Consider the following 57,671-nt stretch of genomic DNA (forward strand, 5'->3'; position numbering starts at 1 on the left):
CCGATCGCCCCGAGCAGGCCCAGCTGCGAGCCGAAGAGGGCGCCCGCCGCCAGATTGAGGAGCGGGCGCGGGAGGAACGCGACCGTGCACACCCCGTACGCCACCGCGAACAGCACCACCGCGACCGCGCCGCCCACCTCGGACGTCCACCTGCCGGACAGGAACCGCTGCGGTTCGAAGAGCAGCACACACGTCGCGCCCGCGGCCAGCAGCACCACCAGAAGCGAGAGTCTCGACCAAGGCGAGAGCAGTGCTCTGGTGCAGCGCGCGGCGAGGCCGACGGGACGGGCGGCTACGGGTTCGAACATCCGGGGAGACTAACCGACATGCCCATAAGATCGCCGTAGGCTGTGTCTCACTTTTCCGGCGGTTCTTCTCATTTTTCGCCGTGCCGCTCAGCCACGAGGGAGCCCGCGTGCCCGCCACCGTACCGCCGCCCAGCGCGCTCGCCGACACCCTCCTCGCCCGGCTCCCCGTCGTCTACGGCGCCGCCGCGGACCCGGAGCGTGCCGCGGGGATGCGCGCGTACATGAAGGACATCGCCCCCTTCCTCGGACTGGCCTCACCCACACGCAGGGAACTGTCCCGTGAGGTGCTGCAGGGGACACCGCGCCCCACAGAGGCGGACCTCACCGCCGTCGCGCTGCGCTGCTGGGAACTGCCCGAGCGCGAATACGCGTACTTCGCCGTCGACCTGCTGCGCCGGCACGTGCGCCGCCTCTCGTCCGGCTTCCTGCCCGTCGCCCGGCACTTGATCACGACCGTCCCGTGGTGGGACACCGTCGACGCCCTCGCCTCACACGTGGTGGGCGGGCTGGTCGCCGCCGACCCGAAGCTCACCGCCGCCATGGACGCGTGGATCGACGACCCCGACCTGTGGGTGGCCAGGACCGCACTGCTGCACCAGCTCCGCCACAAGGAAGCCACCGACACCGAGCGGCTGTTCGCGTACTGCCTGCGGCAGGCCGCGCATCCCGACTTCTTCATCCGCAAGGCCATCGGCTGGAGTCTGCGCGAGTACGCGAAGACCGACGCCGACGCCGTACGGTCCTTCGTCGCCGTACACCGGGACGTGCTCGCGCCGCTGTCCGTGCGGGAAGCGCTGAAGAACGCAGGCCCCTGACGGGGCGGTGAAAACCATTCGACGCCGCCCGTCCGGTCGGCGATGCTCTGCTCATGTTCCGGCACGCCTTCCCCGCAGCTCCGTCCGCAGTCGCGGACGCTGCCAAGGCTGCCGTCTTCCTCGCAGCAGCCGTCGACGGCGCGCGAAGCTGACCCTCTCCGGACACTCCGGCGGACCCCGCAGGGGGAGGGTCGGTACGGCTCAGGGGTCCCCGCCTCCCGCAGGAGGCCCTCGCGTATCTGAATGACTCAGATGTTCCGGAAAGGGACCACCCAGCCATGCCCAAGACGGCATACGTGCGCACCAAGCCGCACCTGAACATCGGCACCATGGGCCATGTCGACCACGGCAAGACCACCCTGACCGCCGCCATCACCAAGGTCCTCGCCGCCCGTGGCGCGAGCACCTTCGTACCGTTCGACCGGATCGACAAGGCGCCCGAGGAGGCGCAGCGCGGCATCACCATCAACATCGCGCACGTCGAGTACGAGACCGACACCCGGCACTACGCGCACGTGGACATGCCGGGTCACGCCGACTACATCAAGAACATGGTCACGGGCGCGGCCCAGCTCGACGGGGCGATCCTCGTCGTGTCCGCGCTCGACGGGATCATGCCGCAGACCGCCGAACACGTGCTGCTCGCCCGGCAGGTGGGCGTCGACCACATCGTCGTCGCCGTCAACAAGGCGGACGTCGGCGACGAGGAGCTCACCGACCTCGTCGAGCTGGAGGTCCGCGAGCTGCTGTCCGCGCACGGGTACGGCGGCGACTCCGTGCCCGTCGTCCGGGTCTCCGGGCTCAAGGCCCTGGAGGGCGACCCGCGCTGGGAAGCGTCGATCGAGGCGCTGCTCGACGCGGTGGACACCTACGTCCCGATGCCGGAGCGGTACGTGGACGCGCCGTTCCTGATGCCGGTCGAGAACGTCATGACCATCAGCGGGCGCGGCACCGTCGTCACCGGCGCCGTGGAGCGCGGGCGGATCCGCGTCGGCGACCGGGTGCGGGTGTACGGGGCCGAGACCCTCAAGGAAGGGGAGACCGTCGTCACCGGCCTGGAGACCTTCGGCAAGCCGATGGACGAGGCGCAGGCCGGGGACAACGTGGCGCTGCTGCTGCGCGGGGTGCCGCGCGACGCGGTGCGGCGCGGGCACATCGTCGCGCAGCCCGGCAGCGTACGGCCCGCCCGGCGCTTCACCGCGCAGGTGTACGTCCTGTCGGCGGCGGAGGGCGGCCGCAGCACGCCCGTCGCCACCGGCTACCGGCCGCAGTTCTACCTGCGTACGGCGGATGTCGTCGGCGACGTCGACCTCGGCGAGGCGGCCGTCGCCCGGCCCGGCTCCACCGTCACCATGACGGTCGAGCTCGGCCGTGACGTGCCCCTGGAGGCCGGGCTCGGCTTCGCGATCCGCGAGGGCGGGCGGACCGTCGGCGCCGGCACGGTCGCCACCGTCGAGTGAGCCGGTGTGGCCGGGACTCCAGGGTCCCGGCCACACAGCCGCACGCCACCGGTCCCGAGGACCCCGGCACAATGGGCACGTGAACGCACCCGACCCCGAGCCGATACCCGTCTCCCGCTCCGTCGACCACGGCACCGCCAAGCTGCTGCCCGACGTGGACCGGCGACGGGCCTGGCTGCTCACCGTGGACGGGGCCCCGCAGTCCTACGTCGACCTCGACGAACCGACCCACCTGGAGTTCGAGTACGCCCGCCGGCTCGGGCACGTGCTCGACTGCGCGGCGCCGGACGGGCTGCCGCTCGACGTGCTGCACCTGGGGGGCGGCGCCCTCACGCTGCCCCGGTACGTCGCCGCGACGCGGCCCGGGTCCCGGCAGCACGTCGTCGACGCCGACCGGGCGCTGCTGGCTCTGGTCGCCGAGCACCTTCCGCTGCCGCCCGGCTCGGATGTCGCCGTGCACGGCGGCGACGCCCGGGAGTGGCTGGTGACGGCGCCGGACGGTTCTGCGGACGTCCTCGTGGCCGATGTCTTCGGCGGCTCACGGGTGCCGGCGCACCTGACGACCGACGCGTACGCGCGCGAGGCGAACCGGGTACTGCGGCCGGGCGGCTGCTACGCGGCGAACCTCGCCGACGGGGCGCCGTTCACGTTCCTCCGCTCCCAACTGGCCACCTTCCGCGACGTGTTCGCGCATCTCGCCCTGATCGCGGAGCCCGCGGTGCTGCGCGGCCGACGGTTCGGCAACGCCGTGCTCGTCGCCTCGCAGAGCGAACTCGACGTGCCGGAACTGGCACGCCGCACCGCCCGCGACGCGTTCCCGGCGCGGGTCGAGCACGGAGACGGGCTGCGCCGTTTCGTCGGCGACGCGAAGGCGGTCGCGGACGCGGACGCGGACGCGGTGCCCTCTCCGGAACCGCCGGGCGGCACCTTCAGCGTGGGATGACGTCGGTCTCCTGCACGACGGGCAGGGCGGACGCCGCGACCGGGACCGAGGGGCGGCGGCGCAGATTGCGTACGTCCGGCACGAACAGGACCGCCGTGGTGGCCACGACGACGAGGGCCGCGCAGCCCCACAGCGACGGCGTCCGGCCGAACGCCGACTCGGCGGGACCGGCGAGCGCCGTGGCCAGCGGCACCATCGCCACCGAGCCGAACCAGTCGTAGGCCGAGACGCGGGAGAGCTTCTCCTCCGGGATCTCCTGATGCAGGGCGGTGATCCAGGAGACTCCGAAGATCTCGATCGTGACGCCGCTGACGAACATCACGGCGATCAGGACCCCCAGCGGCACCGGGACCGCGAGCGCGGCCGACGGCAGGGCCAGCGAGAACACCGACAGCGTCGCGGCGAACAGCAGCCGCCGCGGTTTCCAGCGCATCATCAGCACGCCGCCCAGAATCGTGCCGACGCCGAACGCGCCGAGCGCGATGCCCCAGGGACCGGCCCCGCCCAGCTCGTCGCGCGCCACCAGCGGCCCGAACACCGACTCGGCGGCGCCCACCACCGCGACGACCACCGAGAACTGGGCCACGATCGTCCACAGCCAGGGCCGCCCGATGAACTCCCGCCAGCCGTCCCGCATGTCGGAGAGCAGTCCGCTGCCCGGCACCCGGGGTGCGATATGGCTCACGTCGAGGAACATGCGCAGCGCGCCGGCCACCGCGAACGCCGCCGCGTCGACCGCGAGCACCCAGCCGGGCCCGATCGCCGCGACCATCGCACCGCCGAGCGCGGCCCCGCCCACCGCGGCGCCGGACATGCCCATCCGGAACATCGCGAACGCGCGGCTCGCCTGCTCACCGGAGACCGAAGCCATCAGCATGCCCTCGGCCGCCGGATTGAAGAACGCCTGGCCCGTGCCGCCGAGCGCGCTCAGCGCCATCATCTGCCACAGCTTCGGCTCGCCCTGGAGGACGAGCAGCGCGAAGGCGCCCTGCGAAAGGAAGTTGAGGGCGTTGGCCGCGACCATCACATGGTGACGCGGCAGCCGGTCCGCCACCGCCCCGCCGACCAGCAGGAAGACGACCAGGAAGAGGGTGCGCGCCGCGGCCACCAGCCCCACGTCGCCGCCGTCGCCGCCCGCGTCGAGCACGGCGAACGCGGACGCGATGAGCGCGCCGTGCGCCCCGAGCGTCGTGATGAACGCGGCGACGGCGAGCAGCGAGTAGTTGCGTCCGGCCCAGGCGGGGCGGCGGCGCCCGGACGGGGCCGGTGGGGAGGCGGCGGCTGAGGTCACTGAGGGACTATCGCCGCCGCACGCCCATTTGCCAAACCGTGTGGACGCAGACCGGCGGGGCGACCCGAGCGGTCGGGACGCGAGCGGTCAGGACGCCGTCGGGTCCTTGTAGTAGCGGACCGAGTTGAGGATCTTGTCGATCGTCGCGTCGTCCAGCTCGTCCTTGACGCCCTTCGCGCCCCACAGGTCCCAGGACACGTAGTCCCCGGCCTCGTTCTGGAAGGCGAAGACGACCGCCTTGCCGTCGCTGGCGCACTTGCCCTTCTGCGGGGTGTCCACCGACGTCGCCTTGATCAGGCTGCCCGAGACGCCCTGGGCGTTGGTGAAGTCCTTGGGCTTGCCCGGCTTCACCGACTTCATGTCCGGCTCGGTGTACCCACCGTAGATCCACCAGGGCGCGCGGTTCTCGGCGGCCTGCGCCGCGGTCTTGGCGCCGTTCTCACCGCGGGTGCCGACGTCGGCGAGCGAGGTGTCCTCCTGGCGCCCGTCCTTGTCGGAGTCGTCGGAGCACCACTTGGACTTGTACGTGGCAGGAGCGGACACGGTGGTCGTGCCGTGTTCCTTCTTGCCCTTCTTGTCCTTGTAGTCGTACTCGAGCCCGATGATCTGGTCCGCGCCGCCCGGGCTGACCTCCCAGCCGGGCGGGACGTCGAACACCGTCTTGTGCTTGGTGTTCACCACCGGCTGCCAGCCGGCGACGACCGGCTTGACGGCGCTGTCGCCGCCACGCGGATTGTCGTCCGTCGACGCGGAGGGGCTCGACTCCTGGCTCGCGGACTGCGAGGCGCCGGGACTCTTCTTGTCCCCGCCCTTCGCGTCGTCGTCCTTGTCCCCGCCGAGCACCAGGAGTCCGGTCACCCCGGCCGCGACGACGACGGCGACCGCCGCGACGATGGCGACGATCTTCGTGCGGTTGTCTCCGCCGCCCTTGTTCGGTGGCTGCGGCTGGCCGAGCGGCGTCGTCGGCGCGTTCCAGGCCGGCTGCTGCTGGTACGGGTTCGGCTGCTGGTACCCCTGCTGCTGATAGGGGTTCGGCTGCTGGAACCCCGGCTGCTGGTACGGATTCTGCGTCGGCGGATTGCTGGGGTAGTTGGGGTTGTTCGGGTCCTGCGGGTTCTGCTCGCCCCCGGGCGGCTGCTGTCCTGGCCACATGGCCGTAAACGATAGAGGGTCGTGGGGCCCCCGGGATCCCCGCCGGGTACCGGACGTGCAACGGTTCCGCTCCGCACCCGCCTGCGCATATGCCCCCACAGCCACTCGGTGCGCGCTCGGGACGCGAGGATGGCCAAGGTTGCTACCCATGGGTAACATGCGGGCCATGAGCGCAGACCAGATGTCGATCGGCGAGATGCTCGCCGCCACGGTGCCGATGGCCCGCACCCTGAACCTCGCCTTCCTCGAGACCACCCCGGAGAAGGCGGTCGTCGCACTGCCTGACCAGGCGGACTACCACAACCACGTCGGCGGCCCGCACGCCGGCGCGATGTTCACGCTCGGCGAGTCCGCGAGCGGCGCCATCGTGCTGGCCGCCTTCGGGGACCAGCTCTCGCGGGCGGTGCCGCTGGCCGTCAGCGCCGAGATCGCGTACAAGAAGCTGGCCATGGGCCGGGTCACCGCCACCGCGACGCTCGGCCGCCCGGCCGCCGATGTGGTCGCGGAGCTGGACGCGGGCGAACGCCCGGAGTTCCCGGTGACCATCGCGATCCAGCGGGAGGACGGCGCGGTGACCGGCGAGATGACGGTCGTCTGGACCCTGCGACCCAACAGCTGACCCGGCCGGAGGGTTTTCAGGGGCGGCTTCCGCTCAGCACCGCGTCGAGGTCGGCCGGCTCCCGGTAGTGCACGGCGGTCATGCCGAGCGCGACGGCGGCCTCGACGTTCTCCAGCCGGTCGTCCACGAACAGGCACCGGTGAGCGGGGACGCCCGCACGCGCGGCCGCGATCTCGTAGATCTCCCGGCCGGGCTTGGCCACCCCGACCCGGGCGCTGCTGACGACGTGATGGGCGAGATCCGCGAGGCCCATCGCCGCGAGGTCGCGTTCCAGCTCCAGGGTCGCGTTGGTCACCAGGACCAGGGGCAGGCGCGCCCGCGCCCGGCGCAGCAGCGCGACCACCTCGGCGTCGGCGCGGAACGGGGCGCCGGCGAGCGCCGTGCCCAGCTCCCCGGCCTGCTTCCGTGAGACCCGGCCGGTGAGCGCCGCCGCGACGGAGTCCACCCACTCCGCCGTGGTGATCTTCCCGAGGAGCAGCGGCAGGTCCACCTCGGGGGCGTAGGCCACCTGTGCGGTGGTGCCTTCGGGGAGGCCTGCCGCGCGTTCCAGCTCGGCCAGGGGCGCCATGTCGTAGAAGCGGATCACGTTGTCGAGGTCGCACAGCACCGCGCCGAAGGGGCCGCTGGGCATGTCGGAGGCCGTCACCGCCGATGAGTAGCACGGCTCTCGGCCCGTGCGGAAGGCCCGCATATCCCTCTCCGCTTTTCTGCGGATGCGGCAACTCCGATGAGCGCCCATGCTGGAGACAACGGCTCGAACCGAGGAGGCCGACCATGTCCGTGATGGACAAGCTCAAGCAGATGTTCAAGGGCCACGAGGATCAGGCCGGCAAGGGCATCGACAAGGCCGGGGACTACGTCGACGGCAGGACCCAGAACAAATACAGCGGTCAGGTCGACACCGCCCAGCAGAAAATGAAGGACCAGCTCGGCGGCGACCGCGGGCAGGAGCCCCCGGCCCAGAAGTGACCGGCCCGCCCCGCGGGCACTGAGCCACACGTGACGAAAGCCCCGCCGCACCCGCGGCGGGGCTTTCGGCGTGCCCGCTTCCGTGGTCGGAATCACACGCTCCACGGCACTTCACCGGGACAACCGCTGCACCTTGTGGGGCTCAGCGGCGTCATAAGGAGCAGGTAGGCTGCCGGGCGTGCGCGGCCAGAGGGGGAGCGCACGCCTGGCACAGGGATTTTCGGGTACGGGAGGCGACGGCGTTGCACGTCCAGGAATGGCTCGACACGATTCCGGCGGTCGCCATCTACGCCTTGGTGGCGGGGGTCATCGGCCTCGAAAGCCTGGGCATTCCGCTGCCCGGCGAGATCGTGCTCGTCTCGGCGGCGCTGCTGTCCTCGCAGCACGGTGACGTCAACCCGGTCGTCCTCGGGATCTGCGCCACGGCGGGCGCCGTCATCGGCGACTCCATCGGGTACGCGATCGGGCGCAAGGGCGGGCGGCCGCTCCTCGCCAAGCTGGGGCGCAAGTTCCCCAAACACTTCGGGCCCGCACATATCGCCACGGCGGAGCGGTCCTTCGAGAAGTGGGGCATGTGGGCCGTCTTCATCGGCCGCTTCATCGCGCTGCTGCGGATCTTCGCCGGTCCGCTCGCGGGCGTGCTGCACATGCCGTACTGGAAGTTCCTCACCGCGAACCTGCTCGGCGGCGTGGTGTGGGCCGGCGGCACGACCGCCGTCATCTACTACCTCGGGATCGTCGCAGAGGACTGGCTGAAGCGGTTCTCGTACGTGGGTCTCGGCCTGGCCGTGCTGTTCGGGCTCGCGTCGATGCTGTTCATGAAGCGGCGCGCGGCGAAGGTGGCCGCCGCCGAGCCGGAGTCCGTGGCGGCCGGGGACTGAGCCCCGGCCAGGCCCGGCCTACTCGTGGACCGCGCTGTGCGCCTTCGCCAGTTCCACGTACAGCGTGCCGTTGAGGGTGATGCCCTCGCGCTCCTCCTGGGTCAGTTCGCGCTTGACCTTGGCGGGGACGCCCGCCACCAGGGAGCCCGGCGGGACCTGCATGCCCTGGGGGACCAGTGCCTGGGCCGCGACGAGCGAACCGGCGCCGATCACGGCGCCGTTGAGGACGGTCGCGCCCATACCGATCAGGCAGTCGTCCTCGACGGTGCAGCCGTGCAGCACCGCGTTGTGGCCGACCGAGACGCGCTCGCCGACCGACACCGGGAAGCCGGGGTCGACGTGCACCGTGCAGTTGTCCTGGATGTTGCTGTCGGCGCCGAGCTCGATCGGGCCGCAGTCCGCGCGCAGCACCGCCCCGTACCAGACGCTCGCGCCCGCGTGCAGCGTCACCTCACCGATCACCACGGACGTGGGAGCCGTGAAGGCCGCCGCGTCCACCTGGGGGTCCTTGCCGCCGATACCGGTGACGAGTGCCTCGTGGCCAGTGCTTCCCATCGGGTGCCGCTCCCTACGTTGCGTGCGTGCATCGCGCCTGAGCGAACCGTACCCGTGGGGTGAAGATCACAGGGCGTCGAGGTGGGGGCGGACGGTACGGGTGAGTAACGTGGCGCCGTGCCGATGAAGTGGAACGTGTTCTCGTCAGGTGGGCCGTCCGCCAAGGGCAGGCTCGCCCATCGCGTCGTGCAGGCGGGCTGGCGCTGGGTGCAGCGCGCGGGCGCGGTGACCGCCGAGCAGCCGGGCGGCCACCGGTTCGGTGCGATCGGGCACGGCACGAAGCTCTCGTTCCCGCAGGGGACGGTGTTCGGGGAGCCCTGGATCCGGCTCGGCGCGCACTGCATCATCGGCGAACAGGTCACGCTGACCGCCGGCATGATGCCGGACCTGGACCTGGGCCCCGAGCCCATCCTGACCATCGGCGACGGGGTCGTCATCGGGCGTGGCAGCCATGTCATCGCCGACACGACCGTGACCGTCGGGCGCGACGTGTACATGGGGCCGTACGTCTACATCACGTCCACGAACCACTCGTACGACGATCCGCACCAGCCCATCGGCAAGCAGTGGCCCCGGATGGAACCCGTCGAGATCGGACCGGGCTGCTGGATCGGCACCGGCGCCGTCATCCTCCCCGGCGCCAGGATCGGGCGGAACGTCGTCGTCGCGGCCGGGGCCGTGGTGCGCGGCGAGGTGCCGGACCACGCGGTGGTGGCCGGAGCGCCGGCCCGGATCGTGCGGACCTGGGACGCGGAGGCGGGCTGGCAGCCACCCCTGCGCACCCCCGCACCGCAGCCGATCCCTTCCGGGGTGACGCCGGAGCAGTTGGTGGCACTGGGCGAACTGGAGGAGACCCAGGGCCTGTGACCTGTGGCTGTGACCTGTGGCTGTGACCTGGGGCAGGAGCTATGTGCGTAGCGCCTCGGCTCCCGTCGCGAGCACGGCGGCGGCCACCGCCGCGAGGGCGGGGGAGTCCAGCTTCCACTGCTGCCAGTACAGGGGGATGTCGACCGGACGCCCGGGTGCGAGAGGGACGAGCCGCCCCACGCGCAACAGGGGGTCCGCCTGCACTTCGGGGACCATGCCCCAGCCGAGGCCCGACGCGACGGACTCGACGAACCCCTCCGACGTGGGGACGGCGTGCCGGACGGTGCTCGCCGTGGCCGAACCGCCGGGCTCGCCCGCCGCGCCCGCGCGCACGTCGCGTACGAAGGCGTCCTGAAGGTCGTCGCCGCGGTCGAAGGTCATCACGGGCGCGTCGCCGAGCACCTCGTGCAGCGGCCCGTCGAGATGGAGCGCGACGAAGTCCGGGTGCGCCACGGCGATGTACCGCATCCGGCCGAGGGCGCGCACCGAACACCCCGCCACCGGATCCGGCGAGGAGGTCACCGCGGCCATCACGCGGCCGTCCCGGAGCAGCTCGGCCGTGCGGGACTGGTCCTCGCGGCGCAGCTCGAAACAGATCCGGGGACGCTGCGGCACCTGCGCGAGGGCCGTCAGGAACCAGGTCGCCAGGGAGTCCGCGTTGACCGCGACCGACACCCGGGCGGGACCGTCCTCCGGGCTCATGCCCAGCTCGGCGTGAGCGTCCCGTTCGAGGCGGGCCAGCTGCCGGGCGAACCGGACGACGACCTGCCCCGATTCGGTCGGCCGTACCGGTTTCGTGCGCACCAGAAGGACGCGCCCCGTGCGCTGTTCCAGGGCCTTGACCCGCTGGCTGACCGCTGACGGTGTCACGTGCAGCGCGGCGGCGGCGGCGTCGAACGTGCCCTCGTCGACCACCGCCAGAAGAGTCCGCACCTGATCGAGGGGAAGCTCCGGAATCATCACAAGCGCTAATGTTACGTAAAAATCTTTAGCTGTACACGCGGTGATCGCTTACTTAGCGTTGCCGCCATGACCGCTTCACTCACCGCCGCGGCCGCGGGCTTCGGCACGGGCCTCTCGCTCATCGTCGCCATCGGCGCCCAGAACGCGTTCGTGCTCCGCCAGGGAGTGCGCCGCCACGCGGTCCTCGCCGTGGTCGGCATCTGCGCCCTGTCCGACGCCGTGCTCATCGCGCTGGGTGTCGGTGGCGTAGGCGCGGTGGTGGTCGCGTGGCCGCAGGCGCTCACCGCGGTCGGCTGGATCGGCGGCTTGTTCCTGCTGACCTATGGGGTCCTCGCCGTCCGCCGGGTCGTCAAACCGGCCGGGGCGCTGCAGGCCGGGGGAGAGGCGACGGGGTCGCTCCGGCGGGCGGTCCTGACCTGCCTGGCGATGACCTGGCTCAACCCGCACGTCTACCTGGACACCGTGTTCCTGCTCGGTTCGGTCGCCGCCGACCGGGGTCCGATGCGCTGGACGTTCGGGCTGGGCGCGGTGCTGGCGAGCCTGTGCTGGTTCGCGTCCCTCGGGTTCGGCGCCCGGCTGCTGGGCCGATTCCTGGCGAGGCCGGCCGCCTGGCGGGCCCTGGACGGTCTGGTCGCCGCCACGATGATCGCGATGGGGATCATGCTGATCGCCGGAGCCTGAGTCGGCGCGTCCGAAGGTCTCTTGAGGCGTCCGGGGCTTTCCGCGCTTGGCAGAGGCTGCGTTCCGAGGGCCCTTGCGGTGCTGCGATAGTGAACCCTGGATCCGATAGATGTAACGAGCAACCAGGAAGCCCGTGGACACCAGCGAGAGCAATACCGGCACTGATCCGCAGAGCACGGCCGCACCGGACGAGGCGCGAACGCCGCGGCGCGGCTGGCGCCGCTGGGCCATGGACACCCGCCCGCTGCGCATCCCGGCCTACCGCCGCCTGTGGTCGTCGACCATCGTCACGGCGGTGGGCAGCCAGCTGACCGCGGTCGCCGTGCCCAAGCAGATCTACGACATCACCGGCTCCTCGGCGTGGGTCGGAGCCGCGAGCATGGCGGGTCTGCTGCCGCTGGTCGTCTTCGCGCTGTGGGGCGGGGCGGTCGCCGACAGCATGGACCGCCGCAAGCTCCTCCTGATCACCAACTGCGGTATCGCCGTGACCTCGGTGCTGTTCTGGGTGCAGGCCGCCGCCGGGTTCGACTCGGTGGCCGCGCTGATGATCCTGCTCGCGGTGCAGCAGGCGTTCTGGGGCCTCAACGCCCCGGCGCGCAACGCCTCCATCGCAAGGCTCGTCCCCGAGAGCGAACTGGCGGCCGCCAACGCGCTCGGCTCGACGGTCATGCAGACCGGCCAGGTGGTCGGCCCGCTCCTGGCCGGAGTCCTCATCCCGGTCATCGGCCTGCCCGAGCTGTACCTCATCGACGCACTGGCGCTGTGCGTCACGGTGTGGGCGGTCTACCGGCTGCCCTCGCTGCCGCCCCTGGGCTCCGCGACGAAGCGGCGGGCGGGCGTGCGCGAGATAGCGGCCGGGTTCCGCTACATCTCGGCGCACAAGGTGCTGCTGCTCTCGTTCCTGGCCGACATCATCGCCATGGTCTTCGGGATGCCACGGGCTCTGTTCCCGCAGCTCGCCACCGAGACCTACGGCCCGTACGGCGAAGGACTCGCGCTCGGTCTGCTGTTCGCCGCGATCCCCATCGGGGCGGTGGTGGGCGGGCTGTTCTCCGGCACGTTCTCCCGGGCTCGCCGGCACGGCTGGATGGTGATCGGCGCGGTGATCGCCTGGGGGGCCGCCATCGCGGGGTTCGGGCTGAGCGGCAGCCTGTGGCCGGCGGTCGTGTTCCTGGCGGTGGCGGGGATCGCGGACATGGTCTCGATGGTCTTCCGCGGCGCGATCCTGCTGTCCGCGGCCACGGACGAGATGCGCGGCCGGATGCAGGGTGTCTTCACGGTCGTGGTGGCGGGCGGCCCCCGCCTGGCCGACGTCCTGCACGGCACCGCGGGCTCGGTGTTCGGCCCGCGCGCCGCGGTGGTGGGCGGCGGCGTCCTGGTGGTGGTGGCCATGGCAGCACTGGCGCTGGCAATCCCGTCACTGCGCCGCTACCGCATCTGACGCACCCCTCCAGCCGGACCACCACGGGCAGCCCCCGCCCCCACCGAAGGCCCGCACGCGAGAGGCGGCCCTCAGTCATGGCCAGCCACACGGCAGACCGGGAGACCAGCCACGAAGGGGGCGGACGAACCTTCTCGGGCCGACCTGGCAGTACAGTTTGCTGAACGTTTTGGTGCACCACACCGTAGTTCAGTACTTTGCGCTCTGTCATCCAAAATATTGGACGGAATGTGTCGGACCTCGACCTCCTGACCCAGTCGCTCGCCCGTAACGTCAAACACTGGCGCTCCGAGCGCGGCTTCACCCTGGACGTGCTCGCCACCCGGGCCGGCGTCAGCCGCGGCATGCTCATCCAGATCGAGCAGGCCCGCACCAACCCGAGCATCGGCACGGTCGTGAAGATCGGCGACGCGCTCGGCATCAGCATCACCACGCTGCTCGACTACGAACAGGGCCCCAAGGTGCGGATCGTGCCCGCCGAGCAGGCGGTGCGACTGTGGTCCACCGAGGCGGGCAGCTACCACCGGCTGCTGGCGGGGACCGAGGCGCCGGGTCCGCTGGAGATGTGGGACTGGCTGCTGCAGCCGGGCGACGGCAGCCCGTCCGACCCGCACCCGCAGGGCACCGTCGAGCTGCTCCACATCACCGAGGGCGAGCTGACCCTGGTCGTGGACGGTGTCTCCCACGTGGTGCCCGAGGGCGCGAGCGTCACCTTCGAGGCCGATGTGCCCCACGAGTACCGCAACGACGGTGACGTACCGGCCCGGTTGGTCATGGCGGTGTCGGTGCCGTTCGAACGCTGAGACGCCCGGAACCCGTGCGTGCGGCGGCTGTTAGCGTGCCGCCATGCGCGCACCCCTCGGCACCTTCGACGACGTCCGTCCGGCCCCGGAGGCCCTCGATCTCCTCACCCGGCCCGTCGCCGACGCCGTGCGCCACTGGCGCGGCGCGGTGCCCGCGCGGGATCTGGTCTACGTGGATACGGACCCCGAGTGGGCCGACACGGCAACGTTCCTGGAGCACTACGGGCCCGAGCTGCTCGCCCAGTCGGCGAACTGTGTCGTGGTCGCGGGCAAGCGCGGCGGTGAGTCCACGCTCGCCGCGTGCGTCGTGCTCTCCGCCACCAAGGTCGACGTGAATGGTGCCGTGCGCCGCCAACTGGGCGCACGCAAGGCCTCGTTCGCCTCGATGGACACCGCCATCAGAGAGACGGGCATGGAGTACGGCGGCATCACCCCGATCGGCCTCCCGGCCGACTGGCCGGTCCTGGTGGACGCGGCCGTCGCCGACCTTCCGTACGTCCTGATCGGCAGCGGCGCCCGCCGCGGCAAGCTGATCGTCCCCGGCAAGGCACTCGCGGAGCTGCCGGGAGCGGTGGTTCTCGACGGGCTCGGGGTCGGCGTCTAGGGCCAATGCCGTTGCGTTACGGGCGATCTTGCCCTTCGTCGCCCCAGGCTCATGAACCGCCGTGACACGGTGGACTCCTGCGGTTCTTGAGAATGTCACCAGGATGCGCGCCGCGCCTGCGCTCGGGGGTGCACGCACCAAGATCGCGGCTAACGCAACGGCATTGCGTCTAGGGACTGTCCTCAAACTTCCCTCTGCCCGGCGACGCCCGGCCCGCACTCTCGCCGCACCGGGCACAAAGCCGAGTACGCCCAGTACGAGGCCTTGCCCCCGGCACTCCCCAGCCTTCGGCCGGGGGGGATCCCAGAGCACGCACCGAACGACGCCGGGACACTCTCCGGGCGACGAGGGGAGTTCGAAGACAGGCCCCAGGTACCGTCAGATCCCCGGCGCCCGCCCCGTGCTCTCCCGCACCACCAATCGCGTGGGCACCAGCGTCGTCCCCCGTTCCGCCTCGCTCTCCCGTACCTGGCGCAGCGCGCTCTGTACGCAGCGGCGGCCGACCTCGGCGAAGTCCTGGTGGACCGTGGTTAGTGGGGGCAGGAAGGAGCCCGAGTCGGGGATGTCGTCGAAGCCGATGACCGAGACGTCCTCGGGTACGCGGCGGCCGCGCTCGTCCAGGGCGCGCAGCAGGCCGAGTGCCATCTGGTCGTTGGCCGCGAACACCGCGGTGCAGGAGGGGTGTTCGGCCATGCGCAGGCCCGCCCGGTAGCCGGACTCCGCCGACCAGTCGCCGCGGACGAGTGGGGGCGGCACCCGGCCGGCCTCCTCAAGTGCCGTGCGCCAGGCGTCCGTTCGGCGCTGGGCCGCGTACGACTCGGACGGCCCCGCGAGGTGCCAGACCGTGTCGTGGCCGAGGTCGAGGAGGTGGCGTACGGCGTCGCGGGTGCCGCCCGCCTGGTCCGTGTCCACGACCGCGTACCGGTCCCCGGCGTCCGAGTCCGCGACGACGACCTTCACGTGCGGCGGCAGGGACAGCCGCGCGGAGTCGAGGAGATGGACCTCCATGATGACGATGACCGCGTCGACCGCCAGCTCGCCCAGGCGTGAGAAGGCGCCGCGGACCTCGTCCTGCGTGGGGACCGCGACGGGGAGCAGCGTCACCGCGTAGCCCTCGTGCGCGGCCGATGTCGCGATGGCCTCAAGGGTGCGCATGTTGCCCGTCGTGGACAGCGTGAACGTGATGACGCCGATGGTGCGGAAGTCGCCGCGCTTGAGTGCCCGCGCAGCGCTGTTGGGGCGGTAGCCGAGTTCCTTCATCGCGGCGCGGACCCGCTGCCGGGTCTCCTCGTTCACGCCGGGGAAGCCGTTCGAGACGCGGGACACCGTCTGCGAGGAGACCCCCGCCACCCGGGCGACGTCCGCCATCGACGCGTTCTGTGTACGACGACGACGCCGGCCCTCGGCCCCGCCGTGCGCCGGGGCGCTGTCCGTTGCTCCCACCGTCTCCCTCACCAGCCGTGTTGTCCGTGCTCCGCGATGTTCCCGGCGACTCTTGACCGCCGTCATCGGGGCAGTGTAGACATGCCGCCACCGAATGTTTACGTAAACATAACAGCCGTCGGTCGCTTGCGCGCCGCGATGTTTACGCAAACATCCGCTGCGCCACCCGCGAGGGACGTATGAGCGAGGGACCCGAGATGACGACGCTTCAACCGCCGGCCGCGGCCGGTCGCCGCCCGGCCGGGCCGCCGGCGCGACCCGCGCGCCGCTCCTGGACGGGCTGGGGGTTCATCGGCCCCTTCGTGCTCGTCTTCGCCCTGGTCTTCCTGGCGCCCCTGGCGTACTCGATCCATCTGAGCCTGTTCCGCACGCAACTCATCGGCGGCACCACCTTCGTGGGCCTCGACAACTACCAACAGGCTTTGCAGGACGCCCAGTTCTGGGACGGTGTCGCCCGCGTCGGCCTGTTCCTGCTCGTCCAGGTGCCGATCATGCTGGGCATCGCGCTCCTGGTCGCCCTCGCGATCGACAGCGGCCGGCTGTACGGCAAGGACTTCTTCCGGATATCCGTCTTCCTGCCCTACGCGGTGCCCGCCGTCGTCGCCACCCTCATGTGGGGCTTCATGTACGGCCCGCGCTTCGGCCTGGTCGGTGACATCAACGACGCGTTCGGCGTGAGCCTGCCCGACCCGCTCTCCTCCGGCCTGATCCTCGCCTCCATCGGCAACATCGTGACCTGGGAGTTCGTCGGCTACAACATGCTGATCTTCTACTCCGCCCTGCGCGTCATCCCGCACTCGCTCTACGAGGCCGCGGAGATCGACGGCGCGGGCCAGTGGCGGGTCATCTCGGCGATCAAGCTCCCGGCGATCCGCGGCGCCCTCGTCATCGCGACGATCTTCTCGATCATCGGCAGCTTCCAGCTCTTCAACGAGCCCGCGATCCTCCAGAAGCTCGCGCCGAACGCGATCACCACCGACTACACCCCGAACTACTACACGTACTCGCTGTCCTTCTCCGGCCAGCAGCACAACTACTCGGCGACGGTCGCCATCGTCATGGGCGTCATCACCATGATCGTCGCCTACGTCGTCCAGCTGCGCGGCATGCGCAAGGGAGCGTGAGCGCCATGACCGGACCGAGCGGCACCACCACCGCCTCCCGTCCGACGGCCCCCCTCAAGCCCGCCGCCCCGCGGCTGCGTACGCTGCGCCGGCACAGACCCGGCCGCCCCAGGCGCAGCGTCCTGCTGACCGTGCTCACCGCGATCGTCCTGCTCTACAGCCTCGTACCGCTGCTGTGGCTGCTGATCAGCGCCACCAAGACGCAGGCGGGCCTCGCCGGATCGTTCGGCCTGTGGTTCGACGGGGACTTCGCCCTGTGGGACAACATCGGAGAGACCTTCACCTATCAGGACGGCGTCTTCGGCCGCTGGCTCCTCAACACCCTGCTGTACGTGGTGGTGGGCGCGGGCGGCGCCACGTTCCTGGCCGTCCTCGGCGGATACGCGCTCGCCAAGTTCCGGTTCCCCGGCAAGCGGGCCGTGTTCGCGGTCGTCATCGGCGCGGTCGCGGTACCCACCACGGCGCTCGCGGTCCCGACCTTCCTGATGTTCAGCAAGATCGGGCTGACCGACACCCCGTGGGCCGTGATCATCCCGTCGCTGATCTCCCCGTTCGGCCTGTATCTGATGTGGGTGTTCGCCACCGAGGCCATCCCCACCGAGCTGATGGAGGCCGCCCGCATCGACGGCGCGAGCGAGCTGCGCACCTTCTTCCAAGTGGCCCTGCCGCTGCTCGCGCCGGGCACGGTCACCGTGCTCCTCTTCACCACGGTCACGACCTGGAACAACTACTTCCTGCCGCTGATCATGCTGAAGGACCCCGACTGGTACCCGCTGACCCTCGGCCTCGACGCCTGGAACAAGCAGGCCCAGACGGCAGGCGGCGAGGCCGTCTTCAATCTGGTCGTCACCGGCTCGCTGCTCACCATCGTGCCGCTGATCGCCGCCTTCCTGCTGCTCCAGAAGTACTGGCAGTCCGGGCTCTCCGCCGGAAGCGTCAAGGAGTAGGCGCAGCACCGCAGTTCACCTCGCACGGCTGTATCGAAACCCCTTCCCGGAAAACCACGACGAAGTGGAAGCCTCAGCATGCCCAAGCACACCCGCCGCCTCCTGCGCGGCATAGGTCTCGTCGCCGCCCTCGCCCTCGGAGCGACCGCCTGCGGCGGCTCCGACGACGACAACTCCGCCCAGAGGAAGGTGGGTTCGGCCGACATACAGGCCGCGCTGAAGAAGGGCGGCACGGTCACGGTCTGGGCGTGGGAGCCCACCTTGAAGCAGGTCGCCGCCGACTTCGAGAAGAAGTACCCGAAGGTCGACATCAAGCTGGTCAACGCGGGCACCAACAACGACCAGTACAAGGCCCTGTCGAACGCGATCTCGGCGAAGAAGGGCGTCCCGGACGTCGCGCAGATCGAGTACTACGCGCTCGGCCAGTACGCCCTGACGAAGCAGATCGACGACCTCAAGCCCTACGGCGCCGAGAAGCTCGCGGACTCGTACTCGCCCGGCCCGTGGAACTCGGTGAAGTCCGGCGACGGCGTCTACGGCCTGCCCATGGACTCGGGCCCGATGGCGCTCTTCTACAACAAGAAGGTCTTCGACAAGTACAAGATCGCCGTCCCGACGACCTGGGACGAGTACGTCGAGGCCGGCCGCACGCTGCACAAGGCGGACCCGAAGGCGTACATCACCAGCGATGTCGGCGACGCGGGCATGACCACCAGCCTGCTGTGGCAGGCCGGTTCGCACCCGTACAAGGTCGACGGCACCAAGGTCGGCATCGACTTCACCGACGCGGGCGCGAAGAAGTACACCGACACCTGGCAGCAGCTGATCGACGAGAAGCTCGTCTCGCCCGTCGTCGGCTGGAGCGACGACTGGTACAAGGGCCTCGGCGACGGCACCATCGCCACCCTGCCCATCGGCGCCTGGATGCCCGCCAACTTCGCCTCCGGCGTGAAGAACGCGTCCGGCGACTGGCGCGTGGCGCCGCTGCCGCAGTGGACGAAGGGCGCCAACGCCAGCTCCGAGAACGGCGGCAGCTCCCTCGCCCTGCCCGGCCTCGGCAAGAACAAGGAACTCGCGTACGCATTCGTCGAGTACGCCAACTCCGGCGCGGGCGTGCAGACCCGCATCAAGAACGGCGCGTTCCCGGCGACCACGAAGGACCTGAACTCCTCGGAGTTCCAGGACACCGCGTTCCCGTACTTCGGCGGCCAGAAGGCCAACAAGATCTTCGCCGAGTCCGCGAAGAACGTCCCCGCCGACTGGAAGTACCTGCCGTACCAGGTGTACGCCAACTCGATCTTCAACGACACCGTCGGCAAGGCCTACATCTCCGGCACGAAGCTGACCGCCGGCCTGAAGTCGTGGCAGGACGCGTCCGTGAAGTACGGCACCGAACAGGGCTTCACCGTCGAGAAGTAGCCCGGCGCGCACGATCGACCCCGTATGACTGGAAGGACCTTGATGACCACCCCCCTCACCTCCCGTTTCCCGTACGCGAAGGGCCCCGACGGCACCCGGAGGATCGGGTACGGCGCCGACTACAACCCCGAGCAGTGGCCGCGGGAGGTGTGGGAGGAGGACGTCCGGCTGATGCGCGAGGCCGGCGTGAACGTCGTCTCCCTGGCGATCTTCTCCTGGGCGAGACTCCAACCCACCGCCGACACCTGGGACTTCACCTGGCTCGACGAGGTGATGGAGCTGCTGCACGCGGGCGGCATCGGCGTCGACCTGGCCACCGCCACCGCGTCCCCGCCGCCGTGGCTCACCACCGCGCACCCCGAGATCTTGCCGGTGACCGCCACGGGTGAGACGCTCTGGCCGGGCGCGCGGCAGCACTGGCGGCCCACGTCGCCCGTGTTCCGCGCGCACGCGCTGCGCCTCGTGCGCGAGATCGCGACCCGGTACGCGGACCACCCGGCCCTCATCGCCTGGCACGTCAACAACGAGCTGGGCTGCCACAACGTCTACGACTACTCCGACGACGCGGCCCGCGCCTTCCGCGACTGGCTGCGGCACCGCTACACCACTCTCGACGCCCTCAACCACGCCTGGGGCACAGCGTTTTGGTCGCAGCGCTACAGCGACTGGGAGCAGCTCCTGCCGCCGCGCCTCGCGGCCTCGCACCCCAACCCGACGCAGCAGCTCGACTTCAAGCGGTTCTCCTCGGACGCCCTGAAGGAGCATCTGCTCGCCGAGCGCGCGGTGCTGCGCGAGCTGACCCCGGACGTTCCCGTCACCACCAACTTCATGGTGATGGGCGGCACGAAGGGCATGGACTACGCCGACTGGGCCACCGAGGTCGACTTCGTCGCCAACGACCACTACGTCATCCCGGGACCGCAGGACCGCGACGAGTTGTCCTTCGCCGCCAACCTCACCAGCGGCATCGCAGGCCACCGCCCGTGGTTCCTCATGGAGCACTCGACCAGCGCCGTGAACTGGCAGCCGGTCAACCTGGCCAAAAGCGCGGGGGAGTTGGCGCGGGACTCGCTGCTGCATGTGGCGCACGGAGCCGACGCCGTCTGCTTCTTCCAGTGGCGGCAGTCCGCGGCGGGCGCGGAGAAGTACCACTCGGCGATGGTGCCGCACGCCGGAGCCGACAGCGAACTCTTCCGTGCGGTCACCGAGTTGGGCGGCACGCTCGAAGCGCTCGCGCCGATCGCCGGGTCCGTGCGCGAACCCGCCCGCGTCGCCGTCCTGTTCGACTGGGACTCGTGGTGGACCAGTGAGCACGACTCCCACCCCACCGCGGGCCTCGACTACCACCGCGAGGCCCTCGACTGGTACTCGGCGCTGTTGCGCCTCGGTGTCCGCGCCGACGTCGTGCCCGCCCACCGCGCCGACCTCTCCTCGTACGACGTCGTCATCGCACCCGTCCTGCACGTGGTGCCGCAGACGCTCGGCAAGGAGCTCACCCGGTACGTCGAAGGCGGCGGCCACCTCGTGACCACGTACTTCTCCGGTGTCGTCGACGAGAACGACCACATCTGGCTCGGCGGCTACCCCGGCGCGCTGCGGGAGCTGCTCGGTATCCGCATCGAGGAGTTCGGGCCGCTGCTCGACGGCGACAGCGTCGACCTCGACAACGGGACCGCCGGCACGCTGTGGACCGACCGGATCGACGTGACCGGCCCCGACGTCGAGGTCCTCGCCCGCTACCGGACCGGCATCTACGCCGCGCGTCCCGCGGTCACCCGCCGCGGCACGGGCAGCGGTTCGGCCGCGTACGTCTCCACGCGTCTGGGCGTCGACGGCCTCGCCGCCCTGCTGCCCGACCTGCTCGCGCCGGCCGGAGTGACTGCTGAACTCCCGCGACAGGCACGCGGGTTGGTGGAGTCGGCCGTGCGCCGCGACGCGGAGCACCGCTATCTCTTCCTGGTCAACCGGAGCGAGGAGTCGGTGTCGCTGCCCGACGTCACCGGCGAGGTGCTCGTCGGCCCGGCCTCGGGCGACGGGCTCGTCCTGCCGCCCCGCGAGGTCGCCGTCCTGCGGCAGCCCGCCCTCTGAACCGCACCACCACAGCAGTACCAACTGTCCGGCCACACCCTTGCGTTGGGAGAGCACGTTGGCACGCCGTACCCGCACAAGACGCCTCCTCGGCCTCGTCGGCACCGCGGCCCTGGTCTCCGGGGCCGCCCTGGCCACCGCGCCGCCGGTGACCGCCGCGACCCCGGCCGTCACGGTCACGCCCGATCCCTCGTACCAGCAGCAGCGGTTCGAGGGCTGGGGCACGAGCCTCGTCTGGTTCGCGAACGTCACCGGCGGCTATCCGAAGGAGATCCGCGAGAAGCTCGCCGACCTGCTCTTCGGCGACGACGGACTGGCCCTGAACATCGCCCGCTACAACATCGGCGGTGGCAACGCCCCCGACGTGCCGGACTACCTGCGGGCCGGCGGCGCCGTCGAGGGCTGGTGGAAGGCGCCCGCGGGCACCACCCGTACCGACACCGACTGGTGGAACGCGGACGGCGCGGCGGACTGGAACCCGGACGCCGACGCCACCCAGCGCTGGTGGGTGAACCGCATCAAGAAGGACATCGACCACTGGGAGACGTTCAGCAACTCCCCGCCGTACTTCATGACGGAGAGCGGCTACGTCTCCGGCAACTTCGACGCGGGCAAGGACCAGCTCAAGACCGAGTCGGTCGACGACTTCGCCGCGTACGTCGCCGGTGTCACCAAGCGCCTGGAGAAGGCGGAGGGCATCAAGGTCGACACCGTCGACCCGTTCAACGAGCCCAACACCAGTTACTGGGGTACGCAGTTGGGCGCCGACGGCGAACCGGCCGGCGGTCGTCAGGAAGGCGCCCACATAGGCCCCGAGCTCCAGCAGAAGGTCATCAAGGCGCTCGCGCCGGCCCTGAAGAAGGCGCGGACCGGCGCGGACATCGCCGCGATGGACGAGACCAACCCGGGCACCTTCGCGACGAACTGGAACAGCTACCCGGCCGACGTGCGGAGCCTCGTCGCGCAGATGAACGTCCACACGTACGGCACCGGCGGCCGCACCACGGTCCGCGATCTCGCCAAGGCGGCCGACAAGCCGCTGTGGATGAGCGAGGTCGAGGGCGACTGGGGCGACGGGCAGTCCTTCACCGACATGCGCCCCGGCCTCGGGCTCGCCCAGCAGATGGTCGACGACCTGCGTGAACTGGAGCCCACCGCCTGGGTGTTCTGGCAGCCCGTCGAGGACTACGACAACATGAAGCCCGGCGGCGAGTCCGCGAAGGGCGGCAACTGGGGCGAGATCCAGCTCCCCTTCAGCTGCACCTCCAAGGACACGCTCGAAAGCTGCCCGGTCCGCACGAACACGAAGTTCGACACGGCCCGCAACTTCACGCACTACATCCAGCCAGGTGACAGCCTGATCAGGACGGACGACACCAGCAGCGCCGCAGCCGTCTCGCGGAACGGCAAGGGCGCGACCGTCGTCCACGTCAACAGGACGACCGAGGCCCGTACGGTCACGCTCGACCTGTCGAAGTTCGCGAAGATCGGCCGGAAAGCCACCGTCACCCCGGTCGTGACCAGTGCCGACGGCAAGCTGGAGCGGCACAGCGCCGTCCAGGTCAGGGACAAGAAGGCCACCTTCACGGTGCCCGCGCAGTCCGTGACCTCGTTCGTGGTCGACGGGGTGTCCGGCACGGCCAAGGACGCGGCGACGCTGCGAAAGGGCCATGCGTACGAGCTGACGGGTGTGCAGAGCGGCAAGGACCTCACGGTCGCCGACGACGGCAGCCGGCTCGTCATCAGGACCGGCGCCTCCGACGCCGGGCAGCAGTGGCGGCTGAAGCAGATCAGCGGCAAGGGCGCGGACAACCGCAAGCAGTACGTGTTCGCGAGCGCGGCGAGCGGCAAGCGGATCGCCGTACGCGACGGTGTCCCCGTCGTCGAGGCGGACACCGGACGGCGGGACGCGGCCGCGCGGTGGATCGTGTCGACGACCGGCGACGGCACGTACACCCTCGTCAACGCCGGGACCGGCAAGCTCCTGGAAGTCGGCGGACAGGCCACGAACGACGGCGCCGCCGTCACCACGTATCAGCCCAACTCCGGTTCCAACCAGCGGTGGAGAGTCACGGACCTGACGACCTGAGCTCCTGCTCCGACCCCGCGCCCCATGGCCTTGTGCCGTGGGGCGCGGTCGTATGTCACACGGCGGGCGCGCGTTCCCCGGCGAAGGTGTCCGCCAGGCCGTCGATGAGCGCGGCCGCCCAGCAGGAGTGGTCGTGGCCGCCCGTGTAGACGTTCAGGGAGACGTCGAATCCGCGGGCCGTCATCAGCGCGTGCAGCCGGCGCAGGTCGTCGACCATCGTGCCCTCGTTGGAGCCGACGTCCACGCGGATACGGACATCTCCGACCTGCGCGGCGGAGGCCTGTTCGTACAGCCAGGTGTCGCTCCCGTCGGCGGCCGCCTGGGGACGCCCGGTCATCCCGGGGCGCCACCAGGTGGAGGCCGAGTGAGCGAGCACCGTGCCGAAGGCGGCCGGCCGGCGCAGGGCCGTCGCGAGGGCGGTGAGTCCCCCCAGGCTCTGTCCGCACAGCACGGTGCGCCGGGGCCCGGCCCAGCGGGGCAGCTCCCGGGTCACGGTCGGCAGGAGTTCACCGGCCAGCATGTCGATGAAGGGCGGGCTCGCGCCGAGCTGGCGCATGCGCGCGGCGGGGTCGGCCCCTGCCTCGACGCCGATGACGGCCATGGGCGGGATGCGGCCGTCGGCGACGGCCGCGGTGACGGCGCCGGCGATCCCGTACCGGTCGAACCACTGCTCGGCGTCGAACACGACGAGCAGCCCGAGTCCGGCCCCGGAGCCGGTGAAGTCGCCGTCGGGGACGAATCGCCGTACGCGGTAGGTGGTTCCGTCGGCGGCGGGGAAGTCGAACGCGTCGGTCCGGCCCGCGGGGGAGGCGGGCGCCAGCCACTCGGTGAGGGAGGGGGCGCCGTCGAGTTCGATCAGGGAGCCGAAGGGTCCGTCGGCCTGGCGGTTCAACGGGTCCATGCGGTCGTCCGGCAGACCGCGGGAGGAGCCGGCGCGGGGACCGTCCGGCGTCAGGTGCGGATCGTCCGGGCCGAACGGATGGATGCGGTAGCCGCAGCGCAGGCCCACGGGCAGCCGCAGGCTGACGTACCAGACATCGGTGCCGTCGAGGCGGCGCATCATGCCGCGGCGCGCCCGGTGCTTGTCGGTGATGCGGTTGGCCAGCAGATAGACGCCCTCGACCGGCCGGTCCTCGCGCCAGACCACGGTCACCAGGCGTTCTTCCGGGGCGTCTTGGAGCGGTTCGATCAACGGCGCACCTGTGTGGGCGAGTTCCCGCCAAAAGAGGTCGAGCGCTTCAGGCCCCCGCGCTTCTGCCTCTCTCAACAGCCGTGCGAGTCGCGGACTTTCGGGTCCCGCCGCCGTCGTCGCGTTCGCCAAGACGAGTTCGCCTCCTTCAACAGTCTTGTGATAGCTACTTAGGTAAGCCTAACCTAACCAAACGGGAGTAGCTTATGCGCGTGCTGTTCGTCGGACCGCCTCTGTACGGACTGCTGTATCCGGTCCTTTCCCTGGCGCAGGCGTTCCGCGCCGACGGGCACGACGTCGTCGTGGCCAGCGCGGGAGGCTTCACGAAAAGGGTCGCCGAGGCCGGCCTCGTGGGCTTCGACGCCGCACCGGACCTCGACTCCGAGCACGAGTACCGCCAGGGGGAGGGCCGTCGCAAGAGCCTCAACCTGGGCACCAGGATGGGAAGGTTCTCCTTCTTCGGCGACGAGATGGCCGACGCGCTGGTGGACTTCGCCGGCCAGTGGCGCCCCGACCTCGTGGTCTATCCGCCGCTCGGCGTCGCCGGGCCGCTGGTGGCGGCCAAGTACGACATCCCCGTGGTGATGCACACCGTCGGTTTCGGACATCAGCGCTGGCACATCGAGGGCGTGACCCGGTCGATGGACGAGGCCTACGCCCGGCACGGAGTGGCAGGCCCTGCGAAGGATCTGGCGTGGCTCGACATAGCCCCGCCGAGCATGCGCGTCCTCGACGAACCGGACCTGTGGCCGATGCGGTACGTGCCCTTCAACGGGGGGACCGTCCTGGAGGACTGGTGGAGCGCCGACACCGGACGGCCGCGCATCGTCGTCAGCCTCGGCACCCTCAAGCCGATGGTCGACGGCATCGACCTCATCAAGTGGGTCGTCGACTCCGCCCACGAATCGGACGCGGAGTTCGTCCTGTCGCTCGGCGAGCACGGGCAGCAGGAGATCGACTCGCTGCCCGACAACGTCCGCCTCGTGTCATGGATCCCGATGGGCCCGCTGCTCGGCCGCGCCGCCGGATTCATCCACCACGGCGGGGCGGGCAACACGCTCACCGCCCTGTCGGCGGGCGTTCCGCAGATCGTCTTCGGTCAGGGCGCGGACCGGCCCGTCAACGCCAGGACCGTGCAGGACCGGGGGTGCGGATTCGTGCCCGCCGAGCACGGGCTCGTCAAGGCGGACATCGACCGTCTGCTCACCGACGCGTCGCTGCGCGCCGCCGCCGCCGAGGTGCGGGACGAGATGCGCGCGCAGGACCCGCCGACGGTCGTCGCCCGGCGGCTCGCCGAACTCGTCGTGTCGGGCGCCGCCCGGCCCGGCCGGACAGCAGTACCCGCACTCGAGGACTTCTGAGGACCCATGCCGACTCCACTGTTCCCCACGACAGGACCCGGCTGGCTCCGGCGGCTGATGAGCATCTGCCTGAGCCGTCGGCGGCTCATGGCCGCGATCGTGTTCTCCTCCATTCTGAGCATCGTCCTGGTGACCCTCGGCCCGCTGCTGACCAAGGACGGCGTGAACCAGGCCGTCGCCGGTGACAGCAGCGGAATCGCCTGGGTGGCCGGCGGTCTCGTGCTCATCGCCGCCATCGACTTCGCCGGCAACTACGTACGCCGCTTCACCGGTGGCAAACTCGCCCTCGACGTCCAGCACAGCCTGCGCGAAGACGTGTTCCGCAGCATCCAGCGGCTCGACGGCCCCGGCCAGGACAGGCTGCGCACCGGCCAGGTCATCTCCCGCACCAACAGCGACCTCCAGCAGATCCAGCAGATGCTGACGATGCTGCCCGTGCCGCTGACCGTCGTCACGTACTACCTCTTCGGCATCATCGCGATGAGCTGGCTCTCGCCCCGCCTGACCGTGGTCACCGTCGTCGTGGTCCTCGCCCTCGGCGCCGTCGCCATGTGGACCAGGCGCCGGGTCTTCGAGACCTCGGCACGCGCGGCGAACGACGCGGCGGAGGTGACCGAGCACATCAAGGAGGTCATCGACGGCGTCCGCGTCGTCAAGGGTTTCGGCCAGGAGGAGCGGGAGATCCGCTGGCTCGACCGGGCCACGCGCGGCCTGTTCGGCCGGCGCATGCGCATGATGCGCGTGCACGCCGCGCCCGGTGCGACCATGCTGGCCCTTCCCGTCCTGGGCCAGATCGCCGTGCTGGTCTACGGCGGCAGCCTGGTCATGGACGGTTCGATCGACATCGGCACGTTCATCGCCTTCGCCGCGTATCTCACCATGCTGACCGGGCCGACCCGGGTGTTCGCCTCGTACCTGGTGATCGCCCAGCGCACCCGCGCCTCCGCCGAGCGCATCTTCGAACTCATCGACTCACGCCCGGAGATCCACGACGGCGCCGCCGAACTCCCGGAAGCTCCGACGGAGTTGGTTTTCGACGGTGTCGGCTTCGGCTACACGCACGACGACCCGGTCCTGCGCGACGTCTCCTTCCGCGTCGGCGCCGGGGAGACCGTGGCCGTCGTCGGCCCCTCCGGATCCGGCAAGTCGACGCTGTCGCTGCTGATCCCTCGGTTCTACGACGCCACCGCCGGCACCGTCGCCCTGGGCACCGCCGACGGGCGCACCGACATCCGCGAACTGCGCCTGGAATCCCTGCGGTCCCACGTCGGCGTCGTCTTCGAGGAGCCGTTCCTCTTCGCCCGCAGCGTCCGCGAGAACATCGCCTACGGACACGAGGACGCCACGGACGAGGAGATCGTCGCCGCAGCCGAGGCCGCGGGCGCGCACGCGTTCATCTCCGCCATGCCGTCCGGCTACGACTCCGAACTGACCGAACGCGGACAGAACCTGTCCGGCGGACAGCGCCAACGCCTAGCCCTGGCACGGGCGTTGCTGAAGCGGCCGCCGGTGCTGATCGTCGACGACGCGACCTCCTCGGTGGACGCCACCACCGAAGCCGCCATCCACCGCGCCCTGGAGAGCTACGTCGGCGGCGACCGGGTCACCGTGCTCATCGCCCGGCGCCGCTCCACCCTGGAACTCGCCGACCGGATCGTGGTGCTCGACGGCGGCCGCGTCGCCGACAGCGGAACCTACGCCGAACTTGCCGAACGCAGCGTCGTCTTCCAGGAGTTGATCGCCGGGGACACCGACGAGATCGACGCCCGCACGGCCCGCACACCGAGCGAGCTGTGGCCCGCCCGGGAGCACGCGGAGCCCACGGAGTCCGCGAAGGAGGAACCGGCGGCCCCGGGGGGACGCCGGGACCGGTTCGCCGAGATCCCGCCCGCGGTGCTCGCGGACGTCGGGCGACCGACACCGCCCACCGTCGGGGCGATCCTGCGCCCGGTGCGCGGGCTGCTCGCGGTCGCGCTCGGCCTGATCGCCTTCGACGCCCTCGCGCGCGTCGTCGTGCCCATCCTGCTGCAGCGCGGCATCGACGACGGCATCTCGCTCGGCTCGATGAGCACGGTCTGGTGGATCGCCGCGATCTCCCTCGCGCTGGCCGCGGCCAACTGGTTCGTCTACACGTACCAGACCCTGTCCAGCGCACGGGCGTCCGAGTCGGTGCAGTACGCCCTGCGGCTGCGCAGCTACCGGCACCTCAACCGGCTCGGCCTCGACCACTACGAGAAGGAGAGCGCGGGCAGCCTGCTCACCAGGATGACCGTCGACATCGACTCCCTGTCGAAATTCCTCCAACAGGGCATGGTGCAGGGCCTGGTGAGCCTGCTGACGATGGCCGGCATCGCCGTCGCCATGTTCGTCCTCGACTGGCGGCTCGCCCTCGCCGCCCTCGCGCCGTTCCCGGTGATCGCGCTGATCACGCCGGTCTTCCGCCGGCTGAGTTCGAGCGCGTACAAGGAGGCGCGCGATCAACTCGGCAAGGTGAACAGCTCGCTGCGGGAGAACGTCGCGGGCCTGCGCGTCGCCCAGTCCCATGGCAAGCAGAACAGCACGGAGAAGCACTTCAGCGCCCTGTCCAACCTGAACCGGCTCATCCAGGTGAAGGGCCAGCGGTACATCTCCCTGTACTTCCCGTTCCTGGCGTTCTGCTCGGAACTGTCCATGGCGCTCGTCGTGCTGGCCGGCGGCTACCTCGTGGCGGACGGCTCGGTGACGACCGGTGTGCTCGCGGCGTTCCTGCTGCTGCTCGGCCAGTTCTACGGGCCGATCCAGCAGCTCTCGACCATCTACGACTCCTATCTGCAGACCCGCACCAGCGTGCGGCAGGTCACCCAGCTCCTCGCCACCGAACCGACCCAGCGCCCCGCCGCCGACCCGGTCCCGGTGTCGGGACGCTTCAGCGGGCACCTCGAACTGCGGGACGTGACCTTCCGGTACGAGGGGGCGGCCGAGGACACGATCAGCGTCGCGGACCTCACCCTGGAGGCCGGGCGGAGCGTCGCCGTCGTCGGCGCCACCGGCGCGGGCAAATCGACCCTGGTGAAGATCCTCGCGCGGTTCTACGACCCGGCGTCCGGCACGGTGCGCCTCGACGGGGTCGACATCGGCCGGTACGACCTCGCCGGATACCGGCGCCGGATCGGCATCGTCCCGCAGGAGGCCCACCTCTTCGAAGGGGACATCGCGGAGAACATCCGCTACGGCCGCCCCGACGCGAGCGACGACGAGGTCACGGCCGCCGCGGAGGCGGTGGGCGCGACCCCGGCCATCGCCCGGCTGCCCGGCGGATTCCGGCACGCCGTGCGCCAGGCGGGCGGCAATCTGTCGGCCAGCGAACGCCAGCTCATCGCGCTGGCCCGGGTGGCGCTCGTCGACCCCGACGTGCTGCTGCTCGACGAGGCCACCGCGATGCTCGACTCGGGCACGGAGAGCGCCGTCCTCGACGGCATGTTCAGGGCCGCGCGGGACAAGACGGCCCTGCTGGTGGCCCACCGCCTGACGACGGCCGCCCGCTGCGACCGGGTCCTGGTGATGGACGCCGGGAAGCCGGTCGAGTACGGCACGCACGACGAACTCCTCGCGCGGGACGGCGCGTACGCCCGCCTGTGGGAGAGTGCGCGGCCGCAGTCGCCGTCCCGGGACGAGGCCGGGGCCGAGGTCGAGCCGGTGGGCTGACCCGTGATGTCGCCCATGAAGGAAGGGGCCCCCGCGACGCTCGTCGCGGGGGCCCCTTCCGAACATCCGGGTCAGGTCACACGTGCTGCGCCTTGCGCTCGCGCAGCAGCAGCCACGCCAGGAACAGCCCGCCACCGACCCCCGTCACCACGCCGACCGGCATCAGCGCCGAACCGGTCACGCGCTGCGTCACCAGATCCGCGGCCGTCACGAGGAGGGCGCCCATCCACCCGGCGGGCAGCACGTTCGGTCCCGCCGCCCGCGTGACGCGGCGGGCCAGCTGCGGCGAGGCCATCGCGAGGAACGGGATCGGCCCTGCCGCGGCCACCGCCATCGCCGTCAGACCGGTGCCCGCGCAGAGCAGGATCAGCCGGCTGCGCTCGGGCGGCACGCCGAGCGCGCCCGCCGTGTCGTCGCCCATCTCCAGCATGGTCAGCCTGCGCCCGTACACCAGGATGACGGGGACGCAGACGATCAGGCCGAGCCCGGCCATCCGGACCTCGCTCCAGCCGCGGTCGTTGAGGGAGCCGATCATCCAGCTCGCCGCCTGGGCCGCCTTGCCGATGTCGGCACGGATGTAGAGGAAGCTCGTGGCCGATCCGAGCACCGCGGACACACCGATTCCGACGAGCACGAGCCGGTAGCCGTGCACACCGCGCCGCCAGGCCAGCAGATAGACAGCGGCGGCCGTGGCGAAGCCGCCGAGCAGCGCGCCGAGCGCGGTCTGCGGCGCGCCCGCGTTCAGGAAGATGATCGCGACCAGCGCACCCGCCGACGCGCCGTTGCCGAACCCGATGATGTCCGGGCTGCCGAGCGGATTGCGGGTGATCGACTGGAAGACGGCGCCGGCCATGCCGGTCCCGAAGCCGACCAGGACGGCCACCAGGGCGCGCGGCAGCCGCAGGTCGAGCACGATGAACTCGGCGCCGGGCGGCCCGTTCCCGGCGAACGTCCGGAGTACCTCCGTCGGCGACAGCTCGTAGGTGCCGGTGCCGACGGAGAGCACCACCAGGCACGCCGTGACCACGATCAGCGCGAGGCAGACGAGCACCGTGCGCGGGTCGAAGCGGAGCGAGTAGCGGCCCGCGCGCAGCCGGCCCTGGCGCAACTCGGCGCGGAAGAGGCGCTGTTCGTTCTTGACCAGCGTTGTCACAGCTGGGCCACCTTCCGCCGGCGTACGAGATGGATGAAGAGCAGGCCGCCGAGGAACGAGGTGACGATGTCCGCCTGGATCTCGGACGGCGCCACCACGACCCGGCCGATCACGTCGGCCACGAGCAGCAGGGTGGGCGCGAACAGGGCGCAGTAGGGGAGCAGCCAGCGCGGGTCGGGGCCGGTGAACGCGCGCACCGCGTGCGGGATCATCAGGCCGACGAAACCGATCGGCCCGCACACGGCGGTGGCGCTGCCGCACAACAGCGTGATGGCCACGATGGACAGGACCCGGGTGCGCCGCACCGACGTGCCGAGCGCGCGGGCATGGTCCTCGCCCAGTGAGAGAGCGCCGAGCGGCCGGGCCAGGGCGAACGCCAGCAGGGCGCCGGCGATCAGCAACGGCAGTGCGGTGAGCAGCAGTTCGGGGTCGCGTTTCTCGAGCGTGCCGACGGACCAGTAGCGCATCGAGTCGAGGGTGCTCAGGTCCCACAGCTGCAGACCGTTGACGTAGCCGAACAGGGCCGCGTTGACGGCGGTGCCGGCGAGGGCGAGCCGGACCGGGGTCGCCGCGCGGGTGCCGCCGAGCGCGTTCACGGCGACGGCGGCGACGCACGCGCCGAGCAGCGCGAACCACAGGTACCCGGTGAACGACGTGATGCCGAACACGCTGATCGCGGTGACGACGGCGGCCGACGACCCCGCGTTCACGCCGAGCAGCCCCGGGTCGGCGAGCGGATTGCGGGTCAGGACCTGCATCACGCCGCCGGCCAGACCGAGCGCCGCGCCGATCGCCATGCCGATCAGGGTTCGCGGCAGTCGCAGCTCACGAACGATGTTGTCGAACCGGGAGCCCGAGGGCGAGAACAAGCCGGACCACACGTCGCCGAGCGGAATGTGCTCCGTGCCCACGGCCAGTGACAACGCGGACGCCACGACGAGGAGGAGCACGCCGAGAGCCAGGCCGGCGACCCGCGGGGGGCGGCTGCGGGCCGTGGCCGATAGTCGCGGTGTTTCTCCCGGGCGGGAACGCGTTCCAGTGAGCATGTGATTAGCTTAGGCTAACCTTACCAAGTCTGCTAACAATTACGTTGACGAAAACGCCTGGCCGTTCACGGATGGAGGAAGAGGAGACATGCGCGTCCAGACCGCGGCCCCCGCCGCCCGGCCCGCCGCCCTGTCGGATCACCGGCCGGTCCGCGTCACCGGACCGCGCGTCGCGCACCTTCTGGAGCGCCTGACCGGTGCCGACGACGCCCAACGGGCCCGTGTGGCCGAGGAGTTCTGGCAGGACGCGACGGGCCTCGGCACGCCGCTCGTCGAGGAGATCGACGGCGAACCCGACCACCGGGCCGTCACCTTCCTGTGGCGCGGCCACCGGGCCACCCGGCAGGTGCTGCTCATGGCCAACCGGCTCGTCGACCGGGAGCACCTGGCCGGCTCCCTCATGGAACGCGCCCCCGGCACCGACATCTGGCACCTGGGACTGCGCCTCCGCGCCGACCACCGCGGCTCCTATCGCATCGCCGCCGACATCTCCGCCAAGGAACCGCCCGCCGACCCCGCCGTCCTCCAGGCGCGCCTTCGCTCCCTCGCCGTGCACGCCGCTCGCGACCCGCTCAACCCCCTTTCCCTGCCGACTCGTTGGGACTCCGCCGACGCGTCGGTCTTCGCCCTGCCGGACGCGCCCGCCGAGGCCTGGACACGGCCGGAGGGCCCGACACCGGCCGGCCGCGTCGAACGGCACCGGACGCCCGCCGCCGCCCTCGGCGGCCACCGCGACGTCTGGGTCTACCTGCCGCCCGGCCACCACCGCGACGAGGGCCGCCTGCCCGTCCTGGTGCTCTGCGACGGCGACATGTGGCTCGGCCGGATCGGACTGCAGCACACCCTCGACGCGCTGATCGCCCAGGGGAAGCTGCCGCGGGTCGCCGTACTCGCGCCCGACGCCGTCGACCGTGCCACCCGCGGCCGTGAACTCGGCGCGCGGGACGCCTTCGTGGAGTTCCTCGCCGACGAACTCCTGCCCTGGGCGGCCGGCCGCTGGCCCGTCACCGCCGACCCGGACCGCACCGTCGTCGCGGGACAGAGCCTCGGCGGCATGGCCGCGCTGCACGCCGGTCATCTGCGCCCCGACCGGTTCGGCCACGTCGTCGCCCAGTCGCCGTCCCTGTGGTGGCGGCCCGGACTCCCGTCGGACAGACCGCAGAAACACGTCTTCGGGGTGCCCTGGCTCGTCGCCCGGTACGCGGCCGCCGCACCGCGCCCCATCACCGTCCATCTCGACGTCGGCCTGCACGAAGGCTCCATGGTCGACCACTGCGGGGCCCTCTACGACACCCTGCACTCGGCCCGCTACGAGGTCACCCGGCGCGAGTTCAACGGCGGTCACGACTACGCCTGTTGGCACGTCGCCCTGGCCGACACCCTGATCCGCCTGCTGGGCCGCGCGCCCGGCCGCCGGACCCACTGACTCCCCCCACGCGTCACCGTTCCACTCTTCTTGCCCTTAGGAGCATCACGCACATGTCCTCCAACAGAACCTCCCGCCGCGCAGCCCTGCTGTCCTGCACCGCCGCCGTCACGGGAGCCCTGCTCCTCAGCGGGTGCGGCAGCGACAGCGGCGACGACAGCGACAGCGGCGGCGGCAAGGAGAAGGCGGCGGCCACCACACGCCAGATCACCGACGCCCAGGGCCGCAAGGTCAAGGTGCCCGGCGACCCGAAGAAGGTCGTCACACTCAGCGAGCCGACCACCGACGCCGCGCTCGCCCTCGGTGTGGAGCCGGTCGGTGTGACCGCGGGCCGCGGCCAGAAGGGGGTGTCCACGTACCTCGCCGACAAGGCGACCAAGGCCGAGGTCGTCGCCACCGTCGCCGAGGCCGACATGGAGAAGCTCGCCGCGCTGCAGCCCGACCTGATCCTGCTCGACGAGACGACCGGCGCGAAGAAGACCGTCGACAAGCTCCAGGAGATAGCGCCGACCGTCGTCACCGCCAAGCTCAACGAGGACTGGAAGAAGTCCTTCACCGACACCGCCGACGCCCTCAACAAGAAGGCCGACGCCGAGAAGTGGCTGACGGACTTCGGCACCCAGGTCGCCGACGTCAAGAAGCAGCTCGGAGCCAACGCCGGCAAGTCCGTCTCCGTGATCCGCTGGCAGGACGGCGCGCCCTCGGTCGTCGGCAAGGGCGACGGCGTCGTCGCCTCCACCCTCCAGGCGCTCGGCACGACCCGGCCCGAGGACCAGCAGGGCGCGAGCACCGGACACAGCGAGCCGGTCTCCCTGGAGAAGCTCGACACCATCGACGGCGACTGGCTGTTCTTCGGCACGCTCGGCGACAAGGCCGACGGCGAGAAGGCGTACGCCGAGGCCCAGAAGGTCACCAACTTCAGCAAGCTGAAGGCGGAGAAGAACAAGCACGTCGTCGTCATCCAGGGCTCCGCGTGGAACAGCGCCGGCGGCCCGCTCTCCGCGCAGGTCGTCCTCGACGACCTCAAGGGGGCGCTCGCCAAGTGATATCCGGCCAGGTACAAGCCGACAGCGCCACGGGAGAACTGACCGGCCGGCTCGCCCTCGTCACGGGGGCGGGCCGCGGGATCGGCGAGGCGGTGGTCGCCGCGCTCGCCGGGCGCGGCGCCCGCGTCCTGGCCACCGACCTCGACGCCGTCGCGGTCGAGAAGGTCGCGGCACAGTACGACGGCGGCCAGGTGACCGCCCGCCCGCTCGACGTCACCGACGCGGCAGCCGTCGAAGCCCTCGTCGCGGACGCCGAGTCCACCCTCGGCCCCCTCTCCATCGCCGTCAACGTCGCCGGGATCCTGCGCAGTTCACCCGCGATCGACCTCAGCGACGAGGACTGGGCCGCGACCTTCGCGGTCAACACGAACGGCGTCTTCCACGTCTGCCGCTCCGTCGCCCGCCGGATGAGCGCACGCGGCGCGGGCAGCATCGTCACCGTCGCCTCCAACGCGGCCGGCATCCCCCGCGCGGGCATGGCCGCGTACGCCGCGTCGAAGGCCGCCACCGCGATGTTCACCAAGTGCCTCGGCCTCGAAGTCGCCGCGCAGGGCGTGCGCTGCAACACCGTCTGCCCCGGCTCGACCCTCACCGACATGCAGCGCGGCATGTGGGAGGAGTCGGGCGCCGACATCGAGGCGGCCCGGCGCTCCGTCATCGACGGCGACCTCACCGCCCACCGCACCGGCATCCCGCTCGGCCGCATCGCCGACCCGGCCGACATCGCCGAGTCCGTCGCCTTCCTCGCCTCCGACCGCGCCCGGCACATCACGCTCCACGACCTGTACGTCGACGGGGGCGCGACGCTCCGCGGGTAGCGGGCGCGCCTTCTCGTGTGCCGGGTGCGGTTGTTCGGCGGGTGCGGGTGCGTGCGCCCTCTTCATCGATGGAGGCAAGCGGCGAAGCCGCGGCCTTCAGGGGCGCGGGGAACCGCGCGAGAAGCCCCACGCACCCGCACCCGCCGAACAACCCACCTGCCACGGCGAAGTGGCCGCCCCACCCCCACGACCCCACCCCCCCCACACACACAGGAGGCAACGATGACCACGTCCGTCCACGAACCCGTCACGACCCCACCGGAGGTGACCGGCACCGCGACCGCCCTCCTCGACGACTACCGCCCGGCCGCCGACCGGTTCCTCGCGACCCCGCACCGCACGCTCCTGGGCCATGGCACCGCCGCCGAACTCCCTTATGACAGCCGCCCGTTGGGCGAGCGCGTACGGGAACTCCTCGACGCACGCCGCCGCGCGGGCCAGGCCGGCCCCGTCGTGATGGGCGCCCTGCCGTTCGACCCCGCCGCCGCGCCCGCCCTCGCCGTCCCGGAGAGAGTGCGCTGGGCGCCGCCGCTGCGGGAGGACCCGCTGATCGCGCTGCCCGTGCCGCCCCCCGAGGACGCCGCCGACTGGCAGGTGCGGGAGGTGCCCGCCGCGAAGGAGTACGGCGCCGCGGTCGCCGCCGCCGTCGCCCGTATGCGGGCCGGGGAGTTCGACAAGGTCGTCCTCGCCCGCACCCTCGAACTGACCGGCCCCAGCGCCCCCGATCTGCCCGCGATGCTGCGCCGCCTGGCCCGCCGCGATCCGGCCGGCTACACGTTCGCCGTGCCCAGCGGCCCCGGCCGCACTCTGGTCGGCGCGAGCCCCGAACTCCTCGTCGCCCGGGACGGATCGACCCTCACCGCCAATCCGCTGGCCGGCTCCGCGCCCCGCAGCGCCGACCTCGCCGAGGACGTCCGGCGCGCCGCTGCCCTCCTGGAATCGCCGAAGGACCTGCACGAACACGCCGTCGTCGTGGCCGCCGTGCGCGCGGCCCTCGCCCCGTTCTGCACCCGCCTCGACGTCCCCGAGCGCCCCACCCTCGTACGGACGGCCGCGATGTGGCACCTGTCGACCACGGTCACCGGCGAGCTCGCCGACCCCGGCACCACCACCGCGCTCGACCTCGCGTCCGCCCTGCATCCGACCCCCGCCGTCTGCGGCACCCCGACGGACCTGGCCCGCCAAGTCATAGCGGAATCCGAGCCGTTCGACCGCGGCGCCTACACCGGCATGGTCGGCTGGCAGGACGCGGACGGCGACGGCGAGTGGGTCGTCACCATCCGCTGCGCCGAGGCCGAGGGCGGCCTGCTGCGCCTTTTCGCCGGAGCCGGCGTCGTCGCCGCGTCGTCGCCCGAGGCGGAGACCGCCGAGACCGGCGCCAAGTTCCGTACGTTCCTGAACGCCGTGGGAGCCACCCTGTGACCGCCGCCACGACTCCGGGCGCGGACGCGCCGACCTGGCCCGCCGAGTTCGCCGAGCGCTACCGGGCGGCCGGGTACTGGCGCGGCGAGACCTTCGGCGGCGTCCTGCGCGAACGCGCCGGGGCGCACCCGGACCGGATCGCCCTCGTCGACCCGGCGCCGAGCCGCCGTACCTGGACGTACCGTCAACTCGACGAGCGGGCCGACCGGTTGGCCGCCGGGTTCGCCGAGCGCGGCATCCGCAAGGGTGACCGCGTCGTCGTCCAGCTCCCGAACATCGGCGAGTTCATCGAGGTCGTCTTCGCCCTGTTCCGCATCGGCGCGCTGCCGGTGTACGCGCTGCCCGCGCACCGCGACACGGAGATCGCGTACTTCTGCTCGTTCGCCGAGGCCGTCGCGTACGTCATCCCGGACCGGCACGCGGGCTTCGACCACCGCGACCTCGCGACCCGGGTCAAGAAGGACACCCCGAGCCTGGAGCACGTCTTCGTGGTCGGCGATCCGGGGGAGCACACGGCGCTGGCCGACGTGGACCGCGACCCGGTGGACATCGCCGGACCCGCACCCCACGAGCTGGCCTTCCTCCAGCTGTCCGGGGGCACCACCGGCCGCCCGAAGCTGATCCCGCGCACCCACGACGACTACCTGTACTCGCTGTGGGGCTCGAACGAGATCTGCGGGGTCGACGCCGGCACCCGCTTCCTCGTCGTGCTGCCCGCCGCCCACAACTTCCCCATGAGCAGCCCGGGTTGGCTCGGTGTGCTCTACGCGGGCGGCACCGTGGTGATGTCGCCGGGCACCGACCCCGACACGGCGTTCCCGGTCGTCGCCGAGGAGCGCGTCACGATGACCGGGCTCGTCCCGCCGCTCGCCCTCGTGTGGACGCAGGCCGCACCCGACACCCGCTACGACCTGAGCTCCCTGGACCTGATCCTGGTCGGCGGCGCCAAGTACAGCGAGGCGGCCGCCCGGCGCCTCGAACCCGCGCTCGGCTGCAAGCTCATGCAGGTCTTCGGGATGGCAGAGGGACTCGTCAACTACACGCGCCTGGACGACGACCCGGAGACCGTCGTCACCACGCAGGGCCTGCCGATCTCCCCGGCCGACGAGATCCGCGTGGTCGACGACGCGGACCGGGACGTCGCCGAGGGCGCGTTCGGGCACCTGCTGACCCGTGGCCCGTACACCATCCGCGGCTACTGGAAGGCGCCCGAGCACAACGCCCGCTCCTTCACCGCGGACGGCTTCTACCGGACCGGCGACATCGTGCGCCGCACCCCCACCGGCCACCTCGTCGTCGAGGGCCGGGCCAAGGATCAGATCAACCGCGGCGGCGAGAAGATCGCCCCGGAGGAGATCGAGAACATCATCCTCGCCCACCCCGCCGTCCACGACGTCTCCCTCGTCGCCGTCCCCGACGCGTATCTCGGCGAGCGCTCGCTGGCGTACGTCATCCTGCGCCCGGACGCCGAACCCTTGAAGCCTGTCGCCGTGAAGCGGTTCGTGCGGGAGCGTGGCGTGGCCGCGTACAAGGTGCCCGATCTCGTCCAGTTCGTCGATGCCTTCCCGCAGACCGGCATCGGCAAGGTCAGCAAGAAGCAGCAGCGGTCCGCCGCCGAGCAGCACTGAGCAGTCCCGAAAGGTTCCCCACCATGGCCCTGCCCGCCATCGCCGCCTACCCCCTGCCGCGCCCGGACGAACTGCCGGCCAACCGCGTCGCCTGGACCGTGGACCCCGCGCGCGCCGTGCTGCTCGTCCACGACCTGCAGCACCACTTCCTCACCAAGTACCCGCAGAACGAAGAGCCGTTGACCGGCATGCTCGACAACACCGCCCGGCTCCTGAAGACGAGCCGCGGGCTGGGCATCCCCGTCTACTACTCCGCGCAGCGCGGCGGCCAGACACCCGAGGAGCGCGGGCTGCAGCTCGACTTCTGGGGGCCCGGCGTCGCCGACGACCCCGAGGCGCTCGCCATGCCGCGTGCCGTCGCCCCCGAGGACGGCGACACGGTCCTCACCAAATGGAAGTACAGCGCGTTCGTCCGCACCGAACTCGACTCGCTGATGCGGGAGTCGGGCCGCGACCAACTGGTCATCGTCGGCGTCTACGCCCATATCGGTGTGCTCATCAGCGCCGCCGACGCGTGGATGCGGGACATCCAGGCGTTCGTCGTCGCCGACGCGGTCGCCGACTTCACCCGTGACGACCACGACATGGCCCTGCGCTGGGCCGCAGGCCGCTGCGCCGTCGTCACCACCACCGACGCGCTCATCGAGGAGGTACGGGCCGCATGACCCTCACCGTGGAACAGATCCGCACCGACGTCGCCGACTGCCTCGGCGAGGACCCCGCCGACATCCCCGTCGACGAGAACCTCGTCGACTACGGACTCGACTCCGTCCGCATCATGACCCTCCTGGAACGCTGGCGCCGCGACCACGGCGTCGACGCCTCCTTCGTCGACCTCGCCGAGAAGCCCGCCGTCGACGCCTGGGCCACGCTGCTCGGGGTGGCCGCCTCGTGACCGTGCTGACCAGCCAGGAACGCGGGGACACCACGGCCGCGCGGGACTGCGTCCTGCCGCTCACCGCCGCCCAGTCGGGCATGTGGTTCGCGCAGGCCCTCGACCCGCTCAGCCCCGCGCAGAACACCGCCGAGTACCTGGAGATCGACGGGGAGATCGATCCAGACGTGTTCGCCGCCGCGCTGCGCCACGTCGTCACCGAGGCCGACGCCCTGCGCGTCCGCGTCGAGGACACCCCCGACGGACCGCGCCAACGGGTCTGCGCAGCCGTCGAGTTGCCGCTCACCGTGCGCCGGGACCTGAGCGTGGACGAAGCCGTCGCCTGGATGCGCGAGGACCTCGCCCGGCCCTGCGACCTGGCGGCAGGACCCCTGTTCGCGCACGCCCTCTTCCGGGTGGGGGAGCGGCGCTGGCTCTGGTACCAGCGCGTCCACCACCTCGTCATCGACGGCTTCGGCCACTCCCTCCTCGTCCGCCGCACCGCCGAGGTCCACACGGCGCTTTCGCGCGGCGAGGACCCCGGCCCGCGCCCCTTCGCGACCCTCGCCGACCTGCTCGCGCTCGACGCCGGGTACCGGGCGTCGGACGCCTTCGAAGCCGACCGCGCGCACTGGGGCGCCGCGTTCGCGGACCGCCCGGAGGCACCGCGCCTCGCCGGTCGCGGCGCGCTGCCGTCACACACGTTCCGCCGCCGTACCGCACAGCTGCCGCCGGAGACGACGGAGCGGCTGCGCGAACTCGCCGCGGAGACCCGCGCCACCTGGCCCGACGTGCTCATCGCCGCCCAGGCCCTGTACACGGCCCGCGCCACCGGCCGCGCCGACGTCGTCCTCGGCCTTCCGATGATGGGCCGCATGGGCTCGGTCGCGCTGCGCGTCCCCGGCATGGTCATGAACGTGCTGCCCCTGCGCCTGACCGTCGAGCCGGGAGCGACCTTCGCCCAGCTCGTCCGCCAAGTCGTGCACGGCGTACGGGAAGTGAGGCGCCATCAGCGCTATCGCTACGAGGACATCCGCCGCGATCTGGGCCTGCTCGGTGAGCAGCGCGGCCTCGTCGGCCCCCTCGTGAACATCATGCCCTTCGACTACGCCACCGACTTCGCGGGCGCCCCCGCCCGGGCCCACAACCTCTCCGCCGGCCCGGTCGACGACCTCACCGTCAACATCTACGACCGCGCCGACGGCCGCGGCCTGCGCATCGACCACGACGGCAACCCCGCGCTCTACGAGGACGCCGACCTCGCCGCCCACCAGGCACGATTCGTCGACCTCCTGCACCGCCTCGCGCAGACCCCGCCCGACGTCCCGCTCGACACCCACACCATCGCGACACCGGCCGAACTCTCGCTGGTCCTCGACGAGTTCAACCGCACGGAACGCGCCCTGCCGCCGACGACCCTCATCGGCCCGATCGGCGCGCAGGCCGCCCGCACCCCGGACGCGGTGGCCCTCGTGTACGGCGACACCTCCTTGACGTACGCCGAACTCGACTCCCGCGCCAACCAGTTGGCACGCCACCTGCAGAGCCTCGGCGCCCGGCCGGGTGAGGTCGTGGCGGTCTCCGTGCCGCGCTCCGTCGAGCTGATCGTGGCCCTCCTCGCCGTACTCAAGTCCGGCGCCGCGTATCTGCCGCTCGACCCGGACTACCCCGAGCAGCGCCTCACCTACATGCTCCGCGACGCCCGGCCCGTCTGCGCCGTCACCGACCGCGCCGGGCGCCTGCCGGCCGACGCGGGCACGCCGCTCGTGGTCCTCGACGGCCTCGACGTCTCCTCGTACGCCACGGTCGACCCGGCCCGCGCGCTCACCCCCGCGCATCCCGCGTACGTCATCTACACCTCGGGCTCGACCGGCCGCCCCAAGGGGGTCGTCGTGCCGCACTCGGCGATCGACAACCGGCTGCGCTGGATGCAGCACGCGTACCCGATCGGGGCGGACGACCGGGTCCTGCAGAAGACGCCGTCGTCGTTCGACGTGTCCGTATGGGAGTTCTTCTGGCCGCTGCGGCAGGGCGCGACCCTCGTCGTGGCCGAGCCGGGAGGCCACAAGGACCCGGCCTATCTGGCCCGCGTCATCCGCGAACAGACCGTGACCACCTGCCACTTCGTGCCGTCGATGCTCCAGGTGTTCCTCGCCGAGGCGGATGCCCCGTCGCTCGCCGCGTGCGGCGGTGCGCTGCGCCGCGTGTTCTGCAGCGGGGAGGCGCTGGCGCGCGAGACGGCGAGCGCGTTCGCCCGGGCGCTGCCCGGCGTCGGGCTGCACAACCTGTACGGGCCGACCGAGGCCGCCGTCGACGTCACCTACCACGCGTGCGAACCGGACGGCACGGGCCCCGTGCCCATCGGGCGCCCCGTCTGGAACACCCGCCTGTACGTCCTCGACCCGGCCGGACAACCGTGCCCCCCGGGCGTCGTCGGCGAACTCCACCTGGCAGGAAGGCAGTTGGCGGACGGCTATCTGAACCGCGACGAGCTGACTGCCGAGCGCTTCGTCGCCGACCCGTTCGGCGCGCCCGGCAGCCGCATGTACCGCACCGGAGACCTGGCACGCTGGACCGACCGCGGTGAGGTCGAGTACCTCGGCCGCACCGACCACCAGGTGAAACTGCGCGGCCAGCGCATCGAACTCGGCGAGATCGAGGCGGCGTTGGCGGCGCGGGACGGAGTCGACGGCGCCTGCGCACTGGTCCGCGACGACCGCCTCATCGGCTATGTCACCGGCGACGCCGAGCCCGCCGCGATCCGCGCGGCCCTCGCCCGCGAACTCCCCGAACACATGGTCCCCTCGGCGATCGTGCCCCTGCCGGCCTTCCCGCTGACCCCCAACGGCAAGCTGGACCGCGGCGCACTGCCCGCCCCGGTCTTCGCGGGCAGCGGCACCGCCGAACGCCCCACGAGCCCCCGCGAAGCCACCCTGACCCGCCTCTTCGCCGAGGTCCTCGGCGTCGCACAGGCCGGTCCGGACGACGCATTCTTCGACCTCGGCGGAACCTCGCTCCTCGCGGTACGCCTCGTCGCCCGGATCCGCGAGGAACTCGGCGCGGAACTGACCATCGGCTCCCTCTTCGAGGCCCCGACCCCGGCCGCGCTCGCCACCCGCATCGGCTCCGCGGCCCCCGTCTCGGGCGACGCCCTGGACGTACTCCTGCCGCTGCGCCCACAAGGCGACCGCCCACCCCTGTTCGCGATCCACCCGGCCGGCGGCATCTCCTGGTGCTACGCCGGACTCACCGCGCGCCTCGACCGGGACCAGCCGGTCCACGGCATCCAGGCCCGCGGCCTGACGGCGGACGGGCCGCTCCCGGCCACCCTGTGGGAACAGGCCGCCGACTACGTGACCCGCATCCGCGCACTCCGCCCGCACGGCCCCTACCGGCTGCTCGGCTGGTCCGTCGGCGGCATCCTCGCCCACACCGTCGCCGTCCTGCTCCAGGAAGCGGGGGAGCGGGTCGACTTCCTCGCCCTCCTCGACGCCTTCCCCGCGGAACAGTGGCGCGAGCGCCCGGCACCGGAGGAGGGCGACGCGCTCACCGCGGTCCTGCGCATGGCGGGCTTCGAACGCGGCACCGAACGCACCCGCGACGACGTCCTCGCCACCCTCCGCAGGGCGGGCAGCCCCCTGGCGGGCCTCACCGACGCCACGCTCTCCCGGATCGTCGACATCGTCCCGAACCACGCACGCCTGATGCGCGCCCACACCCACCGGCGTTACGAGGGCGACGTCCTGTTCTTCACGGCGGCGGCGCCCCGCCCGGAGAACTGGCTGACCCGCGAGGCATGGCGCCCGCACGTGACCGGTGACGTGACCAACCACGATCTGCCGTGCACGCACCCGGAGTTGCTGCGGGACGAACACGTGGAGGTGATCGCGAAGGCGCTGTCCGACCGCCTGGACGGGCTCAGCGAACTCGCCGACTGAGAGCTCGCCGGGAGCGAGGGGGACCCGGCCCGGGGCGCGGGTTCCTCTCCGGACGGAGCCGCGTGCCCGTAGCGTGTCGGGGATGACCGAACCGAGCGGAGTCGCCGCTGAGACCGATCAGTCCGACCCGTCCGATCAGGAGCGTGAGCGGCTGCGCCGTACCTTCACCGAGGACGCCGGGCTCTACGACCGCATGCGGCCGGGCTATCCGCCGCGCGTGTACGACGACCTGGCGGACCTCGCGGGGGCCGGGCCAGGCTGCCGGGTCCTCGAAGTGGGCGCCGGTACGGGAAAGGCGACCGTGCCGCTCGCCGGGCGGGGCTGCCGGATCGTCGCGGTGGAACTGGGCCGCGCGATGGCGGCGGTGGCCCGGCGCCGGCTCGCGGGCCACCCGGACGCGGAGGTCGTCGTGGCGGAGTTCGAGACGTGGCCGCTGCCGCCGCTGCCGTTCGACCTGGTGCTCGCGGCGACGTCCTGGCACTGGATCGCGCCGCGGGTCCGCGTGGCCAAGGCCGCCGCCGCGCTGCGTCCCGGCGGGAGCCTCGCCACGGTGTCGACCCACCACATCAAGGGCGGCACGGAACCGTTCTTCGCCGCGTCCCAGCGCTGCTACGAGCACTTCGACCCGACGACCCCGCCCGACATCACCCTGCGACCGGCCTCCGAAATCCCCCAGGACGAGGAGGAGTTGGTGACCTCCGGCCGCTTCGAACCGGCCGTCTTCCGGCGCTACGAATGGGACGCGACGTACACCACACAGCAGTACCTCGACCTGCTCTCCACCTACTCCGGCCACCGCGACCTCGCACCCGTGGCCCGCGCCGGCCTGTACGAGTCCCTCGCAGGACTCGTCGACGGACGGCACGGCGGCCGGATCACCAAGCGGCACATGACGGAACTCCGGCCGGCCCGCGTCCTTGAGTGAAGAGGCCGCCGACACCAGGCCCGGCCGGATCGACGGCGTGCTCGGGGCCGCACACGCCTAAGCTCGACCTGCACATACCGAAGGAGTTGACGACGTCATGAGCGACCAGCTGACCGTGAGTGTCCTGGGCACCGGAATCATGGGCGCGGCGATGGCCCGGAACATCGCGCGGGCCGGGCACACCGTCCGCGCCTGGAACCGCAGCCGTGACAAGGCCGAACACCTGACCGCCGACGGCGTACACGTCGTCGACACCCCGGCCGAGGCCGTGGCGGACGCCGACGTCGTCGTGACGATGCTCTACGACGGGCCCGCCGCCCTGGACGTCATGCGGCAGGCCGCCGAGAGCTTGCGGCCCGGCGCCGCCTGGCTGCAGTCGACCACCGCGGGCCTGGACGGGCTGAGCGACCTGGCCGACTTCGCGACCGCCCACGACCTGGTCCTCTTCGACGCGCCGGTGCTCGGCACCCGCCAGCCCGCCGAGGCCGGAGAGCTGCTCGTCCTCGCCGCGGGCCCGAGCGCGTACCGCGACGCCGTGACCCCGGTCCTGGACGCCGTCGGCACCCGCACCGTGTGGACCGGAGAGGACGGCGCGGCCGGCTCCGCGACCCGGCTGAAACTGGTGGCCAACAGCTGGGTCCTGGCCGCCACGAACGCGGCAGGCGAGGTGCTCGCCCTGTCCAAGGCGCTCGACGTGGACCCGCAGAACTTCTTCGACGCCATCGCGGGCGGCGGCCTCGACCTCCCCTACCTGCGGCTCAAGGCGGGCCTCGTCCTGGAGGACCGCCTCACCCCCGCCCAGTTCGCGGTGGACACAGCGGTGAAGGACGCCCGCCTCATCGTCGAGGCCGGCCGACAGCACGGCGTCCGCCTCGACGTCGCCGAAGCGAGCGCGGCCCGCCTCGCCCGCGCCGCGGACCAGGGCCACGGCGCGCAGGACATGGCCGCCGCGTACTTCGCGTCGTTCGAGGAGGACGCGGACCGCTGAGGAGCCGCCGACGCCGTGTTCTGAGCGGGGTCGGCGGCGTCAGCCCAGCCGCGGAATCTCGATCGCCGGGCACCGGTCCATCACCATGTCCAGGCCCGCCGCCCGAGTGCGCTCGTACGCCTCCTCGTCGATGACCCCGAGCTGGAACCAGACGGCCTTGGCGCCGATGGTCACGGACTCGTCGGCGACGGGGCCCGCGAGGTCGCTGTTGACGAAGACGTCGACCACGTCGACCGGGAAGGGGACGGCGTCGAGCGAGGGATAGCCCTGCTCCCCGTGCACCGTCTCGGCCTTCGGGTGCACGGGGACGATCCGTTTGCCGAAGCGCTGCAGGACCTCGGCGACGCCGTACGCGGCGCGTGCCCGGTTCGACGACAGACCGACCACCGCCCACGTGTCGCCGGACTCCGTGAGGATCTTCCGGATGATGCCTGGATCGGCGTACATGCTGACTCCCTACCGATGTGACACGTAACTGCCTGCTCTGCGGTCAACCTTCGCGGGACATCGCGGATTCCTGTCGGACGGCGTGGGCGCAAACCATTGACGCAACAAGGGTTCGATTCTACGGTCCGTCCGAAGTCACGACCGCTGTTCGGTATGTCGGACAGGGCTGACGGTCGTGTCCGTCCCCGACGCGTCAAGGAGCCCGCGTGAGCCGCATTTTCGATCGCATCTCCGACCGCAGCCCCATCCGCATCTCCCGTCGCACCAGAACCGCCCTGATGGCCGTCCCGGCGGCCCTGGTCCTCGCTCTGATCCCGTCGACCGCGTCCGCGTACCCGAACCCGGGGCGCGTCACCGGTGCCACCGTCGTGCACGACCCGACCATGATCCGTACCTCGGCGGGGAAGTACCTGCTGTACGCGACCGGCGGCGGGCTCGGGTTCCGTACGTCGAGCGACCGGATCGCGTTCACGGCCGGCGCCGACGCCTTCGGCGGCAAGCCGTCCTGGTGGTCGTCGTACGCGACCGAGGCGTGGGCGCCCGACATCTCGTACCACGGCGGCAAGTACCTGATGTACTACGCCGTTTCGACGTTCGGCTCCAACAAGTCCGCGATCGGCCTGGCCGGTTCGAGTACCGGGCTGCCCGGCTCGTGGACCGACTACGGCGTCGTCTACACCTCCACCACGTCGAGCGACTACAACGCCATCGACCCGAACCTCTTCGTCGACAGCGACGGCAAGTGGTGGCTTTCGTTCGGGAGTTGGTGGACGGGAATCAAGATGATCCGGATCGACCCGTCCACCGGCAAGCAGTACGCGGGCGACACCGCCCGCCGCTCGCTCGCCTCCCGGCCGACCGGGACCAAGGCTGTCGAGGCGCCGTACATCGTCAAACACGGCAGCTACTACTACCTGTTCGCCTCGTACGACGTGTGCTGCTCCGGCACCTCCTCCACGTACAAGGTGAAGGTCGGCCGCGCGAGCGGTGTCACCGGGCCGTACTACGACAAGAGCGGCGTCGCCCTGACGAACAACGGCGGCACCCCGGTCCTGGAGTCGCACGGCAGCGTCATCGGGCCGGGCGGGCAGTCCATCATGAACGACTCCGACGGCGATCTGATCGTCTACCACTACTACGACGGCAACGACAACGGCACCCCGAAGCTCGGGGTCAACCTCCTTGACTGGAGCAGTGGTTGGCCCGTCGCGTACTGACGCTCAAACAGAGGCGCTCAGCCGACGTGCACGCGCGGCCGCCGCTGCGGATCGGGCTCCGCGCGGCGCAGCACCTCCCGCGTGACCGGGGCCACCTCGCCGTCGCCGAAGACGAGGAAGCGCAGCAGGTGGCTGACGGGGTGGCCCTCGGTCCAGTTGAAGTACGCGTGCGGGACCTGGCCCGTACGGTCGCGCAGGTTCATCAGGACCGCGGCCACGGTGTTCGGGACGCCGGGGCCGTGCACGCGCAGGCGGCGCACCCCGTGCTTCTCGTCACCGTGCACGGTCAGGTCCTCGGTGAAGTCCGAGGAGTCCTGGATGAAGACCTCCAGGAAGATCACCGGGCGGCCCTCGGGGATGTGCGTGTCCTCGCGCTGGCAGTGCTCTTTGTCGCGGTACTCGGCGGTGGTGTGCTCCTGCGGCTCGTTCGCGATGATCCGCAGCGGGCCCCGCGCCGCCGCCTCGTCGATGATCCGTACGGCCGCGTCGTCGAAGGTGACCGCGCCCGCGCGCAGTTCGAAGGCGCGGTGCACCCGGGACGCGAAGGAGGAGACCAGGATCGCCACGATGAAGATCGCGGCGATCTTGATGCCGTCGGGGCGTTCCACGACGTTCGTGACGAGCGTGTAGGCGAAGACCACGGTGATCGCGCCGAAGCCGAGCGCGGCCCGGCGGCGGCCGCGCCGGTGCACGGCGACGGTCGAGGCGAACGACGCCGACAGCATCAGCACCAGGACACCGGTGGCGTACGCGCCGGACTGGTCGTCGACGTTCGCGTTGAACCACAGGGTGATGGCGACCGCCGCCGCCATGAACGTCAGCACCAGGGGCCGCACGGCCCGCGTCCACTCCGGGGCCATGCCGTAGCGCGGCAGGTAGCGGGGGACCAGGTTGAGCAGGCCCGCCATGGCGGAGGCGCCCGCGAACCACAGGATGCAGATCGTCGAGACGTCGTAGACGGTGCCGAAACCCTCACCCAGATACGTGTGAGCGAGGTAGGCGAGCGCCCGCCCGTTCGCCGGACCGCCCGACTCGAACGCGTCCTGCGGGATCAGGATCGTCGTGGCCAGACTCGACAGCAGCAGAAAACCGCTCATGATCAGCGCGGCCGTGGTGAGCAGTTTGCGGGTGTCGCGGATGCGCACCGTCGGTTTCGCGTACGTGTCCTCGGCGCCGCCCCGCACCTGGGGCATCACCGCCACGCCGGTCTCGAAGCCGGACATGCCGAGCGCCAGCTTCGGGAAGACGAGCAGCGCGACGCCGACCATCACGAACGGCGAGGAGTGCTCGGCCGTCATCGCGTCCCACCAGTTGCCGATCTTGACCGGCTCGGTCAGGACATGGACCGCGGCCGTGACCAGGACGACTACATTCAGCGTGAGATACGCGGCGACGAGCACCACCGCGACCCGGATCGCCTCCTGGAACCCCTTGAGGAAGACCGCGCCGAGCGCCGCGAGCAGCACCAGCGTGATCCAGGTGTTGGCGCCTTGCAGGGACGCGGGCGCGAACGGGTTCTCCACGACGTGGGCCGCCGCGTCCGCCGCCGAAAGGGTCATGGTGATCATGAAGTCCGTGGCCGCGAAGCCCAACAGGACGAGTACGAACAGCTTCCCCGCCCACCAGGGGAGGAGGCGCTCCAGCATGGCGATCGAACCCTCGCCGTGCGGCGACTCCTTGGCGACCCTGCGGTACACCGGCAGCGCGCCCAGCAGAGTGAGCGCGATCAGCACCAGCGTCGCCAGCGGCGACAGCAGACCCGCGGCGAGCGCCGCGATGCCGGGCTGGTAGCCGAGCGTGGAGAAGTAGTCCACACCGGTCAGACACATCACCCGCCACCACGTGTGGCCCTGGTGCTCCGCCGGAACGTGCCCGTGCGGCCCCTGGTGCTGGGCCGTCCGCTCGGACAGACCCTCCAGCAGCCAGCTGCGCCAGCGGTGCGCGGGTGCGGGTGCGGCGGCCGGGCTCTCGGCCGGGGTGCCGGTCATGTGGGGATGCTTCCTGTCGGACGGCCGGGCGAGCTGGACGGCTCGTTGTTCGGATTGTTCGGACGGCTCTCTGGGACGACGTGCGAGTATCCACCACATCGTCACCCGCGCCTCGGGCGGGGGCGAGCCCGGCGACGCCTGCGCATACGCTGGTCCGATGCAGGACGAGTACCGCACCGTGCCCCGTGAGGGCGTGCACGAGACAGAGATCAACCGGTCCCGGTTCCTGTGCGCGCTGGCGCCCGCGGCGACGGAGGAGGAGGCGCAGGCCTTCATCGCCCGCATCCGTAAGGAACACCCGACGGCCGGCCACAACTGCTACGCGTACGTCATCGGCGCCGACGCCTCCGTACAGAAGGCGAGTGACGACGGCGAGCCGGGCGGCACGGCGGGGGTGCCGATGCTCCAGATGCTCACACGACGGGAGATGCGGTACGTCGTCGCGGTCGTCACGCGGTACTTCGGAGGCGTGAAGCTGGGCGCCGGCGGCCTGATCCGGGCCTACGGAGGCGCGGTGGGCGAAGCGCTCGACACCCTCGGCACGGTGACGCGCCGCAGATTCCGGCTCGCCACGGTGACCGTCGACCACACCCGGGCCGGGAAGATGGAGAACGATCTGCGGGCCACCGGGAGAGATGTCCGGGATGTCCGCTACGGCGAGGCGGTCGTCATCGAGATCGGGCTTCCGGAGAGTGACGTGGAGCGGTTCCGGGGGTGGCTGGCGGATGTGAGCGCCGGGACCGCCGGGTTCGAACTCGGTGGCGAGGCCTACGGCTGAACCGGGCCGGGCGCTCACGTCGAGCGGCCGCTCCGGCGCGGCGCGGGGCGGGCGTGGTGGCTGCTTCGGGCGTTCCGGCCGGGATGTCCGACCCACCGGTTAGCCTCATGTGTCATGAGACTGCTGCACACGTCCGACTGGCATCTGGGCCGCGCGTTCCACCGCGTGAGCATGCTCGATGCCCAGGCCGCGTTCATCGGCCACCTCGTCACCACCGTGCGCGAGCGTGACGTGGACGCGGTGGTCGTGTCGGGCGACGTGTACGACCGGGCGGTCCCGCCGCTCTCCGCGGTCGAGCTGTACGACGACGCGCTGCACCGGCTCGCAGAGCTCGGTGTGCCCACAGTGATGATCTCCGGGAACCACGACTCGGCCCGCCGGCTCGGCGTCGGCGCGGGCCTGATCGGCCGCGCCGGCATCCATCTGCGGACGGAGGCGGGCCGCTGCGGCGACCCCGTCGTCCTGCCGGACGCCCATGGCGACGTCGCCTTCTACGGACTGCCGTATCTCGAACCCGCCCTGGTGAAGGACGAGTTCGGGGTCGCGAAGGCCGGTCACGAGCAGGTGCTCGCCGCCGCCATGGAGCGGGTCCGCGCCGATCTCGCCGCGCGCGCCGCCGGCACCCGGTCCGTGGTCCTCGCGCACGCCTTCGTGACCGGGGGCGCGCCGAGCGACAGCGAGCGCGACATCACGGTGGGCGGTGTCTCCGCCGTCCCGTCCGGTGTCTTCGACGGCGTCGACTACGTGGCGCTCGGGCACCTGCACGGCAGCCAGATCATCTCCGAGCGTGTCCGGTACTCCGGCTCGCCGCTGCCGTACTCCTTCTCCGAGGCCGACCACCGCAAGAGCATGTGGCTCGTCGACCTCGACGCGGACGGTGCCGTCGCCGCCGAGCGGATCGACTGCCCCGTGCCCCGGCCGCTCGCGCGCGTCCGCGGCGACCTCGACGACCTCCTCGCCGACCCGGACCTCACCGCCCACGAGGAGTCCTGGGTGGAGGCCACGCTCACCGACGAGGTCCGGCCCGACGACCCGATGGCCAAGCTCGTCGACCGCTTCCCGCACACGCTCAGCCTGCTCTTCGAACCGCGCCGCACCGACACCCGGCCCGACGCCACGTACGCCGAGCGCCTCAAGGGGCGTGACGACCACGAGATCGCGGAGGACTTCGTGACCCATGTCCGGGGCGCCGGACCCGACGAGGACGAGCGGGCGGTGCTGCGGGCCGCGTTCGACACGGTCCGTACCGACGACGTGGTGCGCGAGGTCGCCCGGTGAGACTGCACACCCTCCGCGTCACCGCGTTCGGGCCCTTCGGCGGGACGCAGGAGATCGACTTCGACGCGCTGTCCTCCGCGGGTCTCTTCCTGCTGCACGGGCCGACCGGCGCCGGCAAGACGTCCGTCCTCGACGCCGTCTGCTTCGCCCTGTACGGATCCGTGCCCGGCGACCGGCAGACCGGCGGCGGCCAGGGGCAGAACCTGCGCAGCGACCACGCCGGGCCGGGCGTGCGCACCGAGGTCGCCCTCGACCTGACCGTCGCGGGCCGCCGCCTGGAGCTCACCAGACAGCCGCCCTTCGCCCGCCCCAAGAAGCGCGGCACCGGTTTCACGACGGAGAAGGCACAGAGCTGGCTGCGCGAGTACGACGCCGTGGCGGGGGAGTGGAAGGACCTCAGCCGCTCCCACCAGGAGATCGGCGAGGAGATCACCCAGCTGCTCGGCATGAGCAAGGACCAGTTCTGCCAGGTGGTGCTGTTGCCGCAGGGCGACTTCGCACGCTTCCTGCGCGCCGACGCCGAGGCGCGCGGCAAGCTCCTCGGCCGCCTCTTCGACACGCACCGGTTCGCCGCGGTCGAGCAGCGGCTCGCCGACGACCGGCGCGGCGCCGAGAAGCAAGTGACCGCCGGAGACGCCGAGTTGCTCGCCGATGCGCACCGCATGCAGCAGGCCGCGGGCCGCATCGTGGAGCTGGCGCCGGTCGACGCGGCCCCCGGCGACCCCGGTCTCGCGGACGCCGTCCTGACCTGGGCCGCGACCGCCCGCTCCACCGCACGCGAACACTTCACGCACAGCCATCTCGCCCTCGCCGCGGCCGAGTCGGCCCGCGTCGCGGCACAGCGCACGCTGTCCGACACCACCGAGACGGAGCGCCTGCAGCGCCGCTTCGCGGAGGCACAGGCGCGGGCCGCCGCGCTGGCGGACCGCACCGAGGAGCACCGGGCCGTCGAGGAGCGGATGGAGCGGGCCCGCAAGGCGGAGACCGTCGCGCCCGCCCTCTCCCTGCGTGACGCTACGGAGGAGGAGCACCGGGCGGCGCTGCGGGAGGAGGAGCGGGCGCGCGGCGAGTTGCGGGCCGGCGCGCCCGCGGGTCCGGGCCCCGCCGGGGCCGGTACGAAGCGGCCCGGCGAGACGCTCGCCCAGGAGCAGCCTGGCGACGCGCCGGGACCGGATCAGCCCGGCGACGCGCTCGCCCCGGAGCCGCTCGCCGACGCCGGACCCGCCGCTCTCGCCGAGGCGGCGCGGCGTGTCGCCCAGGAACTCGGCGGGCTCGACGCGGCGCGGCGCGCCGAGCGCCGGCTCGACGGGCTCGCACGCGAGCGCGCCGGACTCGACCGCGAGGAGCGCGCCGACGCCGACCTCCTCGACGAGGCGGGAGCCTGGCTCGGCGCATGGGACACCCGCCGCGCCGCACTCCAGTCCGCCGTGGACGACGCCCAAGAAGCGGCCACCCGCGCCGAACACCTCGCCGGACAACTCGACCCCGCGCGCAGGCAGGCGCGCGCCGCGGTCGAGCGGGACCGGCTCACCACGCACGCCGAAAGCGCCCAGGACGCGGTGGTGCGGGCCCGCGAGGACGCGGCGGCCGCACACGAGAACTGGCTCTCCCTGAAGGAACAGCGGCTGCGCGACGTCGCCGCCGAACTGGCCGAGGCCCTGATCGACGGCGCACCCTGCACCGTCTGCGGGGCGACCGAACACCCCGCGCCCATCACCAAGTCCGCGAGCCACGTCGACCGCGCCGCAGAGGAGAGCGCCCTCGCCGCCTACCGCACCGCCGACGTGCGCCGCGCCGACACCGAGCGCGCCCTGGCCGCCGTACGGGAAGAACTGGCCGCCGCGAAAGCCGCCGCCGGGGGCCAGGAGGCTGCGCAACTCGCCGAGACCGTACGGGAGTTGGAGGCGCGACACGCCGACGCCCGCGCCCTGGCGACCGGCCTGCACGCGGCTCGGGAGACCCTCGCCCGCGCCGAGAGCGAGCACGGCCGACGGCTCACCGCCCGCCAGGACGCCGCCACCCGCACCGCCGCCCGCGCCTCCCTTCGCGAAGCGCTGGATCGTGAACAGGCCGGACTGGAGAGCGAGTTGACGCAGGCGCGCGGCAGCGCCGAGAGCGTCGAGCAGCGCGCGGCCCAGCTGGAGCGGCACGCGCACCTGCTCACCGAGGCCGCCGAGGCGGCCCGCGCCGTCGAGGACACCGCGACGCGCCTCAAGGCCGCGGACGCGCGACTCGCCGACGCCGCGTTCCGCGCCGGGTTCGACACGCCGCGGTCCGCGGCCGACGGCCTCCTCGACGACGCCCGGTACCGGGAGCTGCAACACCGCCTGGACGCCTGGCAGTCGGAGCGGGCCGCCGTGCGCGCGATCCTCGCGGAAGAGGACACCGCCGAGGCCTCGCGCAGGCCCGCGGCCGATGTCGCCGCCGCCCACGCCACGGCCGAGGCCGCCGACGCGCGGGTCAGGGCGGCCGGCTCCGCGCGGGACGCGGCAGCCCGCCGCTGCGACGAACTCGACCGGCTCTCCCGGCGCGCCGCCACCGAGGCGCGCCGCCTCGGCCCGCTGCGCGCGACCTACAACCGGATCGCCCGGCTCGCCTCCCTCGCGGCCGGCACCTCCGCCGACAACGAGCGCAAGATGCGCCTGGAGTCCTACGTCCTCGCCGCCCGCCTCGAACAAGTGGCGGCCGCGGCGACCGCACGGCTGCGCCGGATGTCGTCCGGCCGGTACACGCTGGTCCACTCCGACTCCCTTGCGGGGCGCGGCCGTTCGGGCCTCGGCCTGCATGTCGTCGACGCCTGGACGGGCCGCGAGCGCGACACGGCGACGCTCTCCGGAGGCGAGACGTTCTTCGCCTCGCTCGCCCTCGCGCTCGGCCTCGCCGACGTCGTCACGGACGAGGCCGGCGGTGTCCGTCTGGACACCCTCTTCATCGACGAGGGCTTCGGCAGCCTCGACGACCAGACCCTCGACGAGGTCCTCGACGTCCTCGACTCCCTGCGCGAACGGGACCGCAGCGTCGGCATCGTCAGCCACGTCGGAGACCTGCGCCGCAGGGTGCATGCGCAGCTGGAGGTCGTGAAGGGGCGGGCGGGGTCGGTGGTGCGGCAGCGGGGAGTTTGAAGACAGGCCCCAGGACCGAGAGGGTGCAGGGCCCCGCCCGAACTCATCTCAGTGCCCGATCTCCCGGCGCGGCAGCGGCGACGAGTACACGACGCTCGTCGTCACCGAACCCAGCGTGCCGATCTTGCCGGAGATCTCCTCCAGGTGGCTCATGGAGCGGGCCGCGACCTTGATGACGAAGCAGTCGTCGCCCGTGACGTGATGCGCTTCCAGGATCTCCGGCGTCGCCTCGACCAGATCGTGGAACGGCTTGTAGTTCCCGTTCGGGTAGCGCAGCCGCACGAACGCCAGTATCGGCAGCCCGAGCCGCTCGGGCACCACCACCGCCGCGTACCCCGCGATGACCCCGGCCTCCTCGAGCCTGCGTACCCGCTCCGTGACGGCGCTCGCAGACATGGACACGGTCCGCGCCAGCTCGGCGTAACTGGCGCGGCCCTCCCGTTGCAGGGCCTGCAGAATGAGCCAGTCGGTGGCGTCCGGCGCGTACACGGGCCCGGGCGTGGAATCAGCGGTCATGGGTGAGAGATAGCAGGGGAATCCCCGGCGGATCAAGAGGGATGCCGGGGATCGGCCCTTCAGCATGGCGAGCGCCGCCCGTAGATTCTTGGCCGGGGAACGGGCGCCGCACCGTCTCCTCACTCCGAGCACAGCACCGATCGACGGAGGCACCGCCATGACCACGACCGCCCTCAACCCGGTTCTGCGGGTCGCTCCCGCCTCGCCGGCCGCCGCTGCCGCCCACTTCGGCGCGAGCCTCGCCTTCCACGCCGACGTGTCCGACGTCGCCGCCGCGCTCACCGCCGACGCAGACCCCGGCTTCGTGGTGCTCGACTCGCGCTCCACCGCGTCCTGGGACCAGGGTCACGTCCCCGGCGCGGTGCACCTGCCGACCGCGCTCATCGCCGAGCAGGCCGAGCACATCCTGGACAGGACCGTCCCCGTCGTCACGTACTGCTGGGGCCCCGGATGCAACGGCGCCACCCGCGCGGCCCTCGCCCTCGCCGAACTCGGCTTCCAGGTCAAGGAGATGCTCGGCGGGTTCGAGTACTGGGTCCGCGAGGGCTTCGCCCACGAGACGTGGGAGGGACCCGCGCGCAGGGCCGCGGACCCGCTGACGGCGCCCGTCGGCGCGGACGACTGCGGCTGCTGAACCCGGCCAGGGCGAGAGGCCCGGCGCCGGCGGATTTCCGCTCGGCCTGTCTTCGAACTCCTCTCTGCCCGGCGACGCCCGGCACGCACTGTCGCCGCACCGGGCGCAAAGCCGAGTAGCCCCGTAGGAGGCCCTGCGCCCGGCCCGCCGAGAGCACGCACCGAAGCCCTCCGGGCGACGAGGGGAGTGTGAAGACAGGCCCTACAGCGACGACAGCTCGTCCACCAGGTCGTCCAGGCCGAGCGACCCCTGGGACAGTGCCGCCATGTGCCATGTCTTCGCGTCGAAGGAATCGCCGTGCGCCGCCTGCGCGTTGGCCCGGCCGAGCAGCCACGCCCGCTCGCCCAGTTTGTAGCCGATGGCCTGGCCCGGGATCGACAGGTACCGGGTCAGCTCGCTCTCCACGAACTCCGCCGGCCGGCTGCTGTGCGCCCCGAAGAACTCCTGCGCCAGGGCGGGGGTCCACCGTTCGCCCGGATGGAACGGCGAGTCCGCCGGGATCTCCAGCTCCAGGTGCATGCCGATGTCGACGATGACGCGCGCCGCCCGCATCATCTGCGCGTCCAGGTAGCCGAGCCGCGTCTCGGCGTCGGTGAGGAAGCCCAGCTCGTCCATCAGGCGCTCCGCGTACAGCGCCCAGCCCTCGGCGTTGGCGGAGACGCAGCCGAGTGTCGCCTGGTATCGGGAGAGGTCCTCCGCGACGTGCACCCACTGCGCCAGCTGCAGATGGTGGCCGGGGACGCCCTCGTGGTACCAGGTGGAGAGCAGGTCGTAGACGGGGAACCGGGTCTCGCCCATCGTGGGCAGCCACGTACGCCCCGGCCGCGAGAAGTCCACCGACGGAGGCGTGTAGTACGGAGCCGCCGCGCCACCGGGCGGCGCGATACAGGACTCCACCTGCCGTACCCGCTCGGCGAGGTCGAAGTGGGTGCCGTCGAGCGCGTCGATGGCCTCGTCCATGACGCCCTGCAGCCACTGCCGCACCTCGTCGACACCCTCGATGTGCCGCCCGTGCTCGTCGAGGTGGGCGAGGGCCACCCACGGCGTCGCGGCGCCGGGCAGGATCTTCTCCGCCTCGGTGCGCATCTCGGCGAGCAGCCGGTGGAACTCGCTCCAGCCGTACGCGTACGCCTCGTCGAGGTCGAGGTCCGCACCGTTGTAGTAGCGCGACCAGCGCGCGTAGCGCTCGCGGCCCACCACGTCGGGGGAGCCCTCGATCGCGGGCGTGTACACATCGCGCATCCAGTCGCGCAGCTCGGCGGTGGCCGCGTCCGCCGCCCGCGCCGCCTCGGTCAGCTCGGCGCGCAGCGCCTCGGGCCCGTCAGCGGTGAACTCCTCGAACCAGCCGCGTTCCTGCCCCGCCCACGCGGTGAGCTGTTCGACGAACGTCGCGGTCGGCCGCGGCGCGCCGTGCAGCTTCCGCTCCAGGCCGAGGCCGAGCGTCTCGCGGTATCCGGCGTACGCCGCGGGCACCGCCCGCAACCGTTCGGCGACCGCCGCCCAGTCCTCGTCGGTGTCGGTGGGTGTGACGGCGAAGACCTCACGCACGTGGTGGACCGGTGAACCGAGGTTGCTGACGGCGCGCAGCGGCTCCTCGGCCTCGTGCACGGCGAGTTGGGCCGTCAGCCGCTCGCGCAGCAGCCGCGCGCACCGCCGCTCGACATCTCTGTCGGCACCCGGCGCGCGCTCCGCCTCGTCGAGCCGCGCGAGCGTCTCGCGGGCCAGCCCGGCGACCGCCTCGATGCCCGCGGGCGAGAGGTCGGGCAGCTTGCTGTGGGATGCGCGGACGCCGAGATATGTGCCCTCGACGGGGTCGAGGTCGACGAAGGCGTCGACATACGCGTCGGCGACCTGCCGGGGCAGCTGACTCTGGGTGTGTGACGTGTCTGGCATGGCCACATCCTCGTATGAGTCAGGCGGCCGCGTCACCACCGGGTGGCAGCAGCGGACCGCACTCCCACTGCTGGAAGATCAGCCGGGTCTCCACCCGGGCCACCTCGCGCCGGGACGTGAACTCGTCGAGGACGAGTCGCTGCAGGTCCGCCATGTCACACACGGCCACGTGCACCAAGTAGTCGTCGGGGCCGGTCAGGTGGAACACCGTGCGGGCCTCGGGCAGTGCCCGGATCCGGTCCACGAACGGGCCGACCAGCTCCCTGCGATGCGGCCGCACCTGCACCGAGAGCAGTGCCTGCAGCCCCCGGCCCAGCCTGGCCGGGTCGAGCCGCAGCACATGCCCGAGGATCACTCCGGAGCGGCGCAGCCGGCCCACCCGGTCCAGGCACGTCGAGGGCGCGACGCCGACCTGCGCGGCCAGATCGCGGTACGTGGTACGGGCATCGTTCTGCAGCAGCCGCAGTATCTCCAGATCGATCGGATCGAGTACGACGGAATCGGCCATCCGTCGAACGTAGCACGGGAGTTGACCCCTTTGCCCCGTCCCCTGTTCAGCCTGGGACGCATGGACGACACCTCCCGCCCCAGGGCCCTCGCCACCGAAGCCGTGCACGCGGGCCGCGACGACCTCACCGCCCTCGGGCTGCACGCCCCGCCCATCGACCTGTCCACCACGTACCCGTCCCCGGACAGCCGCGCCGAGGCCGCCCGCGTCGACACGTTCGCCGCCCATGGCGTCCTCGACGACGGGCCGCCGGTCTACGGCCGCCTCGGCAACCCGACCGTCGCCCGCTTCGAGACGGCCCTGGCCCGCCTCGAAGGGACGGACACCGCC

General features: G+C 71.8%; 49 protein-coding genes (2 of these 49 cut by a window edge). 34 read left to right on the forward strand and 15 right to left on the reverse strand.

All coding sequences use genetic code 11. The features are described 5' to 3' along the window. Positions 1-308: the 5' portion of a TVP38/TMEM64 family protein gene (locus AB0J02_RS16235; protein WP_363194308.1), read on the reverse strand. The gene continues 400 nt to the left of window position 1, outside the view; only the first 308 of its 708 coding nucleotides appear in the window; its start codon is at positions 306-308; its stop codon lies beyond the left edge, outside the window. A gap of 107 nt (positions 309-415) precedes the next feature. On the opposite strand from AB0J02_RS16235, the gene AB0J02_RS16240 reads away from it, so the two are divergent. The 3 genes from AB0J02_RS16240 to AB0J02_RS16250 all read left to right on the forward strand — a co-directional run bounded on the left by AB0J02_RS16240 (position 416) and on the right by AB0J02_RS16250 (position 3,526). Beyond that, positions 416-1,123 carry a DNA alkylation repair protein gene (locus AB0J02_RS16240; RefSeq protein WP_363194309.1) on the forward strand — a complete coding sequence of 236 codons (708 nt, stop codon included), beginning with the start codon at positions 416-418 and terminating at the stop codon, positions 1,121-1,123. 278 nt (positions 1,124-1,401) lie between these two features. Next, positions 1,402-2,583, forward strand: a complete 1,182-nt coding sequence (gene tuf, locus AB0J02_RS16245) for an elongation factor Tu (RefSeq protein ID WP_363194310.1) — start codon at positions 1,402-1,404, stop codon at positions 2,581-2,583. Between the two features lie 79 nt (positions 2,584-2,662). Continuing rightward, positions 2,663-3,526: a fused MFS/spermidine synthase gene (locus AB0J02_RS16250; RefSeq protein WP_363194311.1), complete on the forward strand. Its 864-nt coding sequence runs from the start codon at positions 2,663-2,665 to the stop codon at positions 3,524-3,526. Here the strand turns inward: AB0J02_RS16250 and AB0J02_RS16255 are convergent. Then, positions 3,513-4,817: an MFS transporter gene (locus tag AB0J02_RS16255; protein ID WP_363194312.1), complete on the reverse strand. Its 1,305-nt coding sequence runs from the start codon at positions 4,815-4,817 to the stop codon at positions 3,513-3,515. The two genes, AB0J02_RS16250 and AB0J02_RS16255, sit on opposite strands and share 14 nt — an antisense overlap. An 87-nt stretch (positions 4,818-4,904) precedes the next feature. Continuing rightward, a complete protein-coding gene (locus AB0J02_RS16260) occupies positions 4,905-5,969 on the reverse strand; it encodes a hypothetical protein (RefSeq protein ID WP_363194313.1) in 1,065 nt (354 codons plus the stop codon). Between the two features lie 166 nt (positions 5,970-6,135). On the opposite strand from AB0J02_RS16260, the gene AB0J02_RS16265 reads away from it, so the two are divergent. Beyond that, entirely contained in the window at positions 6,136-6,588 is a 453-nt protein-coding gene (locus tag AB0J02_RS16265) for a DUF4442 domain-containing protein (protein WP_363194314.1), read from the forward strand. Between the two features lie 16 nt (positions 6,589-6,604). On the opposite strand, the gene AB0J02_RS16270 is transcribed toward AB0J02_RS16265, so the two are convergent. Continuing rightward, positions 6,605-7,219, reverse strand: a complete 615-nt coding sequence (locus AB0J02_RS16270) for an HAD-IA family hydrolase (protein WP_363194553.1) — start codon at positions 7,217-7,219, stop codon at positions 6,605-6,607. Between the two features lie 143 nt (positions 7,220-7,362). On the opposite strand from AB0J02_RS16270, the gene AB0J02_RS16275 reads away from it, so the two are divergent. Both AB0J02_RS16275 and AB0J02_RS16280 read left to right on the forward strand, forming a co-directional pair. Next, positions 7,363-7,557 carry an antitoxin gene (locus AB0J02_RS16275; protein WP_363194315.1) on the forward strand — a complete coding sequence of 65 codons (195 nt, stop codon included), beginning with the start codon at positions 7,363-7,365 and terminating at the stop codon, positions 7,555-7,557. A 242-nt stretch (positions 7,558-7,799) separates the two neighbouring features. Next, positions 7,800-8,438 carry a DedA family protein gene (locus AB0J02_RS16280; protein ID WP_363194316.1) on the forward strand — a complete coding sequence of 213 codons (639 nt, stop codon included), beginning with the start codon at positions 7,800-7,802 and terminating at the stop codon, positions 8,436-8,438. Between the two features lie 18 nt (positions 8,439-8,456). Here the strand turns inward: AB0J02_RS16280 and AB0J02_RS16285 are convergent, their stop codons facing one another. Next, positions 8,457-8,993: a gamma carbonic anhydrase family protein gene (locus AB0J02_RS16285; protein ID WP_363194317.1), complete on the reverse strand. Its 537-nt coding sequence runs from the start codon at positions 8,991-8,993 to the stop codon at positions 8,457-8,459. 123 nt (positions 8,994-9,116) lie between these two features. On the opposite strand from AB0J02_RS16285, the gene AB0J02_RS16290 reads away from it, so the two are divergent. Then, positions 9,117-9,860, forward strand: coding sequence for an acyltransferase (locus AB0J02_RS16290; RefSeq protein WP_363194554.1), 744 nt, complete (start codon positions 9,117-9,119; stop codon positions 9,858-9,860). 39 nt (positions 9,861-9,899) lie between these two features. Here AB0J02_RS16290 and AB0J02_RS16295 read toward each other — a convergent pair whose 3' ends face one another. Continuing rightward, positions 9,900-10,820 carry a LysR family transcriptional regulator ArgP gene (locus AB0J02_RS16295; RefSeq protein ID WP_363194555.1) on the reverse strand — a complete coding sequence of 307 codons (921 nt, stop codon included), beginning with the start codon at positions 10,818-10,820 and terminating at the stop codon, positions 9,900-9,902. A 69-nt stretch (positions 10,821-10,889) separates the two neighbouring features. Between AB0J02_RS16295 and AB0J02_RS16300 the strand changes: the two genes are divergently transcribed. From AB0J02_RS16300 to AB0J02_RS16315, 4 genes are all read left to right on the forward strand, one after another. Further along, entirely contained in the window at positions 10,890-11,504 is a 615-nt protein-coding gene (locus AB0J02_RS16300) for a LysE/ArgO family amino acid transporter (protein ID WP_363194318.1), read from the forward strand. A gap of 133 nt (positions 11,505-11,637) precedes the next feature. Next, on the forward strand, positions 11,638-12,945 hold the full coding sequence (locus tag AB0J02_RS16305) for an MFS transporter (protein WP_363194319.1): 1,308 nt from the start codon (positions 11,638-11,640) through the stop codon (positions 12,943-12,945). Between the two features lie 230 nt (positions 12,946-13,175). After that, positions 13,176-13,748 carry an XRE family transcriptional regulator gene (locus tag AB0J02_RS16310; protein ID WP_363194320.1) on the forward strand — a complete coding sequence of 191 codons (573 nt, stop codon included), beginning with the start codon at positions 13,176-13,178 and terminating at the stop codon, positions 13,746-13,748. A 43-nt stretch (positions 13,749-13,791) separates the two neighbouring features. Continuing rightward, positions 13,792-14,352: a YbaK/EbsC family protein gene (locus tag AB0J02_RS16315; RefSeq protein ID WP_363194321.1), complete on the forward strand. Its 561-nt coding sequence runs from the start codon at positions 13,792-13,794 to the stop codon at positions 14,350-14,352. Between the two features lie 378 nt (positions 14,353-14,730). Here the strand turns inward: AB0J02_RS16315 and AB0J02_RS16320 are convergent, their stop codons facing one another. Next, complete coding sequence (locus AB0J02_RS16320; RefSeq protein ID WP_363194556.1) at positions 14,731-15,720, reverse strand: LacI family DNA-binding transcriptional regulator; 990 nt, start codon at positions 15,718-15,720, stop codon at positions 14,731-14,733. Between the two features lie 272 nt (positions 15,721-15,992). Here AB0J02_RS16320 and AB0J02_RS16325 point away from each other — a divergent pair, with 272 nt between their 5' ends. The 5 genes from AB0J02_RS16325 (at position 15,993) to AB0J02_RS16345 (ending at position 23,462) form a co-directional block, all read left to right on the forward strand. Then, positions 15,993-16,919 (forward strand): sugar ABC transporter permease, encoded by a 927-nt coding sequence (locus AB0J02_RS16325; RefSeq protein WP_363194322.1) that lies wholly within the window; start codon positions 15,993-15,995, stop codon positions 16,917-16,919. A gap of 5 nt (positions 16,920-16,924) precedes the next feature. Continuing rightward, positions 16,925-17,866, forward strand: a complete 942-nt coding sequence (locus tag AB0J02_RS16330; RefSeq protein WP_363194323.1) for a carbohydrate ABC transporter permease — start codon at positions 16,925-16,927, stop codon at positions 17,864-17,866. A 78-nt stretch (positions 17,867-17,944) separates the two neighbouring features. Continuing rightward, the gene (locus AB0J02_RS16335; protein WP_363194324.1) at positions 17,945-19,285 is read left to right on the forward strand and encodes a sugar ABC transporter substrate-binding protein; all 1,341 of its coding nucleotides are present in this window, start codon (positions 17,945-17,947) and stop codon (positions 19,283-19,285) included. 42 nt (positions 19,286-19,327) lie between these two features. After that, positions 19,328-21,373 (forward strand): beta-galactosidase, encoded by a 2,046-nt coding sequence (locus tag AB0J02_RS16340; protein ID WP_363194325.1) that lies wholly within the window; start codon positions 19,328-19,330, stop codon positions 21,371-21,373. A gap of 58 nt (positions 21,374-21,431) precedes the next feature. Next, positions 21,432-23,462 (forward strand): RICIN domain-containing protein, encoded by a 2,031-nt coding sequence (locus AB0J02_RS16345; protein WP_363194326.1) that lies wholly within the window; start codon positions 21,432-21,434, stop codon positions 23,460-23,462. A gap of 55 nt (positions 23,463-23,517) precedes the next feature. Here the strand turns inward: AB0J02_RS16345 and AB0J02_RS16350 are convergent, their stop codons facing one another. Next, a complete protein-coding gene (locus AB0J02_RS16350) occupies positions 23,518-24,654 on the reverse strand; it encodes an alpha/beta hydrolase-fold protein (RefSeq protein ID WP_363194327.1) in 1,137 nt (378 codons plus the stop codon). 209 nt (positions 24,655-24,863) lie between these two features. On the opposite strand from AB0J02_RS16350, the gene AB0J02_RS16355 reads away from it, so the two are divergent. Both AB0J02_RS16355 and AB0J02_RS16360 read left to right on the forward strand, forming a co-directional pair. Continuing rightward, the gene (locus AB0J02_RS16355; protein ID WP_363194328.1) at positions 24,864-26,012 is read left to right on the forward strand and encodes a glycosyltransferase; all 1,149 of its coding nucleotides are present in this window, start codon (positions 24,864-24,866) and stop codon (positions 26,010-26,012) included. 6 nt (positions 26,013-26,018) lie between these two features. Further along, positions 26,019-29,696, forward strand: coding sequence for an ABC transporter ATP-binding protein (locus tag AB0J02_RS16360; RefSeq protein ID WP_363194329.1), 3,678 nt, complete (start codon positions 26,019-26,021; stop codon positions 29,694-29,696). A gap of 76 nt (positions 29,697-29,772) precedes the next feature. Here AB0J02_RS16360 and AB0J02_RS16365 read toward each other — a convergent pair whose 3' ends face one another. Together AB0J02_RS16365 and AB0J02_RS16370 are read right to left on the reverse strand one after the other, a co-directional pair. After that, positions 29,773-30,849, reverse strand: coding sequence for an iron chelate uptake ABC transporter family permease subunit (locus AB0J02_RS16365; protein WP_363194330.1), 1,077 nt, complete (start codon positions 30,847-30,849; stop codon positions 29,773-29,775). Next, positions 30,846-31,895 carry an iron chelate uptake ABC transporter family permease subunit gene (locus AB0J02_RS16370; RefSeq protein WP_363194331.1) on the reverse strand — a complete coding sequence of 350 codons (1,050 nt, stop codon included), beginning with the start codon at positions 31,893-31,895 and terminating at the stop codon, positions 30,846-30,848. The genes AB0J02_RS16365 and AB0J02_RS16370 overlap by 4 nt, the downstream gene beginning before the upstream one ends. A gap of 88 nt (positions 31,896-31,983) precedes the next feature. Between AB0J02_RS16370 and fes the strand changes: the two genes are divergently transcribed. The 10 genes from fes (at position 31,984) to AB0J02_RS16420 (ending at position 44,960) form a co-directional block, all read left to right on the forward strand. Next, positions 31,984-33,321: an enterochelin esterase gene (gene fes / locus AB0J02_RS16375; protein WP_363194332.1), complete on the forward strand. Its 1,338-nt coding sequence runs from the start codon at positions 31,984-31,986 to the stop codon at positions 33,319-33,321. Positions 33,322-33,374: 53 nt separating this feature from the next. Then, positions 33,375-34,367, forward strand: coding sequence for an ABC transporter substrate-binding protein (locus AB0J02_RS16380; protein WP_363194333.1), 993 nt, complete (start codon positions 33,375-33,377; stop codon positions 34,365-34,367). Continuing rightward, positions 34,367-35,185, forward strand: coding sequence for a 2,3-dihydro-2,3-dihydroxybenzoate dehydrogenase (locus tag AB0J02_RS16385; RefSeq protein ID WP_363194557.1), 819 nt, complete (start codon positions 34,367-34,369; stop codon positions 35,183-35,185). Before AB0J02_RS16380 ends, AB0J02_RS16385 begins: the two co-directional genes overlap by 1 nt. Before the next feature lie 222 nt (positions 35,186-35,407). Beyond that, positions 35,408-36,607, forward strand: a complete 1,200-nt coding sequence (locus tag AB0J02_RS16390; RefSeq protein ID WP_363194334.1) for an isochorismate synthase — start codon at positions 35,408-35,410, stop codon at positions 36,605-36,607. After that, positions 36,604-38,235 (forward strand): (2,3-dihydroxybenzoyl)adenylate synthase, encoded by a 1,632-nt coding sequence (locus AB0J02_RS16395; RefSeq protein WP_363194335.1) that lies wholly within the window; start codon positions 36,604-36,606, stop codon positions 38,233-38,235. The genes AB0J02_RS16390 and AB0J02_RS16395 overlap by 4 nt, the downstream gene beginning before the upstream one ends. 23 nt (positions 38,236-38,258) lie before the next feature. Continuing rightward, on the forward strand, positions 38,259-38,900 hold the full coding sequence (locus tag AB0J02_RS16400; RefSeq protein ID WP_363194336.1) for an isochorismatase family protein: 642 nt from the start codon (positions 38,259-38,261) through the stop codon (positions 38,898-38,900). Further along, on the forward strand, positions 38,897-39,130 hold the full coding sequence (locus AB0J02_RS16405) for a phosphopantetheine-binding protein (protein ID WP_363194337.1): 234 nt from the start codon (positions 38,897-38,899) through the stop codon (positions 39,128-39,130). The genes AB0J02_RS16400 and AB0J02_RS16405 overlap by 4 nt, the downstream gene beginning before the upstream one ends. Next, entirely contained in the window at positions 39,127-43,047 is a 3,921-nt protein-coding gene (locus AB0J02_RS16410) for an amino acid adenylation domain-containing protein (RefSeq protein WP_363194338.1), read from the forward strand. Before AB0J02_RS16405 ends, AB0J02_RS16410 begins: the two co-directional genes overlap by 4 nt. A gap of 82 nt (positions 43,048-43,129) precedes the next feature. After that, positions 43,130-43,972, forward strand: coding sequence for a methyltransferase domain-containing protein (locus AB0J02_RS16415; RefSeq protein WP_363194339.1), 843 nt, complete (start codon positions 43,130-43,132; stop codon positions 43,970-43,972). A gap of 97 nt (positions 43,973-44,069) precedes the next feature. Beyond that, entirely contained in the window at positions 44,070-44,960 is an 891-nt protein-coding gene (locus AB0J02_RS16420) for an NAD(P)-dependent oxidoreductase (protein ID WP_363194340.1), read from the forward strand. Between the two features lie 39 nt (positions 44,961-44,999). On the opposite strand, the gene AB0J02_RS16425 is transcribed toward AB0J02_RS16420, so the two are convergent. Beyond that, entirely contained in the window at positions 45,000-45,407 is a 408-nt protein-coding gene (locus tag AB0J02_RS16425) for a CoA-binding protein (protein ID WP_363194341.1), read from the reverse strand. 278 nt (positions 45,408-45,685) lie between these two features. Between AB0J02_RS16425 and AB0J02_RS16430 the strand changes: the two genes are divergently transcribed. Next, positions 45,686-46,624 carry an arabinan endo-1,5-alpha-L-arabinosidase gene (locus tag AB0J02_RS16430; protein WP_363194558.1) on the forward strand — a complete coding sequence of 313 codons (939 nt, stop codon included), beginning with the start codon at positions 45,686-45,688 and terminating at the stop codon, positions 46,622-46,624. A gap of 17 nt (positions 46,625-46,641) precedes the next feature. Here the strand turns inward: AB0J02_RS16430 and AB0J02_RS16435 are convergent, their stop codons facing one another. Next, positions 46,642-48,612, reverse strand: a complete 1,971-nt coding sequence (locus AB0J02_RS16435; RefSeq protein WP_363194342.1) for an amino acid transporter — start codon at positions 48,610-48,612, stop codon at positions 46,642-46,644. 157 nt (positions 48,613-48,769) lie between these two features. On the opposite strand from AB0J02_RS16435, the gene AB0J02_RS16440 reads away from it, so the two are divergent. The 3 genes from AB0J02_RS16440 (at position 48,770) to AB0J02_RS16450 (ending at position 53,790) form a co-directional block, all read left to right on the forward strand. Continuing rightward, positions 48,770-49,390, forward strand: coding sequence for a YigZ family protein (locus tag AB0J02_RS16440; RefSeq protein WP_363194343.1), 621 nt, complete (start codon positions 48,770-48,772; stop codon positions 49,388-49,390). 114 nt (positions 49,391-49,504) lie between these two features. Next, positions 49,505-50,668: an exonuclease SbcCD subunit D gene (locus AB0J02_RS16445; RefSeq protein WP_363194344.1), complete on the forward strand. Its 1,164-nt coding sequence runs from the start codon at positions 49,505-49,507 to the stop codon at positions 50,666-50,668. After that, positions 50,665-53,790: an SMC family ATPase gene (locus AB0J02_RS16450; protein WP_363194345.1), complete on the forward strand. Its 3,126-nt coding sequence runs from the start codon at positions 50,665-50,667 to the stop codon at positions 53,788-53,790. The genes AB0J02_RS16445 and AB0J02_RS16450 overlap by 4 nt, the downstream gene beginning before the upstream one ends. A 48-nt stretch (positions 53,791-53,838) precedes the next feature. On the opposite strand, the gene AB0J02_RS16455 is transcribed toward AB0J02_RS16450, so the two are convergent. Then, positions 53,839-54,306 carry an Lrp/AsnC family transcriptional regulator gene (locus tag AB0J02_RS16455; protein ID WP_363194346.1) on the reverse strand — a complete coding sequence of 156 codons (468 nt, stop codon included), beginning with the start codon at positions 54,304-54,306 and terminating at the stop codon, positions 53,839-53,841. 157 nt (positions 54,307-54,463) lie between these two features. Here AB0J02_RS16455 and AB0J02_RS16460 point away from each other — a divergent pair, with 157 nt between their 5' ends. Beyond that, the gene (locus AB0J02_RS16460) at positions 54,464-54,940 is read left to right on the forward strand and encodes a rhodanese-like domain-containing protein (protein ID WP_363194347.1); all 477 of its coding nucleotides are present in this window, start codon (positions 54,464-54,466) and stop codon (positions 54,938-54,940) included. Positions 54,941-55,141: 201 nt separating this feature from the next. On the opposite strand, the gene AB0J02_RS16465 is transcribed toward AB0J02_RS16460, so the two are convergent. Both AB0J02_RS16465 and AB0J02_RS16470 read right to left on the reverse strand, forming a co-directional pair. Further along, positions 55,142-56,833: a DUF885 domain-containing protein gene (locus AB0J02_RS16465; RefSeq protein WP_363194348.1), complete on the reverse strand. Its 1,692-nt coding sequence runs from the start codon at positions 56,831-56,833 to the stop codon at positions 55,142-55,144. A gap of 19 nt (positions 56,834-56,852) precedes the next feature. Continuing rightward, on the reverse strand, positions 56,853-57,341 hold the full coding sequence (locus AB0J02_RS16470) for an Lrp/AsnC family transcriptional regulator (protein ID WP_363194349.1): 489 nt from the start codon (positions 57,339-57,341) through the stop codon (positions 56,853-56,855). A 60-nt stretch (positions 57,342-57,401) separates the two neighbouring features. On the opposite strand from AB0J02_RS16470, the gene AB0J02_RS16475 reads away from it, so the two are divergent. After that, a protein-coding gene (locus AB0J02_RS16475) for a PLP-dependent transferase (protein WP_363194350.1) crosses the window boundary here: on the forward strand, positions 57,402-57,671 show its 5' end (the start). It continues 951 nt past the right edge of the window; the window shows 270 of its 1,221 coding nt (coding positions 1-270); its start codon is at positions 57,402-57,404; its stop codon lies off the right edge, out of view.

This window comes from Streptomyces sp. NPDC050264 (assembly GCF_040655895.1).
Lineage (GTDB): Bacteria > Actinomycetota > Actinomycetes > Streptomycetales > Streptomycetaceae > Streptomyces.

Excerpts from the sequence above, each read along its gene's own strand:
- AB0J02_RS16320 (WP_363194556.1), bottom strand. The coding sequence starts at position 15,720 with ATGGCGGACGTCGCCCGGGTGGCGGGGGTCTCCTCGCAGACGGTGTCC.
- AB0J02_RS16435 (WP_363194342.1), bottom strand. The coding sequence starts at position 48,612 with ATGACCGGCACCCCGGCCGAGAGCCCGGCCGCCGCACCCGCACCCGCG.
- AB0J02_RS16275 (WP_363194315.1), top strand. The coding sequence starts at position 7,363 with ATGTCCGTGATGGACAAGCTCAAGCAGATGTTCAAGGGCCACGAGGAT.
- AB0J02_RS16415 (WP_363194339.1), top strand. The coding sequence starts at position 43,130 with ATGACCGAACCGAGCGGAGTCGCCGCTGAGACCGATCAGTCCGACCCG.
- fes (WP_363194332.1), top strand. The coding sequence starts at position 31,984 with ATGCGCGTCCAGACCGCGGCCCCCGCCGCCCGGCCCGCCGCCCTGTCG.
- AB0J02_RS16370 (WP_363194331.1), bottom strand. The coding sequence starts at position 31,895 with ATGCTCACTGGAACGCGTTCCCGCCCGGGAGAAACACCGCGACTATCG.
- AB0J02_RS16460 (WP_363194347.1), top strand. The coding sequence starts at position 54,464 with ATGACCACGACCGCCCTCAACCCGGTTCTGCGGGTCGCTCCCGCCTCG.
- AB0J02_RS16440 (WP_363194343.1), top strand. The coding sequence starts at position 48,770 with ATGCAGGACGAGTACCGCACCGTGCCCCGTGAGGGCGTGCACGAGACA.
- AB0J02_RS16380 (WP_363194333.1), top strand. The coding sequence starts at position 33,375 with ATGTCCTCCAACAGAACCTCCCGCCGCGCAGCCCTGCTGTCCTGCACC.
- AB0J02_RS16260 (WP_363194313.1), bottom strand. The coding sequence starts at position 5,969 with ATGTGGCCAGGACAGCAGCCGCCCGGGGGCGAGCAGAACCCGCAGGAC.
- AB0J02_RS16285 (WP_363194317.1), bottom strand. The coding sequence starts at position 8,993 with ATGGGAAGCACTGGCCACGAGGCACTCGTCACCGGTATCGGCGGCAAG.
- AB0J02_RS16455 (WP_363194346.1), bottom strand. The coding sequence starts at position 54,306 with ATGACCGCTGATTCCACGCCCGGGCCCGTGTACGCGCCGGACGCCACC.
- AB0J02_RS16270 (WP_363194553.1), bottom strand. The coding sequence starts at position 7,219 with ATGCCCAGCGGCCCCTTCGGCGCGGTGCTGTGCGACCTCGACAACGTG.
- AB0J02_RS16300 (WP_363194318.1), top strand. The coding sequence starts at position 10,890 with ATGACCGCTTCACTCACCGCCGCGGCCGCGGGCTTCGGCACGGGCCTC.
- AB0J02_RS16390 (WP_363194334.1), top strand. The coding sequence starts at position 35,408 with ATGACCACGTCCGTCCACGAACCCGTCACGACCCCACCGGAGGTGACC.
- AB0J02_RS16400 (WP_363194336.1), top strand. The coding sequence starts at position 38,259 with ATGGCCCTGCCCGCCATCGCCGCCTACCCCCTGCCGCGCCCGGACGAA.
- tuf (WP_363194310.1), top strand. The coding sequence starts at position 1,402 with ATGCCCAAGACGGCATACGTGCGCACCAAGCCGCACCTGAACATCGGC.
- AB0J02_RS16425 (WP_363194341.1), bottom strand. The coding sequence starts at position 45,407 with ATGTACGCCGATCCAGGCATCATCCGGAAGATCCTCACGGAGTCCGGC.
- AB0J02_RS16290 (WP_363194554.1), top strand. The coding sequence starts at position 9,117 with ATGAAGTGGAACGTGTTCTCGTCAGGTGGGCCGTCCGCCAAGGGCAGG.
- AB0J02_RS16445 (WP_363194344.1), top strand. The coding sequence starts at position 49,505 with ATGAGACTGCTGCACACGTCCGACTGGCATCTGGGCCGCGCGTTCCAC.
- AB0J02_RS16465 (WP_363194348.1), bottom strand. The coding sequence starts at position 56,833 with ATGCCAGACACGTCACACACCCAGAGTCAGCTGCCCCGGCAGGTCGCC.
- AB0J02_RS16430 (WP_363194558.1), top strand. The coding sequence starts at position 45,686 with ATGGCCGTCCCGGCGGCCCTGGTCCTCGCTCTGATCCCGTCGACCGCG.
- AB0J02_RS16470 (WP_363194349.1), bottom strand. The coding sequence starts at position 57,341 with ATGGCCGATTCCGTCGTACTCGATCCGATCGATCTGGAGATACTGCGG.
- AB0J02_RS16295 (WP_363194555.1), bottom strand. The coding sequence starts at position 10,820 with ATGATTCCGGAGCTTCCCCTCGATCAGGTGCGGACTCTTCTGGCGGTG.
- AB0J02_RS16360 (WP_363194329.1), top strand. The coding sequence starts at position 26,019 with ATGCCGACTCCACTGTTCCCCACGACAGGACCCGGCTGGCTCCGGCGG.
- AB0J02_RS16325 (WP_363194322.1), top strand. The coding sequence starts at position 15,993 with ATGACGACGCTTCAACCGCCGGCCGCGGCCGGTCGCCGCCCGGCCGGG.
- AB0J02_RS16340 (WP_363194325.1), top strand. The coding sequence starts at position 19,328 with ATGACCACCCCCCTCACCTCCCGTTTCCCGTACGCGAAGGGCCCCGAC.
- AB0J02_RS16405 (WP_363194337.1), top strand. The coding sequence starts at position 38,897 with ATGACCCTCACCGTGGAACAGATCCGCACCGACGTCGCCGACTGCCTC.
- AB0J02_RS16315 (WP_363194321.1), top strand. The coding sequence starts at position 13,792 with ATGCGCGCACCCCTCGGCACCTTCGACGACGTCCGTCCGGCCCCGGAG.
- AB0J02_RS16420 (WP_363194340.1), top strand. The coding sequence starts at position 44,070 with ATGAGCGACCAGCTGACCGTGAGTGTCCTGGGCACCGGAATCATGGGC.
- AB0J02_RS16265 (WP_363194314.1), top strand. The coding sequence starts at position 6,136 with ATGAGCGCAGACCAGATGTCGATCGGCGAGATGCTCGCCGCCACGGTG.
- AB0J02_RS16335 (WP_363194324.1), top strand. The coding sequence starts at position 17,945 with ATGCCCAAGCACACCCGCCGCCTCCTGCGCGGCATAGGTCTCGTCGCC.
- AB0J02_RS16330 (WP_363194323.1), top strand. The coding sequence starts at position 16,925 with ATGACCGGACCGAGCGGCACCACCACCGCCTCCCGTCCGACGGCCCCC.